This window comes from Actinomadura sp. (assembly GCF_044508335.1).
Classification (GTDB): Bacteria; Actinomycetota; Actinomycetes; order Streptosporangiales; family Streptosporangiaceae; genus Spirillospora.
Genome location: NZ_JBIQHY010000014.1, coordinates 5299 through 62842, shown reverse-complemented (window position 1 = coordinate 62842; position 57544 = coordinate 5299). Strand labels below are relative to the sequence as shown.

The following is a 57544-nucleotide window of genomic DNA, read 5'->3' as shown; positions in this document are numbered from 1 at the left end:
CGCGTCTCCACGGTCGGCACCGTCCTGCCGCACCTGGAGATCAAGATCATCGACCCGGAGACCGGTGTGACCGTCCCGCGCGGCACCCCCGGCGAGTTCTGCACGCGCGGCTACTCGGTGATGCTCGGCTACTGGGAGGAACCGGACAAGACGGCCGAGGCCATCGACGCCGCCCGGTGGATGCACACCGGCGACCTCGCCGTGATGGACGACGACGGCTACGTCAACATCACCGGCCGCATCAAGGACATGGTGATCCGCGGCGGCGAGAACATCTACCCGCGGGAGATCGAGGAGTTCCTCTACACCCACCCCGACATCGTGGACGCGCAGGTCATCGGCGTCCCCGACGAGAAGTACGGCGAGGAGCTGATGGCGTGGGTGCGCCTCCGCGAGGGCGTGCCCGGCCTGACCGCCGGGGAGCTGCGCGCGTTCTGCGAGGGCAAGCTCGCCCACTACAAGATCCCCCGCTACGTGCACGTCGTGGACGAGTTCCCGATGACGGTCACCGGGAAGATCCGCAAGGTGCAGATGAGGGCCGAGGCCATCGACATCCTGGGCCTGGAGGACGTCGCCTCGGCCAGGCACGCGTGAGTTTCTGAGCGGGTGACCTTTCGTGACGGCGCGTGGCAGGGCATGCTCGGGAGCATGGATGCGCCTGCACTGGGAGGCACGGGGAGTCGCCCCGGAATGACGCGCGACGACGCGGGAGCCGTCCGGGCCGCGGTGCTGACCCTGCACCGCACGACCGGCCTGCCCATGGTGTTCGGCGGCGCGCTGAGCGGCCAGGACAGGCTGCGCATCACCGAGCTCGTCGGGAACACGACCGACTCGCTGGACGGCCTCGTCGTGCGGCAGGGCAACGGGCTCGGCGGCAAGGCGATGGCGCTGGGACGGCCCCTCTGGGTCAGTAACTATCCGTGCGCGGCGTCGATCAGCCACGACTACGACAAGCCCGTCGGGCGCGAGGGCCTGCTGTCGATCGTCGCGGTCCCGGTCGTCGTCCGCCGCCGCGTCCGCGGGGTCATCTACGGCGCGCTGCGCGAGCCGCTGGGCCTCGCCGACCGGGTCGTGGGCGCGGCCGTCCAGGTGGCCCGCGACCTCGAACAGGACCTCGCCGTCCGCGACCGGGCCGACGACGCGCTGGCCCGCGCCGAGCCCTGCACGTCCACGGCGCGCTGGGAGGAGGTGCGGGCCGTCCACGCGGAGCTGCGGGCGCTGGCCGAGCAGGTCGACGACCTGCCGACCCGCGACCGGCTGCGCCGGGCGTCGCTGCGCCTCGCCGCCGCCGGGCTGGACGAGTCGCGCACCGCGCCGCGCCCGGTGCTGTCGCCGCGCGAGCTGGACGTCCTGTCGTACGTGGCGATCGGCTGCACGAACGCGGAGGCCGCCGAGCGCCTCGGCCTGCTGCCCGAGACGGTGAAGAGCTACCTCCGCTCCGCGATGCGGAAGCTGGACAGCCACACCCGGCTGGAGGCGGTGACCGCCGCCCGCCGCGCCGGCCTGCTCCCCTGACGCCCGCGCCGCCCGGGACTGGGGGAGGCCATGGGTCGACCCCGGCGACCGCCGATGGGTTGCGGGGGAGCCGGGAAGGCGGGTGGGGACCGCGGGGCCGCGCGGTGTTCCCTTGCGATCGGGGTTCGTCGATCGGGCCCGGCGACGGGGTCAGCGCCGCGCCGTGGACGTCGTCCAGTGCAGATCGGCCCCCGCGGCGCACTGCCTGGACGGAACGCTCACCAACGCCGGCTGCGCCGGGCCGTGATCGCACGGCCGTCCCACCTGTACCGGCAGGGACGTCCGGCCCCCGATTGCACACAGAACCGTAACACTACGGCGAACACGGTTGTTCGCCGTAAAGGGATTTTCCTCGGAAAACCCGAACTCGTTGGTAGCTTGTGCGGGTGGAGTCCGACGGCCCGACCCCGCTGCCGCGCGGACGCCATCACCTGACCCGCGAGCAGGTGTCGGCGTCCCAGCGGGAACGGCTGCTGCGGGGCATGACCCAGGCGGTCGGCGAGAAGGGGTACGCCGAGACGACGGTCGCGGACGTGCTGAAGCGGGCGCACGTGTCGCGGGAGACCTTCTACCAGCACTTCGCCGACAAGCAGGCGTGCTTCCTCGCGGCGTACGAGGCGGCCGCGACCCGGATCATGGGCGTCGTCGACGACGCGCTGGCGGCCGGCGGCGGCCCGGTGATGCAGCGGCTCGAACGGGCGCTGCGCGCCTACCTGCGGGAACTGGCCGCCGACACCGGGGCCGCCCGCACGTTCCTGCTGGAGATCTACGCGGCGGGCCCGGCCGCGGCGGCGCTGCGGTACCGGATGCAGCGCGGCTTCATGGAGATCATCGACGCGCTGCTGACCGAGGACGAGCGGTTCCGCGCGCTCCCCGATCCGCAGTTCGCCTGCCGGATGCTCGTCGGCGGCGTCGCGTCCCTCGTCACCGGCAAAGTCGCGATGGGCGAGACCGCCGGGCTGCCGAAGCTGTGCGCCCCGATCCTGGCGCACGTGAGCGCGCTGCTCGAACGCTAGAGGCGGTCACGCGGGCGCGGGCGCGCCGCGCTCATCCGCCGCCCAATAGGCCCGATTGTGATGCCATAGCGCACTCCTACCCGGTTAAAACCTCGATAGCGTGGGACTTGTGGAGGTTGATGAGTCAGGTGGGACATCCCGCCGCAAAGCACTCTGGCTGCTCGGCGCGGCCGCCGGACTCACCGCGCTCGGCGCGGACGCCGCACGCTCCCCGGGCGGTTCCCCGGCCGCGGCCTCGCCCGCGGCGACGCCCCGCGCGAGACCGGTGATCCATCCGACGCCGACCCCGACGCCGACCCCCACCCCGCGGCCCGCGTCCTGGACGCCCGGCAAGCTCGCGGCCCTCGACAAGCCCGTCCGCGAGCTCTCCGACCTGGCGCCGCCCGCGCCCCCGAAGTCGATCGCCCTCACGATCGACGACGGCCCCAGCCCCACCTGGACCCCGAGGATGCTCGACCTCCTGGCCGAGCACGAGGTCCCCGCGACCTTCTTCATCATCGGCGAGCAGGTGAAGGAGCACCCGGGCCTCACCCGCCGCATCGCCGACGCCGGCCACCAGATCTGCAACCACACCGAGACCCACCCGATCACCATCGCGAACCTGTCGAAGAAGCGGGTCCGCAAGGAGATCGTCGAGGCCCACGACCGGATCGCGGACGTCACCGGTGTCGTCCCCCAGTTCTTCCGCTCCCCCGGCGGCGCGTGGTCGAAGACGGTGCTCGACCTCGTCGCCGAGCACGGCATGCTCCCCGTCGACTGGGCCGTGGACCCCCGCGACTGGGCCCGCCCCGGCGTCGGCCACATCCGCCGCGCCCTACTGAAGGGCAAGGAGAACAACATCCTCCTCTGCCACGACGGCGGCGGCGACCGCAGCCAGACCATCAAGGCTCTGAAGACCGTCATCCCGAAACTGAAGAAGCGCGGCCTCACCTTCGTCGCGCTGTAGAGGCTCCGCGGCCGCCCGTCGGCGGGGGCCGCGGAGCCTATCTCGTTCGCGGTCAGCGGGTGACGCGCAGGTTGGCGTCCTCCGCCTTCTCCACCGCGTCCCGGATCGCCGGTAGAGGCTTGCCGGACTCCCGCAACGTGAACTGGACGATGACGTGGCGCCCGTCCTTCGACACCAGGTCCGGGCGCATGTCCGTGATCGCGCCGGTGGCCCGGACGTTCGCCCGGACGTCCGCCACCGCCCGCCTCATCTCGGGCGAGTCCGCGGCGGCGCCCCAGAGGAGCACGGTCTCGTGGTCGGGGTCGTCGACGCCGGCCTCGGCGATGATCTGCTCGGCCCGCGCCGACTGCCCGGTGCCCTGCTCGTGGTCGGCCATCGTCACCTGGCCTGCCGCGCCGCCGAGCACCGTGGCCAGGACGACGAACAGCAGCCAGCCGAGGATGGCCGCCGTACGGTGCCGCGCGCTCCAGCCGCCGAGCGTCGCCGCGATGTTTCGTTTCATGGGGTCCCCTGGTCGAAGTGGTCTGCGGGGTGACACCCAACGACGCTAGGAAGCGCGCACCCGGGCCGACATGGCTCTAACCGGCGTCCCGGGGTGGACATAGGTACACCCCCCTCTCGGGTTGCGGGCACACTGTGGACGTGAGGGCGCGCCAGAAGACTGGACTCCGGATGGCAGGCAGACCACGGAGGATCCGGTGAGCGGTGGATTGGTGAAAGAGGCACGCTGGCTGCGCCACGCGAAGGCGCCCTGGCGCGGGCTGGCGCTGTGGCTGCTGGCCTTCCCGGCGACGCTCGTCGGGCTGTGGTTCATCACGGTCGTCTCGATGATCACGAGCTTCATCGGGGTGCTGCTGTTCCCGTCCGCGGTGATGCTGCTGCGCACGCAGCTGGACGCGTACCGGGAGCGCATCAACAAGTGGACGGACGCGAACATCCAGCGGCCGTACCTGCCCGAGCCGGAGGACGAGCCCGGCCTGCACGGCATGTTCAAGCGGTTCATCGCGCTGATCTCGGACCCGGCCACCTGGCGGGACTACCTGTGGGTCGTCACCGACCCCTTCGTCGCGCTGTTCACGGCGGCGCTGCCCGCGATGCTGATCCTTTACGGGGTCTGGGGCTACCTGCTGGCCGCGTTCGCCGGCGACCTGATCGGCCAATACGGCGGCAGCGACTGGTACACGTACATCCACGTCACGCGCGGGTACGGCCGGGACTCCGGGCGCGTCCTGTCCACCGTGGTCGTCGCGACCGCCTGCATCGTGATCGGGTACGCGATCGGGCCGAAGATGATGTCCGCCTACGGGCGCTGGGGCCGCGCGATCCTCGGGCCGACGAAGAAGTCGCAGCTCGCGCTGCGCGTCCGGCACCTGACCGAGACCCGGTCGGAGGCCGTGGACGCGTCCGCCGCGGAGCTGCGCCGCATCGAGCGCGACCTGCATGACGGCGCGCAGGCCCGGCTCGTCGCGATGGGCATGACGCTCGGCGCGATCGAGCACCTGCTCGACAAGGACCCGGAGAAGGCGCGGCTGCTGCTCGCCGAGACCCGCGCGACGTCGGCGAAGGCGCTGCACGAGCTGCGCGACCTGGTCCGCGGCATCCACCCGCCGGTGCTCGCCGACCGGGGGCTCGGCGACGCGGTGAAGGCGCTCGCCCTCGACAACCCGATGCGCGTCGAGGTCAGCGGGGAGCTGCCGGGGCGGGCCGAGCCGCCGGTCGAGTCCGCCGCGTACTTCGCGGTGTCGGAGATCCTCACCAACGCCGCGAAGCACTCCGGCGCGTCCCGCGTCTGGATCGACCTGCGGTACGAGGACGGCATGCTGCGCGTCACGGTCACCGACGACGGGCGCGGCGGCGCCACCCTGGACGGCGGAACGGGCCTGCGCGGCATCGAGCGGCGAATCGGTACATTCGACGGCGTCCTCGCCCTCAGCTCGCCCCCGGGCGGCCCGACGATCGTGACGCTGGAGCTGCCGTGCGCGTTGTCCTCGCCGAAGACCTCGCCCTCCTGAGGGAGGGCCTGGTCAGCCTGCTGGAGTCGCACGACTTCGAGATCGCGGCGGCCGTCGACAACGGCCCCTCGCTGCTGAAGGCGCTGCTCGACCACCGCCCGGACGTGGCGGTGGTCGACGTGCGCCTGCCGCCGTCGTTCACCGACGAGGGGCTGCAGGCGGCGCTGGAGGCGCGCCGCCGGGTTCCGGGCCTGCCGGTCCTGGTGCTGTCGCAGTACGTGGAGCAGCTCTACGCCCGCGAGCTGCTCGCGGACGGCACCGGGGCGATCGGCTACCTGCTGAAGGACCGGGTGTTCGACGCGGCCCAGTTCGTGGACGCGGTCCGCCGGGTCGCGGCGGGCGGCACCGCGATGGACCCGGAGGTCATCTCGCGGCTCGTCGCGAGCAACACCCGGGACACCCCGCTGAGCCGGCTCACCCCGCGTGAGACGGAGGTCCTGGAGCTGATGGCGCAGGGGCGGTCCAACGCGGCGATCGCCGAGCGGCTCGTCGTCACCGAGCGGGCCGTCACCAAGCACACCGCCAACATCTTCGCCAAGCTCGACCTGCCCGTGACCGGCGACGACAACCGCCGCGTCCTGGCCGTGCTCGCCTACCTCAACGGCCGGCGCTAGCTCCCGCCGCGCCGGAACCGTCCGGGTGATCTTCGCGGCCGCCGCGGGCCGTACCGGGCGGTACCGGTGGCATAGTGTGCTCCGCGAGACGGCCCGGGGAGGGCGCGATGACGGTGGTTCTGGTGTTGCTGTGCCTGGCGATCGCCGGCCGGGAGCTGTACCTGGCGTTCGAGCGCCGCCGCTCCCCGGGCGCGCCGGAGATCGCCGACATCCGCGCCCGGCTCCGCGAGCTCACCGGCACCCGGGACGAGCTGGAGGGCTTCCGCGCGGCGCAGCGGGAGCGGCTCGACCGGCTCGCCGCCGAGCAGGAGCGCGACCGGGAGGCCCTCGCCGCCGCCGGCGCGCGGATCGGGTCGCTGGTCGCGCAGATCAACGAGCGGCTGCTGCCGGACGTCGGCGGGCGGCTGAAGCAGCAGCGGGAGGCGGCCGACGAGCAGCGCGCGGCCCTCGACCGGCTGGCCGCCGAGGTCGCCGCGCTGCGCGCGCACCTCGTCGGGCGGCTCGACCAGGCCGTCGCCGCGTCCCTCGGGGCCGAGCCCGCCGAGTTCGTCGCCGGGTGCCTCACCGCCGACCCGGCGGGCGCGCGGCCCGCGCTGGCCGGCCCCTACGAGCGGTTCGCCGAGCACTGCGGGCTGCGCGTCGAGCTGACCGACCGGGACCGCTACTACCTGTCCGGGCGCAGCCCGCGCGCCCTGGAGCGCGACTTCGTCGACCTCGTCGCCGCGCTGCGCGCGGGCTGCCGGGAGACCACCGGGAAGGCGCGCGGCCTGCTGGGCGCGCTGCGCGGCGCCGAACGGGGCGGCGCGCAGATCGGGCCGCTCCTCATCGTCCGGACGCCGGAGTCGCTGGTGTGCGGCGTGCTGCCGCTCGCCGAGCTGCGCGGCGCCCCCGGCGGCCTGCTCGCCGACCCGGCCGCCGCCGCGCGGCGCCTGCACCGGCTCCCGGAGGGACGGTTCTGCGCCCTGCCGGACCGGCCCGCCGTCGACGGCGCGAGCCTCAACGAGCGGGAGACGTCCAGGTGAAGGCGGGCGGGCGGCGCTCCAGGAACGCGGCGACGCCCTCCTCGGCCTCCCCGCTCGCGGCGACCTCCGCCAGCCACCTGGCCGTCCTCTCCTCGACCGGGCCGGCGGCGGCGATGGCGTCCACGATGTCCTTGGTCGCCTGCTGGGTGAGCAGCGAGCGGGACGCGAGCGTCGCGGTGAACGCGGCGACCCGGTCGCGCAGGCCGCCGGCCGGGACGACCTCGTCCAGCAGCCCGATCCGCAGCGCGTGCTCCGCGCCGACCAGGTCCGCGGAGAACAGCAGGTACTTCGCGGCGGACGGCCCGACCAGCCGGACCAGCCGGGTCGTCGCCGCGGCCGGGTAGACGATGCCGAGCTTGGCCGGGGTGATCCCGAACCGGGCGTCCGCGGCGGCGAAGCGCAGGTCGCAGGCCGCCGCGAGCTGGCAGCCGCCGCCCACGCAGTACCCCTCGATCGCGGCGAGCGTCGGCTTCGGGAACGCGGCGAGCGCCCGCTCGGCGACCGTCGACAGATGCGAGTCGTCGTCGCGGTGGATGTCGCCCAGCTCGGCGATGTCGGCGCCCGCGCAGAAGTTCCCGCCCGCGCCCGTCAGCACCGCGACGCGGACGGCGTCGTCCTTCGCCAGGTCGTCCAGGATGCCCGGCAGCGCCCGCCACATGTCCGCCGACATGGCGTTCCGCTTGGCCGGCCGGTCGATGGTGATCGTCCCGACGCCTCCGGCGACCTCGACGCCGAGCCCGGCGGCCATGCTCATTCTCGGCTCCCCTTTCCGGCTGCGACCCGGCTCATCGTACGGAGCGCGTTTCCGCCGGTCGTTCCCGGGGCATCTGAACCGAGCGGAACCCCCACCGCGTTCGCGGAGTCATAACCGGCATCGGACGGCAGCGCGCGTCGGGGGACGCGCGCCTGCGACACTCCGCCGCGCCACGTCGTCACAGGGGGATCGGCCTGCATGAACGCAATCGGCGGCAGCCGGGGAATGCACAACCCGCGTCGAGTGCTGTACTGTCGAGACATCGTCTTCGGATTTTCGCGAATCGCCTCGAAGGCGTTTCTTCCCCGCCCGGGCCATCTGAGCGCCCGGTGACTTTCCCGGCCCGGAGCGCGCACACCGCCGTCCCGGACCGCTGCACAAGGGAGCCGACGACAGCCCGGTGAACCGAGCTGCATCTTTCGCATTCCTCTCGCGTACGCGCCGCGGGTTCCGCCGCCGTACCCGGGAATCGACCCCAGGCGGCGCGGACCGCTCCGCACCCGCCTGAGAAGGGACCCGCATGTCCACTTCCACCCTCACCACCGAACGCCCCGCCACCGGCCGGCGGGCGCAGGCGCACACCGTGCCCGCGCAGAACGGCCGGAAGGGCGGCCGGCAGAGCGACCAGCAGGACGGCCGGCAGCAGGGGCGTCCCGCCGACGACGCGCCCGTCGTCCCGTTCCACGGCATCCTCGCCGTCCAGGACAAGCACGCCTTCATCCGCACCTCCGGGTACCTCCCCGGGCCGGACGACGTGCACGTCTCCCTCGCCCAGGTCAGGGCGCACCACCTGCGCCCCGGCGACGCCGTCGCGGGCACCGCGAAGGCGCCCAAGTCGAACCGGGAGAAGTTCGCCTCCCTCGCCCGCGTCGAGACCGTGAACGGCCTCCCGGCGGCGGAGGCGGCGCACCGCCCCGAGTTCGCCAAGCTGACCCCGCTGTTCCCGCACGAGCGGCTCCGCCTCGACACCGGTCCCCTCGCGACCCGCGTCATCGACCTGGTCGCGCCGATCGGCAAGGGGCAGCGCGGGCTCATCGTGTCGCCGCCCAAGGTCGGCAAGACGATGGTCCTGCAGGCCCTCGCGAACGCGATCGCGCAGAGCAACCCCGAGGTCCACCTCATGGTCGTGCTCATCGACGAGCGGCCGGAGGAGGTCACCGACCTGCAGCGGTCCGTGCGCGGCGAGGTCGTCCACTCGACGTTCGACCGCCCCGCGCAGGACCACACCGCGCTCGCCGAGCTCACCGTGGAGCGCGCCAAGCGGCTCGTCGAGCAGGGCCACGACGTGGTCATGCTGCTCGACTCGATCACCCGGCTCGGCCGCGCCTACAACCTCGCGGCGCCGTCCAGCAGCCGCATCCTCGCCGGCGGCGTCGCGACGACCGCCATCTACCCGCCGAAGAAGTTCTTCGGCGCCGCCCGCAACATCGAGAACGGCGGCTCGCTCACCATCCTCGCCACCGCCCTCGTGGAGACCGGCTCCCGCATGGACGACGTCTTCTTCGAGGAGTACAAGGGCACCGGAAACATGGAGCTGAAGCTCGACCGGGGCCTCGCCGACCGCCGCGTGTTCCCCGCCGTCGACATCGAGGCGTCCGGCACCCGCCGCGAGGAGCTGCTCATGTCCGCCGAGGAGCTCGCGCTCTCCTGGCGCCTGCGCCGCGCCCTCCAGGGGCTGGAGAAGCAGCAGGCCGTCGAGCAGCTTCTGGAGAAGATGAAGGGCACCTCCTCCAACGCCGAATTCCTCCTCCGCCTCCAGCAGACCACCTGACGCCCCTCACGCCGGTCGTCCTCAGTCGCCCTTCTCCGGCCGGAAGGATTTCAGGACCTTGTCGTAGAGGCGCTGGCCCGGCGTCCAGTCCGGGTCGGACGCGTAGAAGCAGAACTCGTACCCGGCCGCTCTGCTGCACAGGACGTGCCTGACGCCGTCCTCGCCGCCGGCGTGCCGGTCGTCCCGCCAGGTGAACTCCCATTCGGCGGCGCCCGCGACGACCTCTGGGGCGGGCTCCAGCCGCAGGCGGCGGTAGTCCGGATAGCGGTGCTCCGCGACCGCGCGGCGCTCCTCGGCGCGCAGCCCGGCCAGCGCGTCACCGGTGGCCGGGGCGATGCGCAGGCCCCGCCCGGACGACGCGTCCTTCCAGGTCATGACCGAACCCCGCCGCTCGGCCTGCCAGCCCGCCGGCACGCGCACCGAGTAGGCGCCCGCCTCGCGGTACTTCGACGTCTTGGCCGTCACGCCCGCCGCCGGGCGCAGCGCGAGCGCGTCGCTCCGGCCGATCGACGTCCAGCCGGGCCGGCTCGCCCACGTGCCGGCGCCCGCCGCGGCCACGGCGAGCGCGGCGACGCTGACGAGCGCGCGCGGCCGGACCCGCCGGTCCCGCGGCGGCCTGCGGGGACGCCGCGAACCGCGCGGCGGCGCACCGCCGGGGCCGCTGCGCAGCGTCCACGGGACGCGGGGGCCGCGGAGTGCGCGGCGCGCGGCCGGGACCCGCACCTGCTTCGGGACCGTCGCCCGCGTGATGCCCGGTTCCGGGAGGGAGCCGATGACGTCCCGCAGGAGGTCGGCGGTGGCCTCGGCCGTCAGCCGGTCCTCCGGCCGCCGGCGCAGCAGCCCCTCGATGACGGGGGTCAGCGGGCCCGCGCGCACCGGCCGCGCGTAGTCGCCGAGCAGCACGGCCATCATGGACGCGAGCGCGTGGCAGCGCAGGAACGGGGAGAAGCCCTCGACCGCCATGTAGAGCGTCGCGCCGAGCGACCACAGGTCGGACGCCTCCACGCTCGGCTGCCCGTCGATCCGCTCCGGCGGCAGGTAGGCGGGCGACCCCTCGATGCCGGCGGGCATCGTGTCGGCCAGTTCCTGGCCGTTGCTCATGTGCACGGCGAGCCCGAAGTCGCTCAGCAGGACGCGCCCGTCGTCGCAGATCAGCACGTTGCTGGGCTTGACGTCGCGGTGCAGGATGCCCGCCGCGTGCGACGCGCGGAGCACCGAGAGGACCGCCGCGCCGATCTCCGCCGTCCGTCGCACGCCGAGCGGCCCGTTCTCGGTGACGAGGCGGTTCAGCGACGACGACTCCAGGAACTCCATGACGATCCAGGGCCGGCCGTTCTCGATGATCAGGTCGTGCACGGCGACCACGCCGGGATGCCGCAGCGCGGCGGTGGCGCGCGCCTCCGCGAGCAGCCGCCGGCACATCACCCGGCGCTCGCTCTGGGTGATGCGCGGCGGCAGATGGACCTCCTTGACCGCGACGTCGCGGTCGAGCATCTCGTCGTACGCCCGCCAGACGGTGCCCATGCCGCCCCTGCCGACCACAGAGAGCAGGCGATACCGTCGCGCGAGCGGTATCAACCGATCCCCATTCATGCCGGGGATATTCGCCGGAACGCGCCCAAGACACGCCCCTTCGGCATCAATTGATTTTTGACCGCTCGGCGGCGGGAAATGCGGGCGCAGCCGTGGTATAAGCGCGCGCGGCGCATTTACCCGGCCGCACCGGGTCCGCCGGCGGCCGCTATGCGAACACGCTGTGCGCCCACTGGTAGTCGGACTTGCCGACGGCCGTGCGCCGCACCTCGTCCACCAGCGTGATCTGCCGGGGCAGTTTGTATCCGGCGAGGCGGCCGCGGCAGTACTCGGTGAGCTGCTCCAGCGTGACGGACGCGCCGGGGCGGGGCGCGACGACGGCGGCGACGCGCTGCCCGAACCGCTCGTCCGGAAGGCCGACGACGACCGCGTCGTACACGTCGGGGTGGTCCTTCAGCGCGACCTCGACCTCCTCGGGGTAGACCTTCTCCCCGCCCGTGTTGATCACGAGGGAGCCGCGGCCGAGGAGGGTGATGGTGCCGTCCTCCTCCAGGCTCGCGAAGTCCCCGGGGATGGACCAGCGGGTGCCGTCCGCATCGGTGAAGAACGTGGACGCTGTCTTCTCGGGGTCGTTGTAGTAGCCGAGCGGGATGTGCCCGCTGCGGGCCAGCCTGCCGACCTCCCCGGGCTTCACCACGTTCAGGTCGTCGTCCAGGACGGTGATTCCCGGCTTCATCATGAACCGGGCCGTGCCCTCCTCGGCGCCGACGGACGGCCCGCACGTGCCGGTCTCGGAGGCCCCGTAGTTGTCGAGGAACATGACGTTCGGAAGGTGCTCCTGGAGCGCCTGCTTGGCGCCCTCGGTGAGCGGCGCCCCGCCCGACGCGATCGCGAGCAGCGGGGACGTGTCGTAGCCGCCGTCCGCCAGCGCCTTCGCGACCGGCCGCGCCATCGCGTCCCCGACCAGCATCAGCACGTTCGCCTGCTCCTCGGCGAGCAGCCGCAGCGCCTTGTCCGCGTCGAACGCGCGGTCGGTGTAGAGGACGACCTTGGCGCCGCCGAACAGGCTCATGAGCGCGACCCACTGGCCTGCGCCGTGCATGACGGGCGCGCAGTCGAGGACGGCCGCCTCCGGCTGGCTCGCGTTGGCGGCCAGTTCCTCGGGGCTGCCGACCGGGTCGCCGAGGATGTTCCCGCCGCCGAGCGCGCCGAAGAAGATGTCCTCGCAGCGCCACTCGACGCCCTTCGGGTACCCGGTCGTGCCGCCGGTGTACATGATGTAGCGGTCGTCGCTGGACCGTGCCGGGAAGTCGTCGCCCGGGCCGGCCGCCGCGAGCGCCTTCTCGTACTCGACCGCGCCGGGGATCTCACCCTCCGGGCCGCCGGAGGGCGCCCCGTCCTCCAGGACGACGACGTGCCGCAGCTTCGGCAGATCGCCGCGGATCTCCTGCACCTTCGCCAGCAGCGAACGCTCGCCGATCAGCGCGACGGAGTCGGAGTCGGCGAGGACGTGCCGCAGCTCGGCGGCGACGTAGCGGAAGTTCACCGGGATCGGCACGGCGCGGATCTTGAACGCGCCGAGCATCGCCTCGATCCACTCGGCCCGGTTGTAGGACAGGATCGCGACGTGCTCGCCGGGCCGCACCCCGGCCGCCGCCAGATGGTGCCCGACCCGGCTCGCGCGCTCGCTGAGCTGCCGGTACGTCCGCCGCTCGTCCCCCGCGACCAGGGCGGGACGGTCCGGCCCGGCCTCGGCCAGGATCTCGATCAGGTCGGCCAGGTTGTAGCTTCGCGCCATGCCACGTCCTCGCGATGGTCGGGGTGGGACGGTACCGATCCTGCTCGCGTACGGCGGACGAACTCAATGCCTATTGGCATTCCGTCTAATGAGATGAGTCACACCCCACATCGCCTCATCCGGCCACTCACGGGGTCCTTACACGGCTCTTATCTGGGTACCGGCATGCTTGGCCGTAACGATTCAGTATCAGACGGGGGTAGTGGTGAGCGCAGGCGCGATGGCGTGGACCCCGCCGACGTGGGAGGAGATCGTCAGCGAGCACTCCACGAGGGTGTTCCGGCTGGCGTACCGGCTGACCGGCAACCGGCACGACGCCGAGGACCTGACGCAGGACGTCTTCATCCGGGTCTTCCGCTCGCTGTCCTCCTACAGCCCCGGCACGTTCGAGGGCTGGCTGCACCGGATCACCACGAACCTGTTCCTCGACCGGGCCCGCCGCAAGCAGCGCATCCGGTTCGACTCCCTCGGCGACGAGGCCGCCGAGCGCCTGCAGGGCCGCGAGCCGACGCCCGCGCAGGCGTACGACGACCGGCACCTGGACGCCGACATCCAGCGGGCGCTGGACGCGCTCGCCCCCGAGTACCGCGCCGCCGTCGTCCTGTGCGACATCGAGGGGCTCTCCTACGAGGAGATCGCCGCGTCCCTCAACGTGAAGCTCGGGACCGTCCGCTCCCGCATCCACCGGGGCCGCGCCCAGCTGCGCGCCGCCCTGGAGCACCGCCGCCCCGCCGAATGCGCGTAGTGACGAGCATCACTAGTGACCGCTAAGTAACTTCCGGCCTACTCTTCGGCCGTGGACATCGTCTTCGATCGCCGGGGCGAAGGCCCGCCCCTCGTCCTGCTGCACGGCATCGGGCACCGCCGCCAGGGCTGGGCGCCCGTCATGGACCTGCTCGCCGAGGAACGCGACGTGATCGCGGTCGACCTCCCCGGTTTCGGCGACTCCCCGCCGCTCCCGCCCGGCACCCCCTACACGCTCGACACCGTCATCTCCGTCCTCGCCGACTCGTTCGCCGAGCTCGGCCTGGACAGGCCGCACATCGCGGGCAACTCGCTGGGCGGCCTGTTCGCCCTCGAAGCCGCCGACCGCGGCCTCGCCAGCTCCGCGACCGGGCTGTCCCCGGCCGGCTTCTTCAACGCGGCCGAGCTGCGGTACGCCGCGTCCGTCCTGCGCGCGTCCCGCCTCGGCGCCCGCGTGCCCGACGGCGTCCTGACCCGCCTGGCCCGGTCCCCGCGCCGCCGCGCCGCGATGTTCGGCATGATCTACGGGCGCCCCGACCTGATGGACCTGGAGGCCCTCACCGGCGACGCCCGCGCGATGCGCGAGGCCCCCGGCTTCGAGCCGACCCTGCGCGCGGGCCGCACCACCCGCTTCCTCGGCTCGTGCGCGGACGTCCCCGTCACGATCGCCTGGGGCACGAAGGACCGCCTGCTCCTGCGCAGCCAGGCCATCCGCGCGCAGCGCCGGCTGCCGAACGCCCGGTTCGTCTGGCTGGAGGGCTGCGGCCACGTCCCCATGGCCGACGACCCGGCCCTGGTCGCCCGGACGCTGCTGGACGGCAGCGCCCACCCCCTCAAAACCCGGGCCGCCGCCTGATCGACGCCGCCGGGACGCCGGGTTAGCATCCGGATCATGGGCTCTGGCTATCGGATTCTCAGCGAAGACCAGGTAGAGCATTTCCTCGACCGGGGATTCGTCGTCATCAGGGACTGCTTCACCCCGGAGGCCGCCGAAGAGTACACCGGAACCATCTGGACCCGGCTCGGGTACGACCCTGACGACAGGTCGACCTGGGCGGAGCCCGCGATCCATTTGCCCGTCCATCGGGAAGTGGACATCAAGGAGTTCGCGCCCAAGGCGTGGGACGCCGTCTGCGACCTCGTGGGCGGCGAAGACCGGATCGAGCAGCCGTACAACTGGGGCGACGGCTTCGTGGTCAACCTGTCGAAGGGGTCGGAGCTGCCCTGGTCGCCGCCGACGGCCCAGTCGCCCGAATGGCACAAGGACGGCGACTTCTTCCGGCACTTCCTCGACTCGCCCGAGCAGGGCCTGCTCACGCTCGTCCTCTGGTCGGACGTCCGCCACCAGGGCGGGGCGACGTTCGTCGCCGCCGACTCGGTCGGGCCCGTCGCCCGCTTCCTCGCCGAGCACCCGGAAGGCGTCCTGCCCGACGAGTTCCCGTACCCCGACCTGGTCGGCCAGTGCTCCGACTTCGTGGAGGCCACCGGCCGCACCGGGGACGTCTACCTGCTGCACCCGTACATCCTGCACGCCAAGGCCCAGAACCTGCTCCGCCTGCCGCGCTTCATCACCAACCCCCCGGTGACCCTGGCGGAGCCGATGAGATTCGACCGGCCGGACCCGTCCCCGGTGGAGCAGGCGGTCCTTCGCGGACTGGGCGTCGACCGCTACGAGTTCACCCCGGCCGCCCCGCGGGAAGAGGTGGTCCCCGAACGCGTCCTCCGCCAGGCCCGCATGAAGGCCGAGGAGGAGGCCCGTCTCGCCGCCCGGTCCGGCTGACCGGCCGGGCGGCGGCGGTCAGGCGGCCTGGATCGTCCCCAGGACGAGCACGGCGAGGCTGAGGAGGCCGATCGAGGCGCGCAGCAGGCCGGCGCTGCGCGCTCCGCGCCGCACGCGGGCCGCGAGCGGCGCGTCGCCGGGGCGGGCCAGGGCGTCGCGGCGGAGCCGGGTCATGCGGCGCGCCTGCAGGACGCCGAAGGCGAGCGCGGCGACGAGGGCGGCGGCCAGCACGGCGGTCGCGGTGAGCGTGCCGTCCCAGGGCCGGCCGGCGGCCAGGGCCGCGCCGCTGCCGAGGGCCAGCGCCAGCGCGGTGGTCCCGACGATCAGGTAGCTGCGGCCCAGCGCGCGGAAGAACGCGACGCGGGCGGACGGGTCGAGGGTCCGGACGGTGACGCGGGCGACCACGGCGATGGCGACGAACCCGCCGACCCACACGGACGCGGCGATGAGGAGGACGCAGGCGAGGGCGACCTCGACTCCATGGGGCATTTGCACCACTCGTCTTCTCAGGGTGGGGATGGTCGTCTCTTTTTTTACAAGATTGACTGTGTAAATACAAGTCACCGTTGTGCGCTACCCCCGCGCAGGCGGCCGGTCAGGAAGGCGAGGATCTCGTCCCTGGCCCGCAGCGTGGGGTGCCCGTCCTCGTCGACGAGGTGGGCGGTGACGACGCTGTGCGGGGTCCCGACCACGTCGCGGAAGAACGGCGGCGGGTCGGCGTTGGCGGCGCCGCCCGGCAGGACGCGGCCGTCGAACGCGTCGCCGAGGAGGGCCCGGTAGGCGGCGAAGCGCTGCCCGGTGCACCAGCGGTCGCCGTCGAAGCGGTAGGCGAGGACCGTCAGCCCGTCGCGCGCCACGCGGTCCCGGATCGCGCGCGCGTCGGCGTCGCCGAGTTCGAGCGCGGCGGGGTCGTCCAGCGGCAGCGACGGGTGGTTCACGACCGGCGCGATGACGGCCGGTTCGAGCGTCATGGCGAGCGCGAAGTTGCCGGTGAAGCACAGCCCGATCGCGCCGACCCCCGGGCCGCCGCACTCGGCGTGGGCCTGGCGGGCGAGCCCGCGCAGCCACGCGGTGACGGGGCTGGTGCCGCCCCCGGCGAACGCCCGGAACTCGGCGCTGACGCACGCGCGGCGGACGACCCGCTCGCCGTCCTCCGCCGTGGGATAGGCCCCGTCCCTCCCGAAGAGCGAGGGGACGTGGACGGTGAAGCCCGCGTCGCGCACCCAGCGCGCCAGGCGGAGGACGTCGGGGCTGATGCCGGGCATCTCCGGCATCAGCACGACGGCGGGGCCGGAGCCCGCGGTGTAGACCGCCTTCCGCACGCCGTCCACGTCCACGAGCCGGCGGGAGAAGTCGGTGATCGGGTCGTCGGTGCTCATGGACGCCAGCATCGGCCGCGGGGCGCGCACGTCGGGATAGGCCAGATCGCCATGTTCAGGGGTAATCTCGCCACATGAGCGCCCTGCGGGTCGGTGTCCTGGCCTATCCGGGCTGCTTCGCGTCCGAGGTGTTCGGCGTCCCCGACCTGCTGACGATGGCGGCGCACGTCGCCGGCCCGGAGCACGACGGGTACGAGGCGGCGGTCCTCTCGCCCCGCCGCCGGGTCGCCGCGTCCGGCGGCGCGGTGCTGGCCGCCGCCCCGCTGCGCGAGGTCGACGTGCTGGTCGTGCCGGGGTTCGCGCTCGTGCCGGGCGCCGACGTGGACGCGGAGCTGGCGCCCCTCGGCCCCGAGATCGCGGCGATCCGCGCGCACGCGGCCGCGGGCGGCGCCGTCGTCTCGATCTGCGTCGGCGCGTTCCTGCTCGCCGAGGCCGGCCTGCTCGCCCGCCGCCGCGCCACGACGGCCTGGCTCCTCGCGGACGAGCTGGCCCGGCGCTGCCCGGAGGCCGACGTCCGGGCCGAGTCCCTCGTCGTCACCGACCGGGGGGTGACGACCACGGCGGCGTTCAGCGCCATGTACGACTTCGCGCTGGAGCTGATCCGCCGGCACAGCGGCCCCGGCGTGGCCCGGACGACCGCGCGCGTCGCGCTCGTGGACGACGCGAGGTCGTCCCAGGCCCCCTACGTCGACCCGCGGCTCCTCCCGCAGCCCGGAGACGCGTTCTCCCGCAGGGTGATGCGGCGGCTCGACCAGAACCTCGGCGCCCGGTACGACCTGGCCGCCCTGGCGGCGGAGTTCGGCGTCAGCACCCGTACGCTGCTGCGGCGGTTCGCCGCGGAGACCGGCCGGAGCCCGCTGGAGCACCTGCAGGCGTCGCGCGTCCGCCGCGCCCGCCACCTGCTGGAGACCACGGACCGGACGGTCGCCGCCGTCGCCGCCGCGGTCGGCTACCGGGACCCGGGCACCTTCGCCGCGCTCTTCGCCCGGCACACCGGGCGGCGCCCGGCGGCCTACCGGACGGCCTTCCGGCGCGGCTCCGGCTGAGCCGGCGCCCCGGCGCGCCCCGCCGGGAAACCGTTCCGGCGCCCGCGGAACAATCCGGGATTGACAAGTGTTTGAACCCTCAACTAACCTACGCCAGGTCGTTGAAGTTTCAAGCAACTAGCGGGAGTCATCCATGAGCATCGCCGCCGTCGCCCCCGAGCTGACCGCCGGAACCTGGAACATCGACCCGAACCACTCCGAGGTCGCCTTCGTGATCCGGCACCTGATGACCAAGGTGCGCGGCACGTTCACCGAGTTCACCGGGGCCGTGCAGATCGCCGAGGAGCTGGCGGAGTCGACCGCGACGGCCGAGATCCAGGTCGCATCGATCGACACCCGCAACCCGGAGCGGGACGCGCACGTGCGCACCTCCGACGTCCTCGACGCCGAGAAGTACCCGACCATGACCTTCGCCACCAAGGGCGTGCGCGTCGAGGACGGCGAGTACCTCCTGGACGGCGAGCTGACGATCAAGGACGTCACCCGTCCTATCACGCTCACGGTCGAGTTCAACGGCGTCGGCGAGGACCCCTGGGGCGGGACGCGCGCAGGGTTCTCCGCCGCCACCACCATCAACCGCAAGGACTGGGGCGTCGAGTTCAACGTCCCGCTGAAGGGCGAGAAGGCCCTGCTCAGCGACAAGGTCGACATCCAGCTGGAGATCCAGGCCGTCCGCGCCTGAGCGACCGCGCAGAGTCTTCGCCAAGAAGGGCCGCCCGAAACCGGGCGGCCCTTCCGCGTCTTCAGGCGCGGTCGTCCGGTTTCGCGCGGGCCAGCGGGAGGCGGAGGACGAACCGGGCGCCGGACGGGGCGTCCTCGACCCGGAGCGTCCCGCCGTGGGCACGCGCGATCTCGCGGGCGATGGCGAGGCCGAGGCCGGTACCGCCGGCGTCCCGGCTGCGGGCGGTGTCGAGGCGGGTGAACCGCTCGAAGACGCGCTCCCGGTCGGCGGGCGGGATGCCGGGGCCGTCGTCGGCGACGGTGAGCAGCGCCTGGCCGTCCAGCCGGGCCGCCCCCACCGTGACGGTGGAGCCGGCGTAGCGCTCGGCGTTGTCCAGCAGGTTGCCGAGCAGCCGGACGAGCTGCATGCGCACCCCGCGGACCGGCACCTGCGGCGCCAGTTCCGTGACGATCCGCACGGCGCCCGCGCGGCGGCGGACCTCCGCACCGGCCAGCTCGGCCAGGTCGATCGGCTCATGCACCGCCGTCCCGCCGGTGCCGATGCGGGCGAGCAGCAGCAGGTCGGTGACGATCGACTCCAGCCGGTCGGTGTCGCGCAGCGCCGACCGGACGACCTCCCGGAGGTCGTTGTCCTCGGGGTGCGCGGCGGCGTCCTCCAGGTTCGCGCGCAGGCCGGCGAGCGGGCTGCGCAGCTCGTGCGAGGCGTCCGAGGCGAACTGCCGCTGCCGCCCCACCGCCCGTTCCAGCCGGTCGAGCGTCGTGTTCGCGGTGCGGGCGAGCTGCGCGATCTCGTCCTGGCCGGGCGGCTCGGGGACGCGGCGGCTCAGGTCGGTGGCGCTGATCTCGGCCAGTTGCGCGCGGATCGCCTCGACCGGGCCGAGGGTGCGGCCGACGACCCGCCAGGTGACCCACGCGGCGGTCCCGGCGAGCAGCAGGACGCCGGCCGCGAGCACCCCCTCCAGCAGCCCGTTCACCAGATAGGACGGCAGCCGCTCCGACGCGTACACCACGACGGAGTCGGCCGCGGTGCTGACCCGGATGGCCTCGACGACATAGCAGTCGCGGCCCGGCCAGGAGCCGTGGCACTCGGTGAAGTCGCGGACGCGCAGGTTGCTCGACGGCCATAGTCTGCTCACCGGCGGACGTCCCGTGGCGGCGGCCGTGGCGTTCGCCACACGGCCGCCCGGTTCGACGACCTGGATCAGGATGCGGCCGCGGGTGTCGTCCGGGATCGTGCCCTCCAACGACCCGTCGCGGACGGCGCCGCTCACCCGGCGGGCGTCGACCTGGGTCTGCCGGAGGTGATCGGCCTCGACTTCCGCGCGCAAGCCGACGTCGGCACCGGCCGCCGTGACGCCGAAGACGAGCGCCGCGATCACGGCGGCGGCGAGCGTGTCCCTGGCCCGGATGGACCGGGGGCGCATGCGCATGCTCCCTCCCGGGCACACGTTATCCGTCGCTCACTCCCGGGGAGCCCGAAAACCGATGTCGGGTTTTCACCTTCCCTCACCGGGACATCCCGTTTTATGACGGTTCCTCCGAAGCACAGGGACGGACACATGGGCAGGGACGTGGCTTCGGTCACCATCAGTGGCGAGGACCGGCGGCGGTATCGCGAGAAGGTACGCAGGTGCCTTGACGTGCTGGCCCGCATGCTGGGCGAATCCCAGTTCGATTTCGAGCGCCCCCACATCGGGCTGGAGATCGAACTCAATCTGATCGACGCGATCGGCGATCCGCTAATGCGCAATGCGGATGTCCTCAAAGCGATCGCCGACCCGGCCTGGGCAACGGAGCTCGGCCAGTTCAACCTGGAGATCAACATTCCGCCCCGCGAACTCGGCGGGGAGAGCACCGGCGAACTGGAGACGGAGGTCCGCGACCACCTGGAACACGCTGACGGCCGCGCCCGCGAGGTCGGCGGCGGCCTCGTCATGATCGGCATCCTGCCGACGCTGCGGCGCTCCGACATCGGCGAGGAGACCCTCTCGTCCAACGCCCGCTACAAGATGCTGAACGACCAGATCTTCGCCGCGCGCGGCGAGGAGATGCGCATCGACATCGACGGCCCGGAGCCGCTGCGCATGCACGCCGACACGATCATCCCCGAGGCCGCCTGCACGAGCGTCCAGTTCCACCTCCAGGTCAGCCCCGACCAGTTCGGCGCCTACTGGAACGCCGCCCAGGCCATCGCGGGCGCCCAGGTCGCCGTCGGCGCCAACTCGCCGTTCCTGTTCGGGCACCGGCTCTGGCACGAAACCCGGATCACCCTGTTCGAACAGGCCACCGACACCCGTCCCGACGAGCTGAAGACGCAGGGCGTCCGCCCCCGCGTCTGGTTCGGCGAACGCTGGATCACGTCCGTGTTCGACCTGTTCGAGGAGAACACCCGCTACTTCCCATCACTGCTGCCGCTCTGCGACGACGAGGAGCCCCGCGAGGTCCTCGACGCCGGCCGCATCCCCGAACTCGGCGAACTCACCCTCCACAACGGGACCATCTACCGCTGGAACCGCCCCATCTACGCCGTCGTGAAGGGCCGCCCCCACCTGCGCGTCGAGAACCGCGTGCTGCCCGCCGGGCCGACCGCCGCCGACGTCGTCGCCAACGGCGCCTTCTACTACGGCGTCGTCCGCATGCTCGCCGAGGCCGACCGGCCCGTCTGGACCCGCATGTCGTTCGCCACCGCCGAAGAGAACCTCCACCGCGCCGCCCGCGACGGCCTCGACGCCACCCTCTACTGGCCCGGCATGGGCGAAGTCCCCGCCGCGGAACTCGTCCTCCGCAAACTCCTGCCCCTCGCCCACGAGGGCCTCGACCGCTGGGGCGTCGACCCGGCCCGCCGCGACCGCCTCCTCGGCATCATCGAACGCCGCTGCGTCACCGGCCAGACCGGCGCCGCCTGGCAGATCGCCACCGTCGACGCCATAGAGGAGTCCTACGGCACCCCGCGCCACGACGCCCTTCGCATGATGACCCGCTCATACGCAGAACGAACACGCGACAACGTCCCAGTGCACCTGTGGCCCATAGGGCCCTGTTAGTCCAGGGGGGCGACCCCCTGGAACCCCCGTTAGCGACGCAGGCGATCCTCGCTCCTTTGTTGCGGTCTGTCGTGCCTGTGACGGGCGTGTGCGGGGTCGCTGCGGTCGCCTGCGTCGCGCGGGCATGCCCGTGGCCGCCGCTTCGGTCGGTGGCCACGGCTCAGATCTGGTCCAAGAGGGTTTGATCGTGCTCGTCCAAGAAGCGGCTGTGCTAACCCAAGGGGCGACTCCCCTGGAACCCCGGTACGAGCGGGGTGGGGCGATGTCGTGGGGGTGGGGGCGATCTTCACGAGTCCTGCACAATTCGGGCTCGTTGTGTGCATAGCGGGCTCTTAGAGTCTGGGGCGTGACTGCGAACGAGACTCGGGTGCTGGTGGTCGAGGACGAGCCGACCATCGCGCGGGCCGTGGCGGACCGTCTGGCGGCCGAGGGCTTCGGCGTCGAGGTGGCCGGGGACGGGCCCTCGGCCGTCGAGCGGGCGCGCGGCTACGAGCCGCATCTCATCGTGCTGGACGTGATGCTGCCCGGGTTCGACGGCCTGGAGGTGTGCCGGCGCGTGCAGGCGGAGCGTCCCGTGCCGGTGCTCATGCTGACGGCGCGGGACGACGAGACCGACCTGCTGGTCGGGCTCGGCGTCGGCGCCGACGACTACGTGACCAAGCCGTTCAGCATGCGGGAGCTGGTCGCCCGCATCCGGGCGGTGCTGCGGCGGGTCGAGCGGCCCGCGATGGACGCGGCGCCCGGCGGGGCGAAGCGGGTCGGAGCGCTCGAGGTCGACGAGCGGGCCCGGCGGGTCCGCCGCGACGGGCGCGAGGTGCACCTCACGCCGACCGAGTTCGATCTGCTCACCTGCCTGCTGCGCAACCAGGGGGCGGTGCTCACCCGCGCGGTCCTGCTGGAACAGGTGTGGGACTGGGCGGACGCGTCCGGGACCCGGGTCGTCGACAGCCACGTCAAGGCGTTGCGCAGGAAGCTGGGGCAGGGGCTGATCCGGACCGTGCACGGCGTCGGCTACAGCTTGGAGGTCGCGCCGTGACCCCCGTCGTCCACAGGCTGTGGGCGCGGCTGCCCCGGCCGCTGGACCCGCTCCGGTCGATCAAGGTGAAGTTCGGCGTGGTGGTCGTGGTCACCGCGTGCGTCGCCGTGCTGATCGTCCTGTGGGGCTATCCGTTGGGGTTCCGGGCGCGGCAGACGATGCCGGTCGGCGTGCTGATCTCGCTGGGGGTGATCCAGCTGCTCGCGCACGGGATGACCGCGCCGCTGCGGGAGATGACGGCCGCGGCGCGGGCGATGGCGCGCGGCGACTACAGCCGCCGGGTGCGGGCCACGTCGCGGGACGAGGTCGGCGAGCTGGCGCAGGCGTTCAACCGGATGGCCGCCGACCTCGCCGAGGTCGAGCGGCAGCGCCGCGAGTTCGTCGCCAACGTGTCGCACGAGCTGCGCACGCCGATCAGCGCGCTGCGGGCCGTCCTGGAGAACGTCGCGGACGGGGTCACGCCCGCCACGCCCGAGGTCCTCGAATCGGCGCTCGACCAGACCGAGCGGCTCGGGCGCCTCGTCACCCAGCTCCTCGACCTGTCGCGGGCCGAGGCGGGCGCGGCGGTCCTGGACCTCGCGGACATCGACGTCGCCGCGTTCGTGGACGACGTCGCGGCCGAGGCCCGCGCGAGCCACCCCGAGGCCGAGTTCGCCACCGACGTGACGCCCGGCCTGCGGGCCGTCGCCGACCGCGACCGGCTCCACCAGGTCGTCGCGAACCTGCTCGACAACGCCGCCAGGCACGGCCCGGACGGGCGTCCCATCACCGTCACCGCCCGTCCCGCGAACCAGCCCGGCGGTCTGGTCATCGAAGTGGCCGATGAGGGACCCGGCATACCGCCCGAGGAGCGCGCCCGCGTGTTCGAGCGCTTCTCGCGCGGCTCGGTGTCCGGACCCGGGACGCCGGGCGGCGGCACCGGGCTCGGCCTCGCCATCGCCAGCTGGGCCACCGACCTGCACGGCGGCGACATCACCGTCCTGGACACCCCGAGCGGCTGCCGCATCCGCGTCATGATCCCCCCGAACATCGGAGAACCCGCATGACCACCCCGCCCACGGACCCCGCCGAGAAGCCGCCCGGAGAACCGAGTGAATCCGGCGGCAAGCCGGTAGAAGCCGCCGTACCGAGGGCCATGCCGGGTGGTGGGCACGCGGTAGGGGGCGGGTTTGCGCCTCCCGGGGTGGTTTACCAGGGGCAGCCGGCGCGCCAGGGTGTGCCTTACGGGGTGCCGGCCGGGTACGCGCCGCCGCAGTTCGCCTATCAGCCGACCAAGATCGAGAAGGCCTTCCGGGCGTGGAAGCGGCCCGCGCGGCCCATGTCGGCGTCGCTCGTGGCGGGGGTTCTCGTCGCCGGGGTGATCGGGGCCGTCGCGGTCGGGCCGCAGTTGCGGGAAGGGCTGCTCGGGGTCGGCGTCGTGATCGCGGGCGCGGCCGTCGCCTACGTGGCGGGGGCCTCGGCCTGGTCGGCGGGGCGGATCGTGCGGTCCGGGCCCAAGCGGCGGGTCAACCGGACCGCGATCGTGTTCGGGGTGCTCGCCGTCGTGTTGCCGGCGATCGCGGCGGTGCGGGAGGCGGAGTGGGTCGTCGTTCCCGCGCTGCTGCTCGCCGTCGCGCTCGGCTCGTACGCGGCGTCCGGCGGGAGGTCGTGGCCGGAGGTCCTGTTCGGCGGGCTCGCGGTCGTGCCCGCGGCCGGGGCCATGCTGCCGTGGGCCGCGCGCGGCGCGTACGGGGCGGTGACGTCCGAGAAGGGCAACGCGTGGCCGGTCATCAGGACGGGCGCCATCGCGGCCGGGCTCGTCGCGGTGTTCGGCGGGCTGTTCGTCGGGGCGGACGCCGCCTTCGGCAGCCTCGCCGCCGGGCTCGTCCCCGAGGTGTCGGCCGCCTCGGTCGTCGTGTACGGGTTCGCGGGCGCCGCGACGCTGGCGCTGGCGTCCGCCGGCGCGTACCTCGGGCAGGCGCCGCCGCCGCTGCGGCTGCTGAGCCCGGAGCCCGGAAAGCCCGCCGGGCGGTGGTCGTGGGCGGTGCCGATCGCGGCGCTCGACCTGCTGTTCCTGGTGTTCTGCGCCATCCAGGCCGGGGTCTTCCTCGCCGACGACAAGGACGCGCTGCTGCGCTCGACCGGCCTCACGTACGCCGAGTACGCCAGGCAGGGGTTCTTCCAGCTCGTCATCGTGACCGTGCTGGTGCTGGCGGTCGTCGCGGTCGCGAAGCGGTACGCGCCGGAAGGCAGCCGCGGCCTGGTCCGGGGGCTGCTCGGGCTGCTGTGCGCGTTGACGCTCGTCGTCGTCGCCGTCGCCCTGCGCCGGCTCTACCTGTACGAGCAGACCTTCGGCTGGACGAGGCTGCGGCTGTGGGTGCACGCGTTCGAGCTGTGGCTCGGGTTCGTCGTGGTGCTCGTGGCGGTCGCCGGCGTCGTCAAGGGCCGGGTCGCCTGGCTGCCGCGCGCCGTCGCCGCCGGCGGGGCGATCGCGATGATCCTGCTCGCGGTGCTCAACCCCGACCGGTTCATCGCCGAGCACAACGTCGCCCGGTACGCGGAGACCGGCAAGATCGACGTCCCGTACCTGCGGAACCTGTCCGCCGACGCGGTGCCCGCGCTGGACGCGCTGCCCGAACCGGCGCGCAGCTGCGCGCTGCGCCGGATCGCGGTCGAGCTCGACGGGGACGAGCCGGCCATGAGCGCCAACCTGTCGCGGGCCGAGGCCCGGGAGATCCTTGGGCGGCGGCCCGTCGACGAGACGGCGGACTGCGTCAGTCCGTCTCGTCCATGAGGAGCAGGGCGTAGGCGGCGATCGTCGAGTCGTCGGTGATCCGGCCCTCCCGGATCAGCGCCCTGAACTCGGCGCGGGAGAACCACTTCTGCCGCATGTCCTGCTCCTCGGGCTCCCGGTCGGCCTCCCCGGCCGCCAGGTCGGACGCCACGAAGATGTTGAAGCCCTGCCCGCTCGTCCCGTGCGAGCAGTTCAGGCGCCCGAGGTGCTTCAGCCTCCCGGCGCGCAGGCCCGTCTCCTCGGCGAGCTCGCGGCGGGCCAGCTCCTCCGGGTCGGCGTCCCGGCGGCCGGGCAGCGAGCCCTGCGGGAAGCTCCACGTGCGCTTCCCGATCGGGTACCGGTACTCCTCGACGAGGTGGAACCCGTCGCCCTCCAGCGGGATGACCAGCACGAAGTCGGGTTTGTCGACGACGCCGTAGATGCCGCGCGAGCCGTCCAGCCGCTCGACCTCGTCCTCCCGGACGACCATCCACGGGTTCTCGTAGACGACGCGGGTGCCGACCTGGCGGACCGCGGGCTCGTCGTTCGCGTCCCGGCTCATGCTCACGCTCCCGACCCGTAGCGGTAGACGAGTTCGTGCCGGTCGCCGACCACCACCCGGTGGGTGACCTCGATGACGCGGTCGTCCTGGTCGTAGGCGCGGCGCCACAGGGTCAGGACGGGCTGGTCGGGGCCGATCCGCAGCGTCTCCTGCTCGTCCGCGCGCGGGAGCCGGCACGTCACCGACTCCTCGAACGTGATCCGGCGGCCCGCCTCCTCCAGCCGCGAGTAGAGGCCGCCCGGCCCCGTGTTGACCTCGCGCAGCACCGGGATCCGCTCCACGATCTCGGGGATGATCCAGGTCGTCGCCGTCTGGACGGGCGGCTCCCCCTCGACGCCCTGGACGCGCGCCCGCTCCAGCACCCGCGTCCCGACGGGGACGTCCAGCCGGGGCGCGAGCCGCTCGTCGGCCTCGACCTCGGTCACGGTGGTCCGCGTGAACGGCCGGCGCCCGTCCTTCTGCGCCGACACGTGGAAGCCGCGCCACTCGCCGACCTGCCGGGTGATGTCGGCGGCCGCGCGCCGCACCTTCGGCGCCGCCCGGACCTGCGCGCCCGCGCCGTGCCGCAGCTGGACGAGGCCGGCCTCGGCCAGCATCCGCAGCGCCCGCCGGACGGTGGAGCGGTCGGCGCCGTACTCGCTCGCGAGCCGCCGCTCGGACGGCAGCCAGGCGCCCGGATCCAGCTCGCCCTCGACGATGCGGGCGGCGAGCGCGTTGGAGATCACCTGTGCCTTCGTGGGGGGTCGCGGCATACCAGATCCTGCTCCGGGTCAGTGCACTGACCTCACACCGTACAGATCCCACCGGTCGCGGCACCGTTCCGGGGTTCCGCCGAACGCGTTGTGGGCGGTGCGTGGTAGCCCTATGGTAGACCTACCATAGACCGACCGAGGGAGCCCCGGACGATGTCGGTGATCATGTGCATGCCCGGCTGGCACAGCGAACGCTCGGACAAGGGCCTGCGGGCCACCCGGATCACCCAGTTGTCGGACTACCAGCTCCTCAACGGCTGCCTTGAGGAGATCGTCGCATCGGACGAGGGCGAGCTGTGGCTGCTCTGCGACGCGCAGACCCGGCTCGCCGAACGCGTCGCCACCGCCGAGCGCCTGCGGGCGTCGCGGCGGAACTAGGAGCGGCGGAAGCTGACGACCTCGCCGGAGTCGCCGACCGCCTCGCGGGACGGCGGGATGATCCGCTCCCCCGCGTTGTCGGCGAGCAGGGCGCGGGCGCGCAGCACGATCTCCAGGTCGAAGCGCAGGTCCGGGTCGAGCAGCTGGTCGCCGAACAGCTCCTCAAGCTGGCGGAGCCGGTACCGGACGGTCTGCGGGTGGACGTGCAGCCGCATCGCGACCTCGTTGGCGTTGCGGCCCGACTGCAGCCAGGCCAGCAGCGTCTCGGCGAGCCGGTCCTGCTGGCTCGGCCGCAGGTGCGCGAGCGGCGCGAGGCGCAGGTCGGCGAGCGAGGTGATGAGCCCCTCGTCCTGGAACAGGATCAGCGTGGACATGTGCTCCACGCTGCGGATCACGCCGCTCTCCGCCTCGATGACGCCGCGCTGGACGAGGCACAGCGTCTTGCGCGCCCACTGGATGGAGCGGGCCGCCTCCATCAGCGGGACGGTCGGGCCGACGACGGCGAGCGTCCCGGCCAGCGCGCGGTCGACGAGCTTGGCGCGGCCGGGGCCGTCCGGGTCGGGGATGATCAGGCTGGGGGTGCGGCGGGTGAGGTCGGCGAGCACGTCCGGCGGGAACGCGGGCTGCCGGGAGTCCTGGTGGTGCCGGCCGAGCGCGACCGCGGCGATCGTCCGCGGGATGGGCCAGTGCGCGGCGGCGGCGAGGTCGGCGATCGCCTCCTGCGCGGCCGGCGGGTCGGCGAACAGCAGGTCCAGCAGGCGCTTGCGGCGGCGCTGCATCTCGCCCGCGACGGCGGCCTTGGCCTGCGAGAACCCTTCGGCGGCGGCGTGCGCCAGCTCGTCCTGGAACTGCATCAGCACCTCGCCGACGGCGCCGAGCGTGCGCGGCGACACCCCCAGCGCCTCGGCGCCCTCGGTCAGCCGCCGCCACGCCACCATGCCGCCGACCCGCATCGCGGTCTGCATGGCGTCGAGGCTGCGGCCCTCGCCGGCCTCGCCGCGGCCGATGGCGCGGAAGAAGTCCGTCACGGGGGCGGGATCGTGCGCCGGGTCGGCCACCCGGTCCACGAAGTAGTGGAGGACGCGCTCGACGGCCAGCCGCAGGGTGCCAGAGTAGGAGCCGTCTCCGGGGCGGTCGTACTCCCTGACGCGCGTCTGGATCTCCTGGATCATGTCGTCCGCGACCTCGTCGAGGTGCGGCCGCATGTGGTCCGCCAGTTCCCTGGGCAGATCCGCCCACGGGCGCCCGTTAGTGGTCGAACCGTCGTTCGCCACAGAACCTCCCCTGCTCCGTCCCCCAGCGTTGCGCGCCGTACACAGGGGGTAATTAGTTACTTATGGGATCTGTGTGAGGCAAATCATGACCCGTGGGATGCCCGGGCGCAAAGTCTAGGTCGACTTTCGACCAGCTTCGGCCGACCGAATGACAAAGAACCGACACGTCGGAAACGCCTTCCCTGACATCGCGCGCCCGAACGCGGCGGCCCCGCCCCGGTCCCGCCGGACCCAGGCCCTCCCCGGCAAGTACTTGACGCAGCGGAAAGTAGAAAGTACTTTCCATAGCGGCAAGTACTTCTCAGGGAAGCAGGCCCCATGAACGAGTTCACCGACCCCGCCGACGCCCTCGCCGCGATCGAGCGGACGCAGCAGCGGGCCTACGCCGGGCAGCGGCTCCCGCTCTGGTACGTCCCGGGCGTCGTCTCCCTCGGCACGGCCGCCGCGATCGCCGCCGAGGCGGACGGGGCGGCGCGGATCGCCCTCTCGGTGGCGGCCGTCGCGGGGATCGGCGCGCTCGTCGGCGCGCTCTCCGCCCGCATCCGCATCAAGTTCCGCCCGCGCGCGTGGACGCCGAAGGCCGCCGCCCTGATGGCGCTCTGGATCGCCTCCCTCTTCGCCGTCTGGGGCGCGGTCCCGCTCGCCGCCGGCGTGTTCACCGGCTCGGCGGTCTGGCAGAAGGCGATCGCGGGCGCCGTCACCGCCGGCTACGCGCTGGCGACCACCCGCTGGGCGGAGGACCTGGTGCTGGCGCGGCTGGCCGGGAAGGTGGTCCGGTGAACCTCGACCCGGTGATCCACACGCCGGCGCGCCTGCAGATCGTCGCGCTGCTGGCCACCGCGACCGAGGCCGAGTTCGCGTTCGTCCGCGACAGCCTGGAGATGAGCGACTCGGTCGTGTCCAAGCACGCGAGCGCGCTGGAGAGGGCCGGCTACGTCGAGATCCGCAAGGGCTACGTCGGCAAGCGCCCCCGCACCTGGTTCAAGCTCACCCCGGAGGGGCGGCACGCGTTCGACGAGTACGTCACCAGCCTCCAGAAGATCGTCGGGCGCCCCCTCGCCGACATCCCGGAGGACCGCTAGAAAACCGCCGCGACCGGCATGGCGGCGGGCCGCCCGGAGCCGCCTCGGCCGGCGTGGTGGCCGGGCGCGGACGGGGACATAATCGGGGCCATGCGCGTGGGGGTGGCCCATCACTTCGGCTGGGCCGTCGCGGTCACGGCGGCCGGCCGGCAGGTGGCGGACCGCCGGAGGATCCGGCTGGTCGAGCCGGGCCTGCCGGCGGCGCCGATCCACTACGAGAGCGCGCGCCTCGACGACGCGGCGGCCGCGGACCTCGTGCGGAGGGTACGGGCGTCGGCCGCCCGCGCGACGTCGGCCTCGCTGGACGAACTCGCCTCCGGCCTGCCCGGCCCGGTCCTCTCCATCTCGCTGCGCGCCTGGCCGCTCGACTTCCCCGACGACATCGCCGTCCTGCGCCGCGCCCCGTACGAGTCGCGGGCGGACTCCGTCATGTACCGGCAGATCCTGGCCGAGCAGGCGCGTGCGCGCGGCTGGGCCGTCCACCTCTTCGACGCCGGCGCCGTGGAGAGGCAGGCGGCCGAGATCCTCGCCGAGCACGCGGACGAGGTCCTGCACGGCCCGCGTGCCGCGCTCGGGCCGCCCTGGACGAAGGACCACCGGATCGCGCTCGCCGCGGCGATCGTGGCCGGCGAACGCCCCGTCGCACCGGACGGCCGGGAGCTCCGCGGCGCGTGATTCAGCCCTGCACCGGCGCGCCGGCCGCCGCGGACCTTCCGTCGTCGGTCCGGGCGGCGATCGCGTGGATGACCGCGGCCATGTCGAGCGGGCCGTGGCCCATGGCCTGGGTCTCGCGGTAGAGGGCGTGGCAGGCGTCCAGAACGGGTGAGGCGATCTCCGCCCGCCGGGCGGCCTCCGCGATCAGGCGGTTGTTGTCCAGGACGTTGGTGATGGACGCCTGCACGGAGAAGTCGCGGGCCAGGAGCTTGCGGGCCTTGGCGCGGGAGACGGCGCTGGCCATCGGCCCGGCGTCCAGGACGTCCAGGAGGCGCCGCCGGTCCAGGCCGTGCCGGTCGGCGAAGTGGAACGCCTCCGCCAGGCCGGTGACCATCGTGATCAGGAACAGGTTGACCGCGAGCTTCATCTGGAGGGCCTGCGGGACGGGCCCGCAGACGAACGTCCGGCTGCACATGGGCGCCATCAGGGGGCGGACGGCGTCGACGGCGGCGGGGTCGCCGGCCAGCATCGCGACCAGGTCGCCCGTCTCGGCAGGCCCGCGCGAGCCGGACACGGGGGCCTCGACGTAGCGGCCGCCGGACGCGCGGACGTCGGCTTCCAGGCCGCGGGAGTACTCCGGCGAGGTCGTTCCCATGTGGACGATCACGCGGCCCGCGACGTTCGCCGCGAAGCCGGGGGTGCCCCGCCCGAGGGTCGCGTCGATGGCGGGGGCGTCGGCCAGCATGAGGAGCACCACGTCCGCGCGCCGGCACGCCTCGGCCGGGCCGGACGCCACGGCCGCGCCCGCGGCGCGCAGCTCGCCGCACCTGGCGGGGGTGCGGTTCCAGACGATCAGGCGGGTCCCCGCGCGGGCCAGGTTGAGCGCCATGGGCCGCCCCATGACGCCGAGTCCGATGAATCCGACGTTCGTGTCCACCTTCGCCTCCGGTTCCGGGCTGATCCGTGCTCCGCCAGGGGTGGCGGCGGAGCACACGCGGGGACGGTCCGACCTTGCCGATTATGACAGCGGTCATGATAATGGTCCAGGTGAAGCCGGAAATGGACGACCGAGATCCTCGGGAGCGCATGGTCTTCAGCGCCGCGCAGCTCATCCGCCGGGACGGGGTCACCGCCACGGGGCTGCGCGAGGTCGCCGCCCACGCGGGCGCGCCGCGCGGGTCGCTGCAGCACTACTTCCCCGGCGGCAAGGAGCAGCTGGTGAACGAGGCCGTGGAGTGGGCCGGACGCTATGCCGCCGGGCGCATCGACCGCTTCGTGGCGCAGCTGTCCCGCCCCACCCCCGGAGGGCTCTTCGCGGCGATGGTGCGGCAGTGGACGGACGAGTACCGGTCGGCGGGGTTCGCGGGCGGCTGCCCGGTGGCGGCGGCGACCGTCGACTGCGCCGAGTCCGTCGCCTCCACGCAGGCCGCCGCGGCCGCCGCGTTCGCGTCCTGGCGCCGCCCGATCGCCCGGGAGCTGGCCGCGATGGGCGTCCCGTCCCGCAAGGCCGGTGCGCTGGCGATCCTGATGGTCAGCGCACTGGAGGGCGCGATCTTGATGGCCAAGGCGGAGCAGAGCGTCCGCCCCCTGACGACCGTCGCCCGTGAACTCGGCCCCTATCTGGACTCCTGCGTCGAGGCGACATCAGGCGAGGAAGTGCTCTAGGACCAGGTAGGCCCCCAGGGCGGTCATCGCGGCGCCGGACAGGCGGGCGGTGAGGCGGCCCGCGGCCGGGTGCCCGTCCAGGACGGTCCGGGCGAGGATCCCCAGGCAGAGGTAGAAGGCCGCGCAGGTGGCCGTGAACGTCAGGCCGAGGACGCCGATCTGGCCGGCGACGGGCCAGTCCCCGCGGGGGTCGGTGAACTGGGGCAGCAGGGCCAGGAAGATAAGCAGGCCCTTGGGGTTGAGCCCGCTCACGCCCATGCCGCGCAGGAACACCGGCCAGCCGGCGCCGGACGCCGCCTGCGGATCGGGCCCGGCCGTGCGCGCGAAGGTCGTCGCGCCGTGCCACATCAGGTAGGCGCCGCCGGCGAGGGTGAGGGCGCCCAGGACGGACGGCGAGCCGGCGACCAGGGCGCCGACGCCCGCCGCGACGACGAGGGTCACGGCGGCGTACCCGGCGGCCAGGCCGCCCACGGCGGGCACGACGGAGCGGCTCCGCACGCCGGCGCCGAGGGTGAACGCCCAGTCCGCGCCCGGAACGGCGATGAGCAGCAGCGCGACCGCCCAGAAGGCGAGCACGGAACCGGCCGCCATGATTTCCCCTCCCGTAGCCGCCATGGGGGAAGGGTATTTTTGATGGACCCGAAAGTGTTCCCGTATTTGGCGCTGACTCACCGGGGCCTTGGAAGGATTTTCTTTATGGACGCGATCGACCGGAAAATCCTTGCGGTACTCCAGGAGGACGGCCGCCTGACGATCACGGATCTGGCGGCGCGGGTCGGGCTGAGCGTCTCGCCGTGCCACCGGCGGCTGCGGGAACTGGAGCGCAGCGGCACCATTCGCGGATACCGGGCGGTCGTCGACGCCGCCGCTCTCGGGCTGACGTTCCAGGCGCTCGTCTTCGTCACCATGCGGCAGGAGGACCGGGAGACGCTGCTCGGTTTCGAGGAGGCGGTGGCCCGCGTACCGGAGGTCGTCCAGGCGCAGCGGCTGTTCGGCGACCCCGATTACCTGCTGCGCATCGTGACCGCCGATCTGACCGCGTACCAGGAGCTGGAGGACGACGTGCTGAGTGCGCTTCCCGGCGTGCAGCGGCTCAACTCCACGCTCGTGATGAAGCACGTCGTCGACGAACGGCCGCTGCCCACCTGAGCGGCGTCCACCGGCGGACGGCGCGGCGGCCGCCGGCGCCATGAGGAATCATCTCCGGCGCCGCCATGGTTCATTTTTCAACCGCCTTCAAACGGAACAGAAGATCCCGTCAAGGGGCGATGGCCATTTCACCCTGTGTCATCCTTGCTGATCAGCAGACGTAAACCGCGCTCGGGTCGCGTAAGTGCGAGAAGGGGTTTACGCAAGGCCCGTTGATGACCATGTCCGGCCATTAAGCCGCTGACCGGCCATTCTTGACTCGTGTTCCGACAGAACCGGGCTAGGCTGCTGCCTCATCATTCTCTTCGGTCTCCCTGGCGCCCGTATCACGAGTGCCCTGCATGCCAGCCGCCGGCCCGCGGCACATTCCCCGCCAATGCACGGGCACGTCACGCTTCGCCCGGGAACGCGAAGAGCCCCGAACAGAGGAGAAGGGCAATGCGCGCAAGTCGGCTGGCTGCGGTGGGAATCGCTGCGGGCTCCATGATGCTCGGAATGGCGGCGCCCGCACTCGCCACCCCGGACCCGGTCACCCCCGGTGCGTTCTGCGACACGCTCAATGACACCGGCAAGACCACCAAGGGCACGCCCATGGTGTGCAAGCCGGACGAGAACGGAAAGCTGCGGTGGGTCGCGGCCGGCCCCGGTGACGAGCCCGGCGGCGACCCCAGCGAGTCGCCCAGCCCGAGCCCGACGCCGACGAAGCCGGCGTTCAAGTTCGGCTACGACAAGGTGAAGCTGTCCAGCCTGCGCGTCGCGCCGGGCTACAAGACGACGTTCACCGTGACCTGCCCGACGTCGGTCGTCATCACCGGCAACGGCTACACGCAGAACCCGCTGCCGGTGAAGAAGACCGGCGACGACACCTGGACGGCCACCGGCACGTTCCGCAGCAAGCTGCCGGACCCGACGACCGCCACGGTCGCCTGCAAGGGCTACGGGTCGGTCAGCTACAGCACCCGGCCCGACAAGGGCGGGAACGGCGGCGGCAACGGCGGCGGCGGCACGATGAAGCCGAAGACGCCGAAGATCCCGTCCGGCCGCATCGACACCGGTGACGGCAGCATGTACATGAGCGGCGGGAACTCGTCCGCGCCGCTGCTGGCCGCCGGCTGGGGCGTGCTGATGGCCGCCGGCCTCGGCGCGGTCGCGCTGCGCCGCCGGACGGTCCGGGAGCGGTCGTAACGTTGCCGGAACTGCCTGCATCGGCCGCCGGCCGCCGCGCCGCGGGCGCGGCGGCCGGCGCGCTGCTCATCGGACTGCTGTTCAGCGGCTGCGGGGGCGACGGGGGCGGGGACGCCGCGGCGTCCGGCACCCCCGAGCCCGCCGCGGCGCAGCCGACCGGCGCGACCACGCCCGCGTCCAACGTCCATCCCATGACGCAGTCGCCGCCGACGAAGATCGCCATCCCGAAGATCGGCGTGTCGGCCCCGGTGGGCTCGATCGGGCTGCTGCCCGACGGGCGCGTCGAGGAGCCGCCGCTGAGCAAGCCGAACCTGGCCGGCTGGTACGAGGAGGGCGTCACGCCGGGCGAGATCGGCCCGGCGGTGATCCTCGGCCACGTCGACGCCAACGGCAAGCCGGCGGTGTTCTACCGGCTGAAGGAGCTGAAGCCCGGCGACAAGATCCAGGTGGGCCGCAAGGACGGCTCCACCGCGACGTTCGCCGTGCAGAAGGCCCAGCGGGTCGACAAGGACGCCTTCCCGCACAAGAAGGTGTTCGGCGAGTCGCTCGACCACGCGTCCCTGCGGCTGGTGACGTGCGGCGGCGCGTTCGACCCGAAGATCGGCCACTACAAGGACAACCTGATCGTCTACGCCAGGCTGGTCGGTTCCTGACCGCGCCCCGGCGCGGCGACGCGCCGGGACGATGAACGCCCGCCGGAGCATGACCGGCGGGCGTTCTGCCGTCCGCGGACGGGCGGTACGGGCGGTTCAGCGGCGGTAGAGGCCGAGCTTCTCCTCGCCGATCTTCTCGCGCAGGGCCGGGTCGTCCACGCCCTGGCCCTCCTCGGCGGCGCCGCACAGGACGGCGACCTTGCCGACGTGCTGGTTCGTCTGGACCGCGCGGGTCGCCTCGGCGGCCTGCTCCAGCGGGAACGACCGGGACAGCGTCGGGTGGATCATCCCGAGGCCGATCAGGCGGTTCACCTCGACGGCCTCGTGGTAGTTGAAGCCGTGCGAGCCGATGATGCTCTTGAGCCGCATCCACAGGAACCGGTTGTCGTACTCGTGCTTGAAGCCGGTGGACGACCCGCACGTGACGATCTTGCCGCCGCGCTTGGCGACGTAGACGGACGCGCCGAACGTCTCGCGGCCGAGGTACTCGAACACGATGCCGGGGTCCTCGCCGACGAGGCCGCGGATCGCCTCGCCGAGGATGCGGCCGGCCTTCGGGTGCCGCATGCCCTGCTCGCCGAGGTTCAGCTCGTTGCGGTTGATGACGTGCTCGCAGCCCTGCGCCCGGACGAGGTCGGCCTTCTCGTCCGACGACACGACGCCGACCGGGATGCCGCCGCCGTTCTTGACGAGCTGCGTCGCGAACGAGCCGAGCCCGCCGGTCGCGCCCCAGATCAGCACGACGTCGCCCTGCTTCATGCGGGCGCCGTGCGTCCCGACGAGCATCCGGTAGGCGGTGGCGGCGCAGAGCGTGTTGGAGCCCGCCTCCTCCCAGGTGAGGTGCGCGGGCTTGCGGATCAGCTGGTTGGCCTTGACGATGCAGTACTCGCCGAGCGCCCCGAAGTTCGTCTCGAAGCCCCACGCGAGCTGGGTCTCCGACATCATGCCGTCGTCGTAGGAGCCGTGGTCCTCCTCGTCCACGTAGGACGGGGACAGGACGACCTTGTCGCCGACCTTCCAGTGCTTCACGCCCGCACCGGTGCGGACGACGACGCCGGCGCCGTCCGACCCGAGGATGTGGTACGGCAGGTCGTGCCGGGCGCCGTACCAGCCCTGCCGGCCGAACTTCTCCAGGAACGCGAACGTCGGCACCGGCTCGAAGATCGCCGACCAGACCGTGTTGAAGTTGATCGCGGCCGACATCACCGCGACGACGCACTCGTCGGGCGCCAGCTCGGGCATCTCGACCTCGCCGACGTGCATGGAGCGGCGCACGTCCTTGTCGGCCTGGCCCTCGAAGATGCCGACCTCGTCCTTGAGGGTGAACGCGGCGCGGAAACGGGTCGGCAGGTCGATCTCCTGCAGCTCGGGGCCGCTCGCGCCGGCGCGGACGGCGTCGAGCAGCTCATGGGACGAGCCAGGGTGGGCCATGGGTGTCCTCCGTGGAACGACGGGGTTCGGCTGGGCCCTCAGCGGGCCGTGGTTGACGTGAGGACGGCGTCGCTCTCCCGCCGTCCGGCCAGCCGGCCCTCCAGGTGCGCGGCGAGAACCTCCACACCCGGCGGGTCGAGCAGGTTGAGGTGATGCGCCCCGGGGATCGTGACGATCTCCAGGTCGGAGCAGAGCCCGCCGAAACCGTTGGTCCCGTCGAGCACGTAGCGGGCATCCCGGACGGCCCAGGGGGTCTCCTCGGGCGCGTGGTAAAGGATGACCCTGCCGTCGTACGGCTCGGGCCGGTACGCCTCCAGGGAACGCGTGTCCTGGTGCGACGTGAGCTGGTGGGTGAGGGCCGCCGGCGGGATGTAGTCCACGAGCGGCGCCGCGCGCTCCATGACGAGCGCGAACTGGGCCTCCTCGTCCAGGCCGGACAGCTCCTCGTAGGTGAGGGTGACGTCCAGGCCGTAGGTCTCGTTGATGTAGTCGGCGAACGCGGAGAAGCGGCGGGCGAGGGTGTCGGACTCGTCGTCCACCGGCAGCGGCAGGCCCGCGTCGAACAGCGCGACGAACTCGACCTCGCGGCCGGCCGCGGTGAGCTGCCGGGCGGTCTCGTAGGCGAGGACGCCGCCGAACGACCAGCCGCCGAGCCGGAACGCGCCCTCGGGCTGCGCCTCCCGCAGGTGCCGGACGTAGCGGGCGGCGCGCTCCTCGACGGACGGCGCGTCTTCGAACCGCTCCAGCCCGTACACCGGCTGGTCGTCGCCGAGCAGGTCGACGAGCTGCCGGTAGCAGGCGGTGGTGCCGCCCGCGGGGTGCGCGATGAAGATCGGCCGCCGGGTCCCGGAGGGCTTCAGCGGGCGGACGGTCTGCCGCGCCGCCTCCTCGTCCGCGGCGCGGATGTACTCGGCGACGTTCTCCGCCGTCGGGACCTCGAACAGCTCGCCGCGGGTGGCCTCGGCGCCCAGTTCGGCGCAGACGAGCGCGACGACCTGGTCGGCCTGGTGCTCCTGCCCGCCGAGGTCGGCGAAGAAGTCGGCGGTGACGCCGACGCGGTCGAGGCCGAGGACGTCCTCGAAGATGCGGACCGCGAGCCGCTCGGCGGCGTCGCGCGGCATGACGTACCCGGACTCGGCGTTCGAGACGGCGGTGGGGGCCGGGGCGCCGGACAGGCCGAGCTCGCCCGCCGCCCACTCCTCGAACACGTTCACGCTGGCGCCCTGCAGGAGGACCGACGCGGGGACGGTCAGCCCGAGGTCGTGCTCGACGCCGCTCTTGATGCGGACCGCGACGAGCGAGTCGAGGCCGAGGTCGGTGAGCGGGACGGCCGGGTCGAGGCGCTGCGGGTCGAAGCCGAGGACGGCCGCGATCCGGTGCCGGACCCGCGCGGCGATCATCTTGCGGGCGGTGGCCGGGTCGAGGTCCTTGAGCGCCGCCACGCCGGGCCAGTCGCCCGCGTCGGCGGCGCCGGCCTCGGCGGCCGCCTCGGTGAGCGCCGCGAAGTACGGCATGTCGCGGATCTCGGGGAAGAGGCCCACCGCCGTGACCGGGTCGAACCGCAGCACGCCCGTCGCCGCCATGTCGTGGGCGAGCAGCGCTTCGAGCGCCTCCGCGCCCTCGGCCGGGCTGATCGGGTCGATGACGGTCACCGCGGTCTCGGCGGCCCCGCCGACCTGCGACCAGGTGCCCCAGTTGACGGTGGTGCCGGGCAGCCCGCGGGCGCGCCGGTGGGCCATCAGCGCGTCGACGGCGGCGTTCGCGGCGGCGTAGGCGCCCTGGCCGGGCGAGCCGAGCAGCGCCGCGGCGGAGGAGTGCGCGACGAACCAGTCGAGGTCGAGGTCCCGGACCGCCTCGCTGAGCCGGCGCGCGCCCTCGACCTTCGCCGTCCACACCCTGTGGAGATCGTCCGGGCCGAGGTCGGCGATCAGCCGGTCGTCGATCGCGCCGGCGCCGTGCACGACGCCGCACAGCCGCGCGCCGCCCTCCCGGGCGACCGCGACGAGCCGCTCCGCGGTGCCGGGCGCGGCGATGTCGCCGAGCACGACGCCGACGTCCACGCCGCTCTCCCGGAGGCGCGCGATCACCTTCTCGGCGTCGGCGCCGGGGCCGCTCCGCCCGGACAGCACGATCCGGCCCGCGCCGCGCTCGGCCAGCAGCCGCGCGGTGACGAGGCCGATGCCGCCGTACCCGCCGGTGACGATGTAGGCGCCGCCGCGCCGGACGATCCGCTTCTTCCCGCCCTCCGTCTCCGGCAGTTCCGCCCGCCCGAGCCGCGCCGCGTACCGGGCGCCGCCGCGCCAGGCGACCTCGCGGGCGTCGCCGCCGGCGAGCAGTTCCGCGACGAGGTCCTGCGGCCGGTCGACGTCCACGTGGGTGGCCCGCTGCGCGGTCCGCTCGAACGCGAGGACGCGCGTGAGCGCGCTGACGAAGGCGTGGCCGGGCAGCCCCGCCTCGCCGTTCAGCGGGAGCGCGCCGCGGGTCGCGACGTAGAGGCGCGGCCCGTCCGGCAGCGAGCGGCTCACGCCGGCGACGGCGAGCACGAGGTCCTCGTCGACGAGACCGGCGGAGGGGACGAGGACGACGCCTTCGACCGGTTCGTCCATGGCCGGATGGCCGTCCGGGGGCCGGTTCGTCACCCGGTGCCGGATGACGTGCTTGCCGCGCTCCTCCAGTCCGGCGCCGGTCGCGGCGGCCAGCGCGTCGTCCTCTTCGGACAGGATCAGCCACGTCCCGCCGGAGCCGCCGTCGCGGCCGGCGTCGGCGTCCGCGCGCTCGCCGGCGTGCGCGGGGTCGTGGCCGGGGAGGGGCGACTCGTCCCAGCGGAGTTCGACGAGCTTGTCGGCCAGGGGGACGGGGATGTCGGGGCGGTCCGCGCGGCGCAGGACGATGCCGGTCGCCTCGGCGAGGACGCCGCCGTCCGCCGACAGGAGGGTGAGGGAGCCGGTGACGCCCTCCTCGTCGCGGACGACCGCCGCCTGGACGTGGCCGCCGCGGTGGGTCGGGCCGTAGACGCGGAGGCTGCCGATGGTCTCGGCCAGCCAGACGCCGCCCTCGCCGTCGTCCGCCGAGCCGTTCGCCTCGTCCGACAGCGCGGACAGGCAGCGGTCGAAGACCTCGGGGTGCAGCCGGTAGTGGCGGCTGCCGCGCTCGGCGGCGGCGATCTCGGTGGCCGCGCCGGGCTCGGGCGCCGCGGGGGCGCGGTGGTCGGCGCCGACGTCCGCGCTGGCCAGCCGCGCCCACGTGCCGGCGGGCGTCCGCGCGTGGATCTCGACCCGCTGCTCCGCCTCGGTGAACGTCGTGGTCACGGTCGTGTGCCCGCCGAGGGCGAGCGGCCGCTCCATCCACAGGCTGTTGACGCGGACGTCGTCGGTGCCGAGCGCGGTCGCCCCGGCGGCGAGCGCCATCTCCGCGAACGCGGCGACCGGTAGCGCGTGCAGCCCGTGGACGGTCAGGTCCCGCAGCCACGGCTGGGCCTCCAGCCCGACGTCGGCGCGCCAGGCGTGGCGGTCCTCGCCGGGCATCTCGACATGCGCGCCGAGCAGCGGGTGCTCGTCGCTCCGGCCCGATGCGCGGTGCGAGAGGTCGACCCAGTGCCGCTCGTGCCGCCACGGCGACTGCGGGACGTCGACGATGCGCCCGTCCGCCGGGGCCGCGACCGTGTGGCCGTGGGCGGCGAGGGTCGCGAGCTGCGCGTGGAACGTCAGCGTGTCGTCGGTCTCCTCGCCCTTGCGCGCCCGCTTGAGGGTGTGGGTGACGAGCGCGCCCGTCCCGTCGAGGGTCTCGCCGACCGCGTGGGCGAGGATCGGGTGCGCGTTGATCTCGACGAACGTCCGGAAGCCGTCCTCGGCGGCGGCGGACACCGCGTCGGTGAGCCGCACCGCGTTGCGCAGGTTCGCGGCCCAGTGCCCGGCGCCGAGCGCCGCGTCCGACCCGAGGTAGGCGCGGGGGTCGTCCAGCGCCGTGGTGTAGAACGCGATGCCGTCGGCGAGGGGGACGCCGCGTTCGGCGCCGACCCCGGCGAGCTGGTCGCGCAGCTCGGGGATCAGCGGGTCGACCTGCGGCGAGTGGCCCGCCCCCTCGGCCTGCACCGTGCGGGCGAGGCGCCCCTCGGCCTCGGCGCGCTTGACGACCTCGGCGACCTGGGCGGCGTCGCCGGTGACGACGGTCTGCTTCGGGGAGGAGTGCACGGCCGCGTACACCTCGGGGAGGCCGTCGGCGAGCCGGGCGACCTCGTCCGCGGACGCGCCGAGGACGGCCATCGCGCCGCCGCCGACGAGCCGCGTCAGCAGCCGGGAGCGGCGGCAGATGACGCGGACGCCGTCCTCCAGCGTGAGCGCGCCGGCGACGACGGCCGCCGCGACCTCGCCCATCGAGTGGCCGACGACGGCGCCGGGCGTGACGCCGTACGACTTCCACATGCGGGCCAGGCCGATCTGGACGGCGAACAGCACCGGCATGGCGGCGGCCGGCCCGTCCGGCTTGCGGCCCTCTTCGAGCAGCGCCCACAGGTCGGGGCCGCCCTCCTCGGCGAACAGGCCGTCCAGGTCGTCGATGGCCTCGGCGAACGCGGGCTCCTCCTCCAGCAGGCGCTGCGCCATGCCCGCGCGCTGCGCCCCGTACCCGGAGAAGACCCACACGGGACGGCCCGGCACGCCGAGCGCGGAACCCGTCACGACGCCGGGGTGGGGGCGGCCTTCGGCGAGGGCGGTGAGCCCCTCGACGAGGCCCGCGCGGTCCCTGGCGGCGACGGCGGCGCGGGCCCGGCCGCGGCCGGCGCGGCGGTGCAGGGTGCGGGCGACGTCGGCGAGCCGCACGCCGTCCTCGGCCTGGAGCCATTCGGCGAGAAGGGCCGCGTGGTCGCGGACGCGGTCGTCGCTGGTGTCCGACAGGGGGAACGTCCGGATGACGGCCGGGTGGGCGGCGGTCTCCTGCGCGGGCGCCTCTTCCAGGATGACGTGCGCGTTGGTCCCGCCGAAGCCGAACCCGGACACGCCCGCGCGCGCCGGGTGGCCCCTGACGGGCCACGGCGTCTCCTCCGCGACGACCGCGAGGTGCAGCTCGTCGAACGGGATGTGCGGGTTGGGCTCCTTGTAGTGCGCGCTGGGCGGGATGACGCGGTGATGCAGCGCGAGGACGGCCTTGATGAGCCCGGCGATGCCCGCCGCGGACTCCATGTGGCCGAGGTTCGACTTGGCGGAGCCCAGCAGCAGGGGCGCGTCGTCGTCGCGTCCCGCGCCGAGGACCTCGCCCACCGACTTCGCTTCGATCGGGTCGCCCAGGAACGTCCCCGTCCCGTGGGCCTCGATGTAGTCGACCTCGCGCGTGTCGATGCCGGCGGTAGCGTAGACGTCGCGGAGCAGGGCGCGCTGCGCCTCGGAGTTCGGGGCGACGAGGCCGTTGGAGCGCCCGTCGGAGTTCACTCCGGAGCCCCGCACGACGGCGAGGACGCGGTCGCCGTCCCGCTGCGCGTCCGACAGGCGCTTCAGGACGACGGCGCCGCAGCCCTCCGCGCGGACCATGCCGTCGGCGGACGCGTCGAACGCCTTGCAGTGCCCGTCCGCCGCCGTCCCGCCCGCGAGGTCGAACGTCATCGTGACGGTCGGCGACAGCAGCAGGTTCACGCCGCCCGCGAGCGCCACGTCGGCCTCGCCGCTGCGCAGCGCCTGGACGGCGAGGTGCGTGGACACCAGCGACGACGAGCACGCCGTGTCGACGATCATGCTGGGGCCGCGCAGGTCGAGCAGGTACGACAGCCGGTTCGCGATGATGCTGAGCGCGGCGCCGGTCGCCGTGAACGGCTCCAGGGACGCCAGGTCGGACGCGGTGAACGCCGCGTACTCCGGCGTGGACACCCCGACGAACACGCCGGTGCGGGTGCCGCGCAGCGACGCCGGGGCGATGCCCGCGTGCTCGAACGCCTCCCACGCCACTTCGAGGACGAGCCGCTGCTGCGGGTCCATGACGGCGGCCTCGCGCGGCGTGATGCCGAAGAACCGCGCGTCGAACGCGGCGACGTCGTCCAGGAAGCCGCCGAGCCGGGTGGTCCTGCCGAGCAGGTCGCCGACCTCGGGGGAGCCGTCGTCGAACGGGTCCCAGCGGCCGTCCGGCACCTCGCGGATCGCGTCGCCGCGCCCGGTCAGGAAGCGCCAGTAGTCGGCGGGGCCGGTCAGGTCGCGGTCGCCGCCGGGGAAGCGGCAGCCGATGCCGACGACGGCGATCGGCTCGTCGCCGGCCGCCGCCGCGCGGACCGGCTCGGGTTCGGGCGCCGGCTCCCCGGCGGCGCCGCCCGCCAGCGCGACCGACAGCTTGTTGATCGTGGGGTGCTCCCAGACGAGGGTGGCCGGGAGGGAGCGGCCGAGCATCTGCTCCAGCTCGCCGGCGATCGCGACCGCGTCCCGGGACGCCAGCCCGAACTCCTCGAGCGGGCGGTCGGGGTCGACCTCGGCGGCCGTGGTCCTGGAGCGGCGCGCGATCTGCTCGATCAGGTGGCGGCGGATCGCGTCCCCGCTGATCCCGTCCTGCGGGGTGGCATGCGCGGCTCCGGAACGATCGTTGCTCTGCATGCGCTGGGTTCCCCCCATGAAACCGGGATCGTTCATCGAAGCGGAGGGACCACTTTGTCCTACGCTGACCGGCTCACGATGCGCATCCAGACCACTTTTCTCACCGGCGTCTTGTCACGGTGATGACAAGACTCGGGAGTAACCAATGTGGCCTGATGGGATAGTTGGGTCAGCCCGGCACAGAGTCAGGGTTGAGTAACGGGACGCCAACCAATAGTAACAATAGCGACGACTGCTTTTAGGGGGAAGCGGCGGATTTCCCGGCGGTGCCGGACCCTCGCCGTACGGACTGTTGACCCGGGGCCGATACCGATGGGCGCTGGCGGTGGTGGCCGTCAGCGCGTTCATGACCACCATGGACAACACGGTGGTCTTCACGGCCCTGCCCACCATCATGACCGACCTGGACATGTCGTCCTCGGCCAAGGACTGGGTCGCCACCGGGTACATCCTGATGTTCTCCTGCCTGATGATCACGGGCGGGCGGCTCAGCGACGTCTACGGCTGCCGCGTCACGTTCACGTCCGGCATGGTCGCGTTCACCGCGGCGTCCGCCGTCTGCGGGCTCGCGCAGAGCTCCGAGGTGCTCATCGTCGCCCGCATCGTGCAGGGCGCCGGGGCCGCGCTGGTGCTCCCCGCCACGCAGGTGATGGTCACCGTCGGGCGCAACGACAAGCAGCGCTCCATCGGCAACATCGCCTTCATCGGCGCCGCGTCCGCCGCCACCGCGCTCGGCCCCGCGATCGGCGGGTTCATCGTCGAGCACTGGCACTGGGGCTGGATCTTCCTGATCAACATCGTGCCCGGCATCCTGGTGACCGTCCTCGGCCTGTTCGTGCTGACCTCGCGCGGGGAGAACAAGCACTCCCGCGTCGACCTGCCCGGCGTGCTGATCTCCGCGACGATGCTGTTCGCGTTCATCTACGGGCTGGAGGCCGGCAACAAGCTCGGCTGGGCCGACCCGTCCGTGCTCAGCGTCTTCGCGCTCGGCGCCATCGCCCTCGTCTGCTTCGTCGTGGTGGAGAGCTGGGCCCCCGACCCGATGATCGACCTGCGGTTCTTCCGCAACCGGGTGTTCACCGGCGGGCTGCTGTCGCAGATGCTCTACGGCATCGGCTTCAACGGCATGATGTTCTACTCGCAGCCGTTCCTGCAGCGCTTCCTGGGCTTCTCGCCGTCCGAGGCGGGCCTGGTCATGCTGCCCCCGGCCCTCGCGATCATCGTGCTGACCCCGATGGCGTTCCTGATGGCCGCCAAGGTCGGGCCGCGCCCGGCGATCGGCGCGGGGATGGCGCTGATGGGCCTCGGCATGGTGCTGTTCTCGATGCTGCAGGTCGGCGACGGCTACGCCGACCTGATGCCCGGCGTCATGCTCGTCGGCGTCGGCGCCGCCCTCGGCATGCCGCTGGTGATGTACGTGCTGAAGGCCGTCCCGGAGCGGCGGGCCGGCGTGGCGAGCGGCGTCATCAACGTGATCCGTGAGGCGTCCGGCGCCTTCGGCATCGCTATCGTCGGCCTCCTCATCCACCACATCCCCGACGAGGGCGCGAGCCCCGCCGCGCTGGAGACGTTCCGCGCAGGCACGTCCTCGGGCCTCATCCTCGGCGCCGTCCTCGTCCTCGTCGGCGGCCTGATCAGCGGCCTCACCCTGCCCAGCCGACGCGGCTGGCTCGGCCCGAAGCACGGCAAGTCGTCCCCCGTCATCCCCGATACCCCGGAGCCCGGCCCGGCCGTCACCCCGCGCGACCCGATCCCGGCCCTGGTCGCGCCCGCGCCCGAGCCGCTCACGGCTCCCGTCGCCGTGGCGAGCACCGCCCCGCCGAACGCGCCCCTCCCGCTCCCCGTCGCCTGGCACGACGACCTCGTGCCGGACGAACCCGTCCCCGCCGCCACCCCCGGTCCCCACTGGTGGGCCGACGACGAAAAGCCCGCCGAGGACAGCTTCACCTGGCAGGACGACGACCGTCCCGCCGGGCCGGCCCCGTGGCCCGCGCCTCCCGCCGCGCCCCCGCCGCCTCCGCCGCCCCCCGGCCCGGCGAACACCCGGGAAGACCTGCCCGCCTCCGACCCCGCCGGCCCGACCGTCCCCCTCCCCGCGCTGGCCCAGACCGGCCCCGAAACGCCCTCGCCGCGCGGAGCATCCGGCGTCCCGGCCCTGCCGGGCGACCCGCCGCGGGCCGACCTGGACCACGACGTCCCGCGCGCCGACTCACCGACGGGCGCGGTGCTCGGCGCGAGCCGTCCGCCCGGGTTCGAGGACGCGGAGCAGGGCCTCCCGCGCGATCAGGGCGCCGAAGAGCCGGCGGCCGAGGAAGCACCGGCAGCCGGCGAGCAGCCTGGCGCGGCCTCGCGGTGGAGCTCCGGGTGGTGGAGCTCCAGCCCCGGTGAAGACGGTCTTCCGGACGACGAACCCGATGGTCGGGAGGCCGCCGGGGTTGACGCCGGCGGCGCCGAAGCACCGCCCGCGCTGCGGGTCTCCTGGGATCCCAGCGGCGCGGAGCGGGATGCGGAGAGCGGGCCGCCGCCCGCGGACGAGGTGCTCGAAGGGGAGCGGCCCGCGCCGCCCGACGGATGGTACGAGCCCTACGTCCCGGAGGAGGGCCCGGCGGAGGATCCGCGGGTCAGCCCGCGCAGCGACGCCTGGTAGGAGGCACCGTGAGCAGAATCGTGATCTTCGCGGCGGGGTCGCGGGGGGACATCCAGCCCTGCGTCGCCCTCGGGCGCGCGCTGCGGGCGCGCGGGGACGAGGTGCGGCTCGTGGCGAGCGCGCGGTACTCGCCGATGGTCGTCGCGGCGGGGCTGGAGCTGGCGCCGCTGACGGCCGATCCGGCGGAGATCCTCGAATCGGACGCCGGGCAGGAGTTGCTCGCCGGCGGGCGCAATCCGGTGAAGTTCCTCGGCGGGTTCCGGCGCATCATCGGGCCGATGGCCGAACGGCTGCTGGCCGAGAGTTCGGACGCCTGTAAAGGCGCGGATCTCATCCTTGGGCCTACGCTCGGTTTCCTTCCGCGCCATATTGGTGAGCATCTCGGTGTTCCTTGGGCGCTGATTCATTTCCAGCCGAGCGAGCCGACGGGCGCGTTCCCGCATCCGTTCCTCCCGCAGGCGGGCGCGCTCGGGCCGTGGGCGAGGCGGGCGAGCTTCCGGGCGGTCGACCAGATCGCGTGGCAGCTATCGCGCCCCTTCATCAACCCGTGGCGGGAGGGGACGCTGGGCCTGCCGCGCCTGCCGCTGCGCGGGCGGCGGGCGGACGGCCCCGTGCTGGCGTGCTTCAGCCCCGTGGTCGTCCCGAGGCCCGAGGATTGGGGCCCCAACGTGCACCTGACGGGGTACTGGTTCCTCGACGAGCCCGAGTGGGAGCCCCCTGGGGAGCTCGCGGACTTCCTCGCGGCCGGTCCCCCGCCGGTCTATGTGGGGTTCGGGAGCATGGTCCCGAAGGACGCCGAGATGACCGCCCTGACCGTCCGGACGGCGTTGCGGCTCGCCGGGGTGCGCGGCGTCGTCCAGGGCGACCCGGCGAGTTCGGACGAGGACGTGCTCGCGGTCCGGGACGTCCCGCACTCGTGGCTGTTCCCGCGCATGGCGGCGGTCGTCCACCACGGCGGCGCCGGGACGACCGCGGCGGGGCTGCGGGCCGGCGTGCCGACGGTCGTGTGCCCGTTCTTCGGCGACCAGCCCTACTGGGGGGAGCGCGTCGCGGAGCTGGGCGCGGGGACGAGGCCGCTGCCGTTCCGCGCGATGACGGTGCCGCGGCTCGCCGCGAAGATCCGGCAGGCCGTCCAGGACCCGGACATGGCGGACCGCGCGGACGACCTCGGGCGGCGCATCCGGGCCGAGGACGGCGTCGGACGCGCCCGCGACGTCATCGACTCGCTGCTGCGGGCCCGCTGACCCGCGGCTCCCCGCGCGGCCGGGTCAGGGCGCGTCGCCGTCCGGCACCTCGGCCCAGGACCAGCCCGGCCCGTCCGGGTTCGGGACGATCACCCGCCTCGTCCGCGGGTTCTGCGGCGGCCTCGGCCGCGGCGGGCCGTCCGCCCACGGGCGCCACGGCTCCCCGGCGGCGGTGCCGTGCCCGTTCGCCTCGCCGCCGTCCGGTGTCCGGAAGGCGACCCGGGGCGGCTCGGCCGCCTGCGGGGCCGGCCGGGGCTCAGGGGGGCGGAAAGCCTCGTGCGCGTCCACGTGCCGCCGCGGGGCCGGAGCCGCGGCTCCCGCCTCCTCCCACTGCAGCGCGTACGGGAACGGCTGCTCGTCCGGCAGGCGCGGCGGGCGGGCGGTCGCGCCCGCCGCGGCCACGGCGGTGTGCTCGCGCAGGTCTATGCGGGCGTGCAGGCCGGCGAGGAACGGCGGCAGCCACCAGTTCGCCGCCCCCATGAACCGCATCGTCGCCGGGACGAGCAGCGACCGGACGAGCACGGCGTCCACGACGACCGCGACGAACATGCCGACGCCGATCAGCTTGACGACGGTGATGCCCGCCATGCTGAACGCGCCGATGACGACGAGGAACAGCAGCGCGGCGCTGGTGATGATGCCGCCCGTGTGCTGCATGCCGGACGCGACCGCCACCCGGTTGTCGTGCGTGAGGTCCCACTCCTCCCGGATGCGGCTGAGCAGGAAGACCTCGTAGTCCATCGACAGGCCGAACACGACCGCCAGGATGAGGATCATGCTGGTGGCCTCGACGCCGCCCGTCGGGGTGAAGTCCAGGACGCCCGCGAGATGCCCGTACTGGAAGCCCCACACGATCGCGCCGAACGAGGCGCCGATCGACAGGACGTTCATCACGATCGCCTTCAGCGGCAGCACGATCGACCCGAAGAACATGAAGAGCAGGATGAACGTGGCGACGCCGACGAAGACCGCCATCTTCGGCAGGGTGCGCATCAGGCTGGCCATCAGGTCCATCTGCGCGGCCGTGCTGCCGCCGACGTCGATGTGCATCGGGTAGCCGTCCTTGGACAGGCTCATCCCGCGGATGTCGGACACGAGGTCCTGGGCGCGCTGGTCCATCGGCTCGTACTTGTGCGTGACGGAGATGCGCACGCCCCCGTACGAGGCGGAGTAGCCGGTGAACTGGGCGTCCGTGACGCCGGGGAGCTTGGCCAGGCGCCGCCGGAACTCCTCCAGGTAGGGCGGGATGGGGTCGTCCTTCTTGGCGGGCGTCCAGTCGCGCGGGATGAGGTCGCCGGAGATGACCACGTCGATCGGCTCCGCGGAACCGTTCGGGAACTCCTTCTTGACCGTCTCCACCACGTGGCGGGTCGGGCTGCTCTTCGGCAGGACCCGCGCGTCCACGCTCCCGAACTGGACGTTCAGGAACGGCACGAACATCACGCCCAGGATGACGAGCACGACCGCGAAGTACGGCAGCGGATGCTTCATCACGCTGCGGCCCAGCCGGTACCAGAAGCCGCTCTCCGGGTCGCGCCGCGCGCGCTTGGCCGTGGGCCGCCGCCACGGCATCCGCCCGATCTCGACGCGCGGCCCCAGCAGCGCCAGGAGCGTCGGGAGGAGCACCGTGGCGCCGAAGACGGCGACCATGACGGTGGCGATGCCGGCGAGGCCGATCGTCCGGAGGAACATCTGCGGGAACAGCAGGAGCCCCGCGAGCGCGGCCGACACGGTCACGCCGCTGACGATGATGGTGCGGCCCGCCGTCGCCATGGTGGCGGCCAGGGCCGCCTGGCGGATCGGCTTCAGGTCCGCCTTGTACGCCTTCTTCGCGGCCTTGCGCGCCGCCTTGTCGCGTTCCCGTTTCCAGGGTTTCCCAGGTGGCAACCCCTGCGCGGACATGCCTCGCTCCAGTTCCTCGCGGAACCGGCTGATGATGAACAGCGAGTAGTCGATCGACAGGCCGACGCCCATCATCGTGACGACTTCCAGCGCGAACGATGTCACGTCCGCGGCATACGTCACCACATGGAGGACGGCGAGGCCGCCGATGGTCGAGAAGATCGCCACCGCCATCGGCAGCAGCGACGCCATCCACGCGCCGAACAGGATCATCAGCAGGATGAGCAGCGGCAGCGCGGTGATCAGCTCCGCGCGCACGATGTCGGCGACGACCTGCTGCCCGAACTCCTCGCCCAGCGGCACGCTGCCGCCGTACTGGACGGTGAGGCCCGGCGCCGCCAGCCGCTCCTTGATGGCGTGGTAGTCCTCGGTCTTGGCCGCGCCGTCCTTGCCGCGCAGCTTCACCGCGACGAACGTCTTGCGCCGGTCGTGCGACGCGAACGCGTCGGCCGCCTTACCGTCGAACGACCAGTAGGAGATGATCTCCTCGACGTTCGCCTTCGGCAGCCGCGCGACGGTGGTGACGACGCTCGCCTCGTAGCGCGGGTCGTCCACCGTCATCGTGTCGCTGGAGTAGAGGACGAGCACGTCGGGGTTGGTGCTGCCGAAGTAGGTGGCGCCGAGCTTCGCGACGAGCGTCGAGGACGCGTCCGGGTCCTCGAAGCCGCCCTCCTTGAACTTGGCGAACACGCCGAGGCCCCAGACGCCGGCGACGGCGGTCATCACCAAGATCAGCACAAGGCTGGTCCAGCGTCGCCGGTGGATGAGACGCCCCAGCCCCGAAAGCATGATCCTCCTGTGTCGCCGCGGCCGGCGGGCCGCCCCGGATGCGAGCTACTTGCGGGACGCCAGGCGCGCCGCGGTCGTCGGCAGCTCGCCGTCAAGGTAGCGCTGCCGCGTCGCCGCGCGCGCGATCTTCCCGCTGGACGTGCGGGACACGCCGCCCGGCTCGATCAGCACGAAGTCGTGGACGCTCATCTCGTGCTCGACGTTGACGGCGCCGCGCACCGCGGCCTCGACCTCGTCCGGGTCCAGCCGCCCGAGCGGGACGCGGCGGTTCCGCTCGGCGACGATGACCAGCCGCTCCGTCTCCTCCCCGGTGAGCGCGAACGCGGCGACGTGGTCGGGGCGGATCGCGGGGTGCGCCTCCTGCGCCGTGACCTCGATGTCCTGCGGGTAGTGGTTGCGGCCGTCGACGATGATGAGGTCCTTGATGCGGCCGGTGACGTACAGCTCGCCCTCGTGGACGACGCCGTAGTCGCCGGTCTTCATCCAGGGCCCGGCGGGAAGGTCGCCGGGCTCGCGCAGCTCCCCGCCGAACGTGTCCTGGCTGCGCTCGGAGTTGCGCCAGTAGCCGGGGGCCGTGTTGGGCCCGTGCACCCAGATCTCGCCGACGCGGCCGTCCGGCTGCTCCAGGCGCGTCTCCGGGTCGACGATCGCGACGAGCTGCCCGTAGGGGCGGCCGCACGACACGAGCTCCGACCCGCCCTCGGCGAGCCGCAGCTCGCCCTGCGTGAGCGCCTCCCGGTCCACGGAGATGATCTTCGGGGGGACGTCCTCGGCGGCCGCGGACACGAACACCGTCGCCTCCGCCAGCCCGTAGCCCGGCGCCTGCGCGCTCGGCCGCAGCCCCGCCGGCGCGAGCGCCTCCGCGAACATCGACAGCGTCGACGGGCGGATCGGCTCCGCGCCGTTCAGGCACGTCGTGAGCCCGGAGAGGTCCAGTTCCGCGATCTTCTCCGGCGGCACCGACGACGCGACGTACTCGTAGGCGAAGTTCGGCCCCGCCGTGTAGACGTTCTTGCCGGGACGCTCCGCGATCAGCTGCAGCCAGCGCAGCGGGTTCATGATGAACGACACCGGGTCGGTGTAGATCGCGTGGTCGCCGTTCACCAGCGGCAGCGCCATCGTCGCGATCAGCCCCATGTCGTGGAACAGCGGCAGCCAGCTGACCAGCTCCGGGGTCGGCCGGTCGGGCGCCCACCCGGCCCACAGCTGCGCCGCGTTCGCCGTCACGTTCCCGTGCGTGATCTCCACGCCGGCCGGCCGGCGCGTCGACCCCGACGTGTACTGCAGGTACGCGAGGTCGTCGAACGCGATGGGCTCGTCCTCCCACCGGCCGGCCAGCGCCGGGTCGATCTCCTCGGCGAACACGATCTCCTTCGGCTGCGGGACGTCGTGGTCGGCGAGGAACTTCTCCACGTGCGGCAGCGCGCTCCGCGTCGTGACGATCACCGCGGGCTCGGCGTCGGTGTAGGCGCCGATCAGCCGGTCGGCGTGCCCGGGGAGGTCGGGGGAGAACAGCGGCACCGCGATGACGTGCGCGTACATGGCGCCGAGCATGGTCATCATGTACTCGAGCGTCTGCGGCAGCAGCAGCGCGGCCCGCTCACCGGGCCCGGTGACCTGCCGCAGCGTCGCCGCGACCGCGCGCGCCCGCCGGTCCGTCTCCGCCCAGGTCGCCGTGACGTGCGCGCCCGCCGGGTCGACCGAGTAGTCGACGAACGTGTAGGCGGGGGCGTCCGGCTTCTCCCTCGCCCACCTCGCGACCCGTTCGATCAGCGGAGTGCGGCCGGAGCCGCCGGGCAGGAGTTCGGGAAGCAGCGAGCCCAATGCCATTGATCATTCTCCCGAGGGGACGGGCCGGACGGGACCCTGTGCGATACGGGTGGGCGCCATCGGCGGAGGTGCGTCGGCCGGACGGCTGTGTCTGGACGCCCCCCGGCGACCGGCGATGATCGTCAAGCTACCGGATGGTAGTCAGTGAGCGATATTAGCCCGCGGTCACATTCGGTGGCGCCCGGTTTGTCACCCCTGTGACAAGAGGAAATCCCCTTTCACATGCGGGCGTCCACCCGGTCACCGACCGTGCGGAAGCCTACCGGTCCGCGGAGAAGATCTGCTCCATGATCCCCCTGCGGTGCCGTCCCTGGTAGGTCGTCTCAGGGTTCACCTCGTCCGGGAGTTCGGCCAGGTAGCGGCTCTCGGCGTCGATCAGCTGCTCGAGTTCGCCGCGGTCGAGGAACACGCCCTTGCATCCCGGGCATTCCTCGATCACGACCCCGTGGCGTTCAAGGGTGTCGAGCTCGGACTCGCACTTCGGACATTGCAGCGTCGCGTCTGACATACCGGATCCCCTGTCCGTCACGACCGCGTTTACTGTCAGGCGGTCAGCTTACTGACACCTGACCCGGTTTGGGATGGCTCGTCCGTCAATACGGCTGTCCGCGATGGGCATCCCCACCGTTCCCGTCGTTCCGCGGCGGGCGTCACCCACCGGACAAGGCCCTCCTCAGCGCCAGCCGCCGCCTCATCAGCCCGACGCAGGCCGCGCCCCACAGCAGGCCGATCTCGGCCACGAGCGCGATGCCGATGACGACCGCCCAGTCCGTCTCGTCCGACTCCTGCATCCCGCTGGGGGCCACCAGCGTCATCCGGCTCTCCCCAGGCGCCACGACCGGTCCCGCGGGCGCGTTCACCGGCGGCAGCACGGCCCCCCGAGGCGGCGACACGGTAGGCAGATCCGGCACCTCGAACGCACCGCCCGCACCCCCTGGGACGGGCCCCCCGGAGCCGCCCGACGACTTCGGCCCCGAAGGGACCCCGGCCGAACACGGCCCGCCACGCACCCGACCGTTCGTGCAGTGACCACCCGAAGCTACGGAGGGCTTCGCCGCAGGGCACGCCCCGGCGCTCGCACACGACCCCCCTGCCGACGAGTGACCAGCACCAGACGGCCTCGGCCCAGAGGCTTGCCCAGCCGGACACGGCCGACCACCCGCACCAGCCTTGTTCCCCACGCAATGGCCACGTGGTGACGGCTTGGCACCCGACGACTTCGACGCAGGACACACTCCCCCACCCGCACACGACACCCCGGTCGGCGACGGGCCGCCACTCACAGTCGGCTTGAGTCCAGACTCCGCAGACGGACACGGCCTCCCGCCCGCACTCGCCTTACTCCCCGCACAGTGATCGCTTGGAGACGGCTTCACGCCGGACGGCTGCGCAGACGGGCACGGTCCTCCGCTCGCGCTCGCCGCACTGCCCGTGCAATGACTGCTCGGCGACGGCTTAGCACCCGACGACTTCGGCGCAGGGCACACTCCCCCGCCCGCACACGACACCCCACTCGGTGACGCACCACCGCTCATCGTCGGCCTCGGACCAGAAGGCTCGGCAGACGGGCACGATCTGCTACCCGCGCTCGCCTTGCTCCCCGTGCAATGACTGCTCGGTGACGGCTTAGCGCTCGACGGCTTCGGCGCAGGGCACGCTCCGCCGCCCGGACACGACACCCCAGTCGGTGACGCACTGCCGCTCGCCGTCGGCCTCGGACCAGAAGGCTCCGCCGACGGACACGATCTGCTACCCGCGCTCGCCTTGCTCCCCGTGCAATGACTGCTCGGTGACGGCTTAGCGCTCGACGGGGTCGATATGGGGCACGGCCCGCCGTCCGTGCACGGCGACCCTGCTGGCGATGTGCTGCCGCTCGCCGTCGGCTTCGGGCCGGACGGCTGCGCAGACGGACACGGGCTTCCGGATGCGCTCCCCGCGCAGTGACTACTCGATGGCGTCTCGATGCCCGCCGAGGTACTGCTTGTGGTCGCATTGGGGGCCGAGGGGGGCGTGGAGAGGGCGAACAGGGCGCGGATCGTGCGGTGCGGGGCGTTCGCGGCGTCCGCTACCGCGACGACGCTCAGTGGCCTGGTGGACGACATCGCCGAGGCGGGGATACGGACTGTGGCCGTCCGTGCGAGGGGCTTCTCGGCCACGTCGTGGAGGGCGCAGCGGAGTTGGCGGGACGTGGCGGAGCGGGCGCAGTCCGGGGAGTGGCGCGTCCAGGAGAGGGGGCGTTCGGCGGTGAGGCGCAGGGTGGTGTCGTGGGCGACGCCGCCTTCGGCGTGGACGCGGATCGTGTACGTGAGGGCGTAGCCGGGGCCGGTGGTGGTGGCCGTGGAGGTCGTCATGTCCATCGCCAGCCGCACGGCGGGCTGGGCGGCGCCGGCGGACGGGCTCGCCAGTGCCAGCGGTGCGGCCAGTGCGGCGCCGGCCGCGATGGCGCCCCAGCGTGTCCTCACCGTTCCCCCCAGCGGTGTCCTGCATGGCTGCCAGGGGGGCGGCGCCGCGGCGCCGGGCACAGACTGTTATTGCCACATCGTCGAGCGGAGTAACGTGCCTCACTCTGGCAACTCCCCCGCTTTCGCACAGTGAAATCGGTTCTCCGTAGAATCGGGTGGGGTGCGAGGGAGAGGAGACCCGGGGTGGCGGAGGCCGTTCGGTCGCTGGAGCGCGCGTTCGATCTGCTGGAGCATCTGGCCGACGCCGGGGGCGAGATGGCGCTGTCGGAGCTGACGGAGGTCTCCGGGCTGCCGATGCCGACGATCTACCGGCTGATGCGGACGCTGGTGAACCAGGGCTATGTGCGGCAGGAGCCTTCCAAGCGGTACGCGCTGGGGCCGCGGCTCGTCCGGCTGGGCGAGGGCGCGAGCCGGCTGCTCGGCACGTGGGCGCGGCCGGTGCTGGCCCGGCTGGTGGACGAGATCGGCGAGACCGCCAACATGGCGGTGCTCGAAGGCGACGAGGCCGTGTACGTCGCGCAGGTGCCGTCCAAGCACTCGATGCGCATGTTCACCGAGGTGGGGCGGCGCGTCCAGCCGCACTGCACCGGCGTGGGCAAGGCGCTGCTGTCGCAGCTGCCCGACCAGCGGGTCCGGGAGATCCTCGCGCGGACGGGCATGGACGCCCACACCCCCAACACCTTCACCGACCCGGACGCGCTGCTGGGGGAGCTGCGGCGGATCCGGGAGCGGGGCTACGCGCTGGACGACGAGGAGCAGGAGATCGGCGTCCGCTGCGTCGCGGTGCCGCTGCCGGGGGCGCCGGCGTTGACGGCGATCTCGGTGTCCGGCCCGTCCGGGCGCATGACGCGCGAGGCCGTCCCGGACGTCGTGCCCATCATGCGGGACGCCGCCGAGCGGTTCGCGAAAGAGCTGAGCCCGACCGCGTGACGCGGCCGGGCCCCAGGTGCGGCGGGTCAGTCGACGGGTTCGCCCACGATGACGGTGGGGCGCCCGCCGCGCTCCCAGGCGACGAAGTCGCCCGCGGACTTGACGAGCACGGCGGCCAGCCACAGGGCCAGGCCGGTGTCGTCGGCGATGCCCGCGATCGGGATCACGTCGGGGATGGCGTCGATCGGGGAGACGATGTAGACGAGGCCCAGGGCGAGCAGCCCGAGCGTCCCGAACGACATGCCCTTGTACTGCCCGCGCAGGACGGCCTTCAGCATCCGGGGGACGGCGCGGACCCGCTCCCACAGGCCGGGTGCGTCGGGCTGCAGGGTCTCGCTGTAGATCCGCCACGCCTGCCCGGCGGCGGCCGCACTGCGCTTCCTGTCCACGAGCACTCCTCGTCCGAACGTTCAGAGGGCGCGCCCCCGCGGCGCCCACGCATATCTACGACGCGACGGCCGCCGGAAATGTTCCCTCGCCCCGGCCGTGAGTCAGGAGTCACAGGCGCCACACCGGCACCGGCGCCGGAATGATCGCGGGAGTGCCCTGCGGAACATCGCGCTGCGGTTCCATTCGCCTTACTTCCGGTGAGTTCTTCATCACTTCCCCGGCGGACCTGCGGCGTTTCGCGGCGTGTTGGCCGGCCGGCGCTGCGAGCATGGCCCCGCGGGCGCCTCCCCCAGCACGACCGGCACGGCCCGTCGAGCACTGCAGGAGCTGACGACCGACATGAGCGGCGACACCACGAACCGTCCCGTCCACGGCACCGCGGCAGGCGAACCCTACGTCGCGCTGCCCCCGACCGCGGTCGACGCGGTCGCCTCGGGCCCGACCCGGCTGATCGCGGCCTGGCCCGGCTTCGACCCGCCCCGCACGGCGGCCGCGCTCGCGGCGGCGGTCCCGATGACCGGCGTGCCGGTGTGGCGGGTGTTCCTCGACCTGCCGGGGCGCTCGCCCGGCGGGCTCGGCTCCGGCGCGATCCTGGAGACCGAGGCCGTCGAGGCGTACTGCGCGGCGGTGGAGAACGCCGTCGAGCGGCTGCCGGACGTCCTCGCGGAGATCCGCCGCGACCTCGCGATCCCGGACGGCCCCGCCGCCCTCGCCGGGTTCAGCGCGGGTGCCGCCGCCGCGCTGCTGGCCGTGCTGCGCGGCACCGTGCCGGTGAGCGCCGCCGCGCTCGTGGCGCCCGTCGTCGCCCCGTCGCGGGCCGCGCGGGCGGTGGAGAAGCGGTCCGGCCGCGACCGGGACTGGACGGCCCACGCCACCGAACTCGCCGACCGCCTCGACCTCGGCTCCCTCGCCGGCGGCCTCGCCGGGCGGGACGTCCCGCTCCTGCTCATCGGCGGCGCCAAGGACCGCGTCGTCCCCGCCAGGGAGATCACGTCCCTGCGCGACGCCCTGCGGCGGCACGGAACCGGGCCCGTCGAATCCACCGCGTTCCGCATGGGGCACGCGCTCGCCGCCGAGCCCGGCACCGAACCGCGCCCGCCCATCACCGAGGCCGTCCAGGTGGACACCGCCCTCACCGACTGGTTCCGCGCCCGCCTGGCCCGGGCCGGCGATCAGCGGACGGCGGCGGGCGAGCGGCCGGAGGACGCCCGGGACGGCGCCCGGCCGGCCGCCGGCGAAGGCTCCCCGGATGAGCGTCCGGGTGCCGTCGCCGGGCAGCGGCGCTGATCCGCCGCCCGGCGGGCACGCTCGGGCGCCCGCCGGGCGGGTGGTGTTCTTCCGGATCAGCCGCGGGACAGGACCTCGTACCGGACGGGGATCACGCCCGCCCCGGTGCCGCCGACCTTCTTCATCGCGGCCCTGGACAGGTCCAGGCAGCGGCCGCCCGCGTACGGGCCGCGGTCGTTGATGCGGACCACGACCGAGCGGCCGTTGTTCTTGTTCGTCACGCGGACCTTGGAGCCCATCGGCAGCGTCTTGTGCGCGGCCGTCAGCTCGTCCGGGTCGAACGGCTCCCCGCTCGCCGTCATCTGGCCCTCCCAGTAGTAGGAGGCCTGGCAGGAGCCCGAGGAGAGGACCTTGGACTTCTTCTTCCCGGTCTTCTTCTCCGGCTTCGCGAGGTGCGCCACCTTGGTGTCGGACTTGGGCGCCTTCTTCTTCGGAGACTTCGCCGGCTCCGGCGAGCGCGGCCTGCCGCGGCTCGCCCGCGGCGGGTCGGCCTCCGGCCGCCCGGCCAGCGGGTCGGCGGCCGGCGGCGCGGTCTGCGCGGCCCGCGCCGGTCTTGCGGTTCCGCCGCCGTTCACCAGCGCGAACGCGCCCGCCGCCAGGACGGCGACGGCGGCTCCGGAGACGATCAGGACGGTGCGCAGGCGCACTCGGACAAGGCGCCTTACAGGGCTACCCACAGAGGAGTCCTTTGTTAGGGGACAGGACCCCGGACGCCCGGTTCGTCTCGCGGCGTGCTCAGGCGACCTCGTTCGTCCCCGAGTCCTCCGCCGCCCGCGGGCTCGCTCGCCCGGCTCCGCGCCGCTCTCTCAGGCGCGTCCGCGTCATCGCGGTCCGGCGTCCGGCAGGTGCGGCGGGAAAGGCATCTTCACTTTTGATCTCTAAAGCGCCGCACAAGTCCTTGACCGTACGTTGCGTCTCGCGTGAATCAAGACGTAGGGCCCTAGTTTGTGGGGTTTGTCACCCTGATCTTTGCGCTGGGCAGTTGACCGACTTCACACCGTCACTGGGTTTGTAGATCTTCTTTACTAACCATGGAAGGTGTGATCTCGGACATATAACAATCGCTTGCTCGGCATGCGAAAGGGGCGTTCCGCGGATGCGGCGGCATCCGCGGAACGCCCCTGTGCGCGCTGGACGGAAGGGTGCGCGTCACCCGATTCCGGGCAGCGCGGGGAGCCCGAGCGGGGCCGCGTCGGGCATGGAGATCGGGCCATCCGACAGCGGGCCGGCCGACAGCGGGCCGTCCGCCGGGCGCGCGGCCGGGTCCTT

General features: G+C 73.2%; 48 protein-coding genes and 1 pseudogene (1 of these 49 cut by a window edge). 29 read left to right on the top strand and 20 right to left on the bottom strand.

The window, feature by feature from the left end; translation table 11 throughout:
• The 4 genes from ACIWVC_RS08210 to ACIWVC_RS08195 all read left to right on the top strand — a co-directional run.
• A protein-coding gene (locus ACIWVC_RS08210; RefSeq protein WP_396453956.1) for an AMP-binding protein crosses the window boundary here: on the top strand, positions 1 to 594 show its final stretch. The gene continues 1050 nt to the left of window position 1, outside the view; the window shows 594 of its 1644 coding nt (coding positions 1051-1644); its start codon lies off the left edge, out of view; the stop codon is at positions 592 to 594.
• A gap of 96 nt (positions 595 to 690) precedes the next feature.
• Positions 691 to 1515 (top strand): response regulator transcription factor, encoded by an 825-nt coding sequence (locus ACIWVC_RS08205; RefSeq protein ID WP_396447949.1) that lies wholly within the window; start codon positions 691 to 693, stop codon positions 1513 to 1515.
• Between the two features lie 386 nt (positions 1516 to 1901).
• On the top strand, positions 1902 to 2531 hold the full coding sequence (locus ACIWVC_RS08200) for a TetR/AcrR family transcriptional regulator (protein WP_396447948.1): 630 nt from the start codon (positions 1902 to 1904) through the stop codon (positions 2529 to 2531).
• Positions 2532 to 2640: 109 nt separating this feature from the next.
• Positions 2641 to 3477, top strand: coding sequence for a polysaccharide deacetylase family protein (locus tag ACIWVC_RS08195; protein ID WP_396447947.1), 837 nt, complete (start codon positions 2641 to 2643; stop codon positions 3475 to 3477).
• A 52-nt stretch (positions 3478 to 3529) separates the two neighbouring features.
• Here ACIWVC_RS08195 and ACIWVC_RS08190 read toward each other — a convergent pair whose 3' ends face one another.
• Entirely contained in the window at positions 3530 to 3979 is a 450-nt protein-coding gene (locus tag ACIWVC_RS08190; RefSeq protein ID WP_396447946.1) for a hypothetical protein, read from the bottom strand.
• A 196-nt stretch (positions 3980 to 4175) separates the two neighbouring features.
• Here ACIWVC_RS08190 and ACIWVC_RS08185 point away from each other — a divergent pair, with 196 nt between their 5' ends.
• The 3 genes from ACIWVC_RS08185 (at position 4176) to ACIWVC_RS08175 (ending at position 7125) form a co-directional block, all read left to right on the top strand.
• Entirely contained in the window at positions 4176 to 5489 is a 1314-nt protein-coding gene (locus tag ACIWVC_RS08185; protein ID WP_396447945.1) for a histidine kinase, read from the top strand.
• Positions 5453 to 6103, top strand: coding sequence for a LuxR C-terminal-related transcriptional regulator (locus ACIWVC_RS08180; protein ID WP_396447944.1), 651 nt, complete (start codon positions 5453 to 5455; stop codon positions 6101 to 6103). Before ACIWVC_RS08185 ends, ACIWVC_RS08180 begins: the two co-directional genes overlap by 37 nt.
• Positions 6104 to 6210: 107 nt before the next feature.
• The gene (locus tag ACIWVC_RS08175; protein WP_396447943.1) at positions 6211 to 7125 is read left to right on the top strand and encodes a hypothetical protein; all 915 of its coding nucleotides are present in this window, start codon (positions 6211 to 6213) and stop codon (positions 7123 to 7125) included.
• Here ACIWVC_RS08175 and ACIWVC_RS08170 read toward each other — a convergent pair.
• Entirely contained in the window at positions 7100 to 7879 is a 780-nt protein-coding gene (locus ACIWVC_RS08170) for an enoyl-CoA hydratase/isomerase family protein (protein ID WP_396447942.1), read from the bottom strand. The genes ACIWVC_RS08175 and ACIWVC_RS08170 overlap by 26 nt on opposite strands.
• Positions 7880 to 8477: 598 nt before the next feature.
• On the opposite strand from ACIWVC_RS08170, the pseudogene rho reads away from it, so the two are divergent.
• A pseudogene (gene rho, locus ACIWVC_RS08165) lies at positions 8478 to 9650 on the top strand (transcription termination factor Rho); the annotation flags it as partial.
• 21 nt (positions 9651 to 9671) lie between these two features.
• On the opposite strand, the gene ACIWVC_RS08160 reads toward rho, so the two are convergent.
• Entirely contained in the window at positions 9672 to 11243 is a 1572-nt protein-coding gene (locus ACIWVC_RS08160; RefSeq protein WP_396447941.1) for a serine/threonine-protein kinase, read from the bottom strand.
• A gap of 148 nt (positions 11244 to 11391) precedes the next feature.
• On the bottom strand, positions 11392 to 12981 hold the full coding sequence (locus ACIWVC_RS08155) for an acyl-CoA synthetase (protein ID WP_396447940.1): 1590 nt from the start codon (positions 12979 to 12981) through the stop codon (positions 11392 to 11394).
• Positions 12982 to 13201: 220 nt separating this feature from the next.
• Between ACIWVC_RS08155 and sigE the strand changes: the two genes are divergently transcribed.
• From sigE to ACIWVC_RS08140, 3 genes are read left to right on the top strand one after another with little or no spacing between them, the layout of a single operon-like run.
• Positions 13202 to 13726, top strand: coding sequence for an RNA polymerase sigma factor SigE (sigE, locus tag ACIWVC_RS08150; protein WP_396447989.1), 525 nt, complete (start codon positions 13202 to 13204; stop codon positions 13724 to 13726).
• Between the two features lie 51 nt (positions 13727 to 13777).
• Positions 13778 to 14581 (top strand): alpha/beta fold hydrolase, encoded by an 804-nt coding sequence (locus tag ACIWVC_RS08145; protein WP_396447939.1) that lies wholly within the window; start codon positions 13778 to 13780, stop codon positions 14579 to 14581.
• Positions 14582 to 14617: 36 nt separating this feature from the next.
• Positions 14618 to 15505, top strand: a complete 888-nt coding sequence (locus ACIWVC_RS08140; RefSeq protein WP_396447938.1) for a phytanoyl-CoA dioxygenase family protein — start codon at positions 14618 to 14620, stop codon at positions 15503 to 15505.
• 18 nt (positions 15506 to 15523) lie between these two features.
• Here the strand turns inward: ACIWVC_RS08140 and ACIWVC_RS08135 are convergent, their stop codons facing one another.
• Together ACIWVC_RS08135 and ACIWVC_RS08130 are read right to left on the bottom strand one after the other, a co-directional pair.
• The gene (locus ACIWVC_RS08135) at positions 15524 to 15994 is read right to left on the bottom strand and encodes a hypothetical protein (RefSeq protein ID WP_396447937.1); all 471 of its coding nucleotides are present in this window, start codon (positions 15992 to 15994) and stop codon (positions 15524 to 15526) included.
• A gap of 71 nt (positions 15995 to 16065) precedes the next feature.
• The gene (locus ACIWVC_RS08130) at positions 16066 to 16884 is read right to left on the bottom strand and encodes a dienelactone hydrolase family protein (RefSeq protein ID WP_396447936.1); all 819 of its coding nucleotides are present in this window, start codon (positions 16882 to 16884) and stop codon (positions 16066 to 16068) included.
• Positions 16885 to 16958: 74 nt separating this feature from the next.
• Here ACIWVC_RS08130 and ACIWVC_RS08125 point away from each other — a divergent pair, with 74 nt between their 5' ends.
• A complete protein-coding gene (locus ACIWVC_RS08125; protein WP_396447935.1) occupies positions 16959 to 17930 on the top strand; it encodes a GlxA family transcriptional regulator in 972 nt (323 codons plus the stop codon).
• A gap of 133 nt (positions 17931 to 18063) precedes the next feature.
• A complete protein-coding gene (locus tag ACIWVC_RS08120) occupies positions 18064 to 18612 on the top strand; it encodes a YceI family protein (protein WP_396447934.1) in 549 nt (182 codons plus the stop codon).
• 61 nt (positions 18613 to 18673) lie between these two features.
• Here ACIWVC_RS08120 and ACIWVC_RS08115 read toward each other — a convergent pair whose 3' ends face one another.
• Positions 18674 to 20035: a sensor histidine kinase gene (locus ACIWVC_RS08115; protein ID WP_396447933.1), complete on the bottom strand. Its 1362-nt coding sequence runs from the start codon at positions 20033 to 20035 to the stop codon at positions 18674 to 18676.
• Between the two features lie 216 nt (positions 20036 to 20251).
• On the opposite strand from ACIWVC_RS08115, the gene ACIWVC_RS08110 reads away from it, so the two are divergent.
• The 4 genes from ACIWVC_RS08110 to ACIWVC_RS08095 all read left to right on the top strand — a co-directional run bounded on the left by ACIWVC_RS08110 (position 20252) and on the right by ACIWVC_RS08095 (position 25464).
• Positions 20252 to 21655: a glutamate--cysteine ligase gene (locus ACIWVC_RS08110; protein ID WP_396453955.1), complete on the top strand. Its 1404-nt coding sequence runs from the start codon at positions 20252 to 20254 to the stop codon at positions 21653 to 21655.
• 346 nt (positions 21656 to 22001) lie between these two features.
• On the top strand, positions 22002 to 22691 hold the full coding sequence (locus ACIWVC_RS08105) for a response regulator transcription factor (protein WP_396449420.1): 690 nt from the start codon (positions 22002 to 22004) through the stop codon (positions 22689 to 22691).
• The gene (locus ACIWVC_RS08100) at positions 22688 to 23737 is read left to right on the top strand and encodes an ATP-binding protein (RefSeq protein WP_396449419.1); all 1050 of its coding nucleotides are present in this window, start codon (positions 22688 to 22690) and stop codon (positions 23735 to 23737) included. Before ACIWVC_RS08105 ends, ACIWVC_RS08100 begins: the two co-directional genes overlap by 4 nt.
• Before the next feature lie 182 nt (positions 23738 to 23919).
• Positions 23920 to 25464, top strand: a complete 1545-nt coding sequence (locus tag ACIWVC_RS08095) for a DUF4153 domain-containing protein (RefSeq protein ID WP_396449418.1) — start codon at positions 23920 to 23922, stop codon at positions 25462 to 25464.
• Here the strand turns inward: ACIWVC_RS08095 and ACIWVC_RS08090 are convergent.
• Positions 25445 to 26005 (bottom strand): NUDIX domain-containing protein, encoded by a 561-nt coding sequence (locus ACIWVC_RS08090; protein ID WP_396449417.1) that lies wholly within the window; start codon positions 26003 to 26005, stop codon positions 25445 to 25447. The genes ACIWVC_RS08095 and ACIWVC_RS08090 overlap by 20 nt on opposite strands.
• A gap of 2 nt (positions 26006 to 26007) precedes the next feature.
• Positions 26008 to 26757, bottom strand: a complete 750-nt coding sequence (locus ACIWVC_RS08085; RefSeq protein ID WP_396449416.1) for a GntR family transcriptional regulator — start codon at positions 26755 to 26757, stop codon at positions 26008 to 26010.
• A 153-nt stretch (positions 26758 to 26910) separates the two neighbouring features.
• Here ACIWVC_RS08085 and ACIWVC_RS08080 point away from each other — a divergent pair, with 153 nt between their 5' ends.
• Positions 26911 to 27135, top strand: coding sequence for a hypothetical protein (locus ACIWVC_RS08080; RefSeq protein WP_396449415.1), 225 nt, complete (start codon positions 26911 to 26913; stop codon positions 27133 to 27135).
• On the opposite strand, the gene ACIWVC_RS08075 is transcribed toward ACIWVC_RS08080, so the two are convergent.
• Positions 27132 to 28409 carry a helix-turn-helix domain-containing protein gene (locus ACIWVC_RS08075; protein ID WP_396449414.1) on the bottom strand — a complete coding sequence of 426 codons (1278 nt, stop codon included), beginning with the start codon at positions 28407 to 28409 and terminating at the stop codon, positions 27132 to 27134. The genes ACIWVC_RS08080 and ACIWVC_RS08075 overlap by 4 nt on opposite strands.
• A 318-nt stretch (positions 28410 to 28727) precedes the next feature.
• On the opposite strand from ACIWVC_RS08075, the gene ACIWVC_RS08070 reads away from it, so the two are divergent.
• From ACIWVC_RS08070 to ACIWVC_RS08060, 3 genes are all read left to right on the top strand, one after another.
• Entirely contained in the window at positions 28728 to 29189 is a 462-nt protein-coding gene (locus ACIWVC_RS08070; RefSeq protein ID WP_396449413.1) for a hypothetical protein, read from the top strand.
• Positions 29186 to 29491, top strand: coding sequence for a winged helix-turn-helix domain-containing protein (locus ACIWVC_RS08065; RefSeq protein WP_396449412.1), 306 nt, complete (start codon positions 29186 to 29188; stop codon positions 29489 to 29491). The genes ACIWVC_RS08070 and ACIWVC_RS08065 overlap by 4 nt, the downstream gene beginning before the upstream one ends.
• Before the next feature lie 90 nt (positions 29492 to 29581).
• Positions 29582 to 30166, top strand: coding sequence for a hypothetical protein (locus tag ACIWVC_RS08060; RefSeq protein ID WP_396449411.1), 585 nt, complete (start codon positions 29582 to 29584; stop codon positions 30164 to 30166).
• Position 30167: 1 nt separating this feature from the next.
• Here the strand turns inward: ACIWVC_RS08060 and ACIWVC_RS08055 are convergent, their stop codons facing one another.
• Positions 30168 to 31082, bottom strand: a complete 915-nt coding sequence (locus tag ACIWVC_RS08055; protein WP_396449410.1) for an NAD(P)-dependent oxidoreductase — start codon at positions 31080 to 31082, stop codon at positions 30168 to 30170.
• A 110-nt stretch (positions 31083 to 31192) separates the two neighbouring features.
• Between ACIWVC_RS08055 and ACIWVC_RS08050 the strand changes: the two genes are divergently transcribed.
• Positions 31193 to 31810 carry a TetR/AcrR family transcriptional regulator gene (locus tag ACIWVC_RS08050; protein ID WP_396449409.1) on the top strand — a complete coding sequence of 206 codons (618 nt, stop codon included), beginning with the start codon at positions 31193 to 31195 and terminating at the stop codon, positions 31808 to 31810.
• Here ACIWVC_RS08050 and ACIWVC_RS08045 read toward each other — a convergent pair.
• Positions 31790 to 32401, bottom strand: a complete 612-nt coding sequence (locus tag ACIWVC_RS08045; RefSeq protein WP_396449408.1) for a LysE family translocator — start codon at positions 32399 to 32401, stop codon at positions 31790 to 31792. The genes ACIWVC_RS08050 and ACIWVC_RS08045 overlap by 21 nt on opposite strands.
• Before the next feature lie 105 nt (positions 32402 to 32506).
• Between ACIWVC_RS08045 and ACIWVC_RS08040 the strand changes: the two genes are divergently transcribed.
• From ACIWVC_RS08040 to ACIWVC_RS08030, 3 genes are all read left to right on the top strand, one after another.
• Positions 32507 to 32959 carry an Lrp/AsnC family transcriptional regulator gene (locus ACIWVC_RS08040; protein WP_163055243.1) on the top strand — a complete coding sequence of 151 codons (453 nt, stop codon included), beginning with the start codon at positions 32507 to 32509 and terminating at the stop codon, positions 32957 to 32959.
• Positions 32960 to 33454: 495 nt separating this feature from the next.
• Positions 33455 to 34144 (top strand): hypothetical protein, encoded by a 690-nt coding sequence (locus tag ACIWVC_RS08035; protein WP_396449407.1) that lies wholly within the window; start codon positions 33455 to 33457, stop codon positions 34142 to 34144.
• A 2-nt stretch (positions 34145 to 34146) separates the two neighbouring features.
• Positions 34147 to 34797 (top strand): class F sortase, encoded by a 651-nt coding sequence (locus ACIWVC_RS08030; protein WP_396449406.1) that lies wholly within the window; start codon positions 34147 to 34149, stop codon positions 34795 to 34797.
• Between the two features lie 96 nt (positions 34798 to 34893).
• On the opposite strand, the gene ccrA is transcribed toward ACIWVC_RS08030, so the two are convergent.
• Together ccrA and ACIWVC_RS08020 are read right to left on the bottom strand one after the other, a co-directional pair.
• A complete protein-coding gene (gene ccrA / locus ACIWVC_RS08025; protein ID WP_396449405.1) occupies positions 34894 to 36228 on the bottom strand; it encodes a crotonyl-CoA carboxylase/reductase in 1335 nt (444 codons plus the stop codon).
• A 38-nt stretch (positions 36229 to 36266) separates the two neighbouring features.
• Positions 36267 to 42794, bottom strand: a complete 6528-nt coding sequence (locus tag ACIWVC_RS08020; RefSeq protein WP_396449404.1) for an SDR family NAD(P)-dependent oxidoreductase — start codon at positions 42792 to 42794, stop codon at positions 36267 to 36269.
• Positions 42795 to 43086: 292 nt separating this feature from the next.
• Here ACIWVC_RS08020 and ACIWVC_RS08015 point away from each other — a divergent pair, with 292 nt between their 5' ends.
• Entirely contained in the window at positions 43087 to 45441 is a 2355-nt protein-coding gene (locus tag ACIWVC_RS08015; protein WP_396449403.1) for a DHA2 family efflux MFS transporter permease subunit, read from the top strand.
• A gap of 8 nt (positions 45442 to 45449) precedes the next feature.
• Entirely contained in the window at positions 45450 to 46685 is a 1236-nt protein-coding gene (locus ACIWVC_RS08010) for a glycosyltransferase (RefSeq protein WP_396449402.1), read from the top strand.
• A 24-nt stretch (positions 46686 to 46709) separates the two neighbouring features.
• On the opposite strand, the gene ACIWVC_RS08005 is transcribed toward ACIWVC_RS08010, so the two are convergent.
• The 4 genes from ACIWVC_RS08005 to ACIWVC_RS07990 form a co-directional block, all read right to left on the bottom strand.
• Positions 46710 to 49310 carry an MMPL family transporter gene (locus tag ACIWVC_RS08005; RefSeq protein ID WP_396449401.1) on the bottom strand — a complete coding sequence of 867 codons (2601 nt, stop codon included), beginning with the start codon at positions 49308 to 49310 and terminating at the stop codon, positions 46710 to 46712.
• A 111-nt stretch (positions 49311 to 49421) separates the two neighbouring features.
• On the bottom strand, positions 49422 to 51206 hold the full coding sequence (locus tag ACIWVC_RS08000) for a fatty acyl-AMP ligase (RefSeq protein ID WP_396449400.1): 1785 nt from the start codon (positions 51204 to 51206) through the stop codon (positions 49422 to 49424).
• Between the two features lie 259 nt (positions 51207 to 51465).
• The gene (locus tag ACIWVC_RS07995; RefSeq protein WP_396449399.1) at positions 51466 to 51714 is read right to left on the bottom strand and encodes a zf-TFIIB domain-containing protein; all 249 of its coding nucleotides are present in this window, start codon (positions 51712 to 51714) and stop codon (positions 51466 to 51468) included.
• A 142-nt stretch (positions 51715 to 51856) separates the two neighbouring features.
• Positions 51857 to 52021 carry a hypothetical protein gene (locus ACIWVC_RS07990; RefSeq protein WP_396449398.1) on the bottom strand — a complete coding sequence of 55 codons (165 nt, stop codon included), beginning with the start codon at positions 52019 to 52021 and terminating at the stop codon, positions 51857 to 51859.
• A 1830-nt stretch (positions 52022 to 53851) separates the two neighbouring features.
• Here ACIWVC_RS07990 and ACIWVC_RS07985 point away from each other — a divergent pair.
• Entirely contained in the window at positions 53852 to 54598 is a 747-nt protein-coding gene (locus ACIWVC_RS07985; RefSeq protein ID WP_396449397.1) for an IclR family transcriptional regulator, read from the top strand.
• Positions 54599 to 54624: 26 nt separating this feature from the next.
• Here ACIWVC_RS07985 and ACIWVC_RS07980 read toward each other — a convergent pair whose 3' ends face one another.
• On the bottom strand, positions 54625 to 54987 hold the full coding sequence (locus tag ACIWVC_RS07980; protein WP_396449396.1) for a YkvA family protein: 363 nt from the start codon (positions 54985 to 54987) through the stop codon (positions 54625 to 54627).
• A gap of 340 nt (positions 54988 to 55327) precedes the next feature.
• Here ACIWVC_RS07980 and ACIWVC_RS07975 point away from each other — a divergent pair, with 340 nt between their 5' ends.
• Positions 55328 to 56275 carry a hypothetical protein gene (locus ACIWVC_RS07975; protein ID WP_396449395.1) on the top strand — a complete coding sequence of 316 codons (948 nt, stop codon included), beginning with the start codon at positions 55328 to 55330 and terminating at the stop codon, positions 56273 to 56275.
• 56 nt (positions 56276 to 56331) lie between these two features.
• Here the strand turns inward: ACIWVC_RS07975 and ACIWVC_RS07970 are convergent, their stop codons facing one another.
• Complete coding sequence (locus tag ACIWVC_RS07970; RefSeq protein WP_396449394.1) at positions 56332 to 56922, bottom strand: septal ring lytic transglycosylase RlpA family protein; 591 nt, start codon at positions 56920 to 56922, stop codon at positions 56332 to 56334.
• Positions 56923 to 57544 lie beyond the last annotated feature (622 nt).

Coding starts and splice junctions, on each gene's coding strand:
- ACIWVC_RS08190 (WP_396447946.1), bottom strand. CDS start 3,979: ATGAAACGAAACATCGCGGCGACGCTCGGCGGCTGGAGCGCGCGGCAC.
- ACIWVC_RS08070 (WP_396449413.1), top strand. CDS start 28,728: ATGAACGAGTTCACCGACCCCGCCGACGCCCTCGCCGCGATCGAGCGG.
- ACIWVC_RS08155 (WP_396447940.1), bottom strand. CDS start 12,981: ATGGCGCGAAGCTACAACCTGGCCGACCTGATCGAGATCCTGGCCGAG.
- ACIWVC_RS08205 (WP_396447949.1), top strand. CDS start 691: ATGACGCGCGACGACGCGGGAGCCGTCCGGGCCGCGGTGCTGACCCTG.
- ACIWVC_RS08115 (WP_396447933.1), bottom strand. CDS start 20,035: ATGCGCCCCCGGTCCATCCGGGCCAGGGACACGCTCGCCGCCGCCGTG.
- ACIWVC_RS08060 (WP_396449411.1), top strand. CDS start 29,582: ATGCGCGTGGGGGTGGCCCATCACTTCGGCTGGGCCGTCGCGGTCACG.
- ACIWVC_RS08035 (WP_396449407.1), top strand. CDS start 33,455: ATGGCGGCGCCCGCACTCGCCACCCCGGACCCGGTCACCCCCGGTGCG.
- ACIWVC_RS08000 (WP_396449400.1), bottom strand. CDS start 51,206: ATGGCATTGGGCTCGCTGCTTCCCGAACTCCTGCCCGGCGGCTCCGGC.
- ACIWVC_RS08080 (WP_396449415.1), top strand. CDS start 26,911: ATGTCGGTGATCATGTGCATGCCCGGCTGGCACAGCGAACGCTCGGAC.
- ACIWVC_RS08135 (WP_396447937.1), bottom strand. CDS start 15,994: ATGCCCCATGGAGTCGAGGTCGCCCTCGCCTGCGTCCTCCTCATCGCC.
- ACIWVC_RS08045 (WP_396449408.1), bottom strand. CDS start 32,401: ATGGCGGCCGGTTCCGTGCTCGCCTTCTGGGCGGTCGCGCTGCTGCTC.
- ACIWVC_RS07975 (WP_396449395.1), top strand. CDS start 55,328: ATGAGCGGCGACACCACGAACCGTCCCGTCCACGGCACCGCGGCAGGC.
- ACIWVC_RS08040 (WP_163055243.1), top strand. CDS start 32,507: ATGGACGCGATCGACCGGAAAATCCTTGCGGTACTCCAGGAGGACGGC.
- ACIWVC_RS08125 (WP_396447935.1), top strand. CDS start 16,959: ATGAGCGCCCTGCGGGTCGGTGTCCTGGCCTATCCGGGCTGCTTCGCG.
- ccrA (WP_396449405.1), bottom strand. CDS start 36,228: ATGGCCCACCCTGGCTCGTCCCATGAGCTGCTCGACGCCGTCCGCGCC.
- ACIWVC_RS07990 (WP_396449398.1), bottom strand. CDS start 52,021: ATGACGCTGGTGGCCCCCAGCGGGATGCAGGAGTCGGACGAGACGGAC.
- ACIWVC_RS08020 (WP_396449404.1), bottom strand. CDS start 42,794: ATGCAGAGCAACGATCGTTCCGGAGCCGCGCATGCCACCCCGCAGGAC.
- ACIWVC_RS08170 (WP_396447942.1), bottom strand. CDS start 7,879: ATGAGCATGGCCGCCGGGCTCGGCGTCGAGGTCGCCGGAGGCGTCGGG.
- ACIWVC_RS08130 (WP_396447936.1), bottom strand. CDS start 16,884: ATGAGCACCGACGACCCGATCACCGACTTCTCCCGCCGGCTCGTGGAC.
- ACIWVC_RS08120 (WP_396447934.1), top strand. CDS start 18,064: ATGAGCATCGCCGCCGTCGCCCCCGAGCTGACCGCCGGAACCTGGAAC.
- ACIWVC_RS08085 (WP_396449416.1), bottom strand. CDS start 26,757: ATGCCGCGACCCCCCACGAAGGCACAGGTGATCTCCAACGCGCTCGCC.
- ACIWVC_RS08140 (WP_396447938.1), top strand. CDS start 14,618: ATGGGCTCTGGCTATCGGATTCTCAGCGAAGACCAGGTAGAGCATTTC.
- ACIWVC_RS08175 (WP_396447943.1), top strand. CDS start 6,211: ATGACGGTGGTTCTGGTGTTGCTGTGCCTGGCGATCGCCGGCCGGGAG.
- ACIWVC_RS08160 (WP_396447941.1), bottom strand. CDS start 11,243: ATGAATGGGGATCGGTTGATACCGCTCGCGCGACGGTATCGCCTGCTC.
- sigE (WP_396447989.1), top strand. CDS start 13,202: ATGGCGTGGACCCCGCCGACGTGGGAGGAGATCGTCAGCGAGCACTCC.
- ACIWVC_RS08005 (WP_396449401.1), bottom strand. CDS start 49,310: ATGACCGCCGTCGCCGGCGTCTGGGGCCTCGGCGTGTTCGCCAAGTTC.
- ACIWVC_RS08090 (WP_396449417.1), bottom strand. CDS start 26,005: ATGAGCCGGGACGCGAACGACGAGCCCGCGGTCCGCCAGGTCGGCACC.
- ACIWVC_RS07995 (WP_396449399.1), bottom strand. CDS start 51,714: ATGTCAGACGCGACGCTGCAATGTCCGAAGTGCGAGTCCGAGCTCGAC.